Genomic DNA, 57,671 nt, shown 5'->3' on the forward strand with positions numbered 1-57,671 from the left:
CTCGACGCGTATCAGGAGATAACGACCCGTTTTCATCAGTCGGGCCTTGCGTTGGAGCTCTTCCTTGAGACGCTGCCCGAAAGAAGCAGGTACAAGCGCCCGCTTGTCGCGTGGCGCGCCGAAAGCGCGCGGAGACAAACTGATCAGCAAACGCTGCAAAACGTCGCTGCTTCCCTTGTAATGCTGCTCGAGCAGAAGGGCGTAAGCCGCGCCGAGGCGTGTAGGATCGCAGAACTGAACAAGGGGAACTTCTATGCGTTCCTCAAAGGGGACACATCAAAGCTCAGCCGGGACACCGCGATGAGGACATATAAAACGCTGCGTTCCCTCCCCACTCGCGCACCAGCTCCACGGGCAGACAAGGCATACGTGGAGAAAGTTTCCCTGTGTTAGCTATATTAAATTAAATTCACTTCGACGTTGCCGTAGCTTCTGCGTACAACTTGAATAGATGTGCGACTATCTTCTCTTCGTCACCTTCGAAGTCTACGCCGTAGGCTGCTTCGACTGCTGCGTCGAGGGTTTTGTGTGCTTTGAGCAGATCGGCTGGCATCTTGTCCGGGTCGTAGAGCTGCGCGAGCGACCAGCCTGGATGCGCCGCGCGGGCATCGAGGACGGCTTGGGCTGCCTGTTCGATGACTGGCTTCTGTTCGGGTGCCGTTGCTGGCCAAACGTACGTGTTGTACACCAGACCCGGCGTATAACGATAGTCGCTCTTCAACCTGCCGGCAACTGCCCGCATCCATGCATTATGGAACTGGCTTGTAAGCACGCCGAAGTCATAGAGCGAGGCATGTTCGGCAGTTGCAACCAGGTTGGAGGCTATCACCCTTGGCTCCATAAAGCCAATCGGTATATATCTACGCCTTTCTGAAGAAACAGCCGGAATAATCAGATAGGGTTCATCTTGCACGTTGTCGCAGAAGAATCTCATGGGCGTTTCCGCGGATTTTATGGTAGGAGCCGGTGGTTTCTTGGAGGCCATCTTTCCTTTGCTATTGGGCCCTTCCCCCAGCCGAACCTTGCGGACGGCGTCAACGCGTTCTCGAACACAGGGCATCCCTTCGATTTCCGAAGGCTTCACATCGCCGAGATACAGACACCAACGCTCTTTGCCCTTGATGAATTCCTCGGAGCCGACCCACGGGCGGAAGAATGCTTCGCTAGCGGGTTCACGCATAATGAATTCTTTCATCTCATCAGGCGTGAAAAGATACCAACCCCCATCTGTTGGCTTCGATCCGTTCTTCATGACTGGGTGACCCGATTCGATTGGCTTTGCAGAAGAGGCTACAAGAACGGTCGGAGCATTGCGTAAGTACGGAGAAACGTTTTCGCAAATAATCGACTGTCCAGTGGTCGGGTCAAACAAGCGCTTTTCTTTTAAGCGGGTTTCGCTAACAGAGAATCCGATGATCACGCAATGAACATGGGCTTTGCTCGTTGCCTCGCTGTCCCAGATGAACGTTGTCCAGGCGAAGTCAATATAGATCCCAAAACGCTCTATCAAAGTGTTCCAAATGGGGAATACCTGTTCTCCCTGGCAGATAGAATTTGTCGACACGAACGCAGCACTGATTGTCTCGTTACGAACCATCATCTCGGCTGCTTTGTAATACCACCCCGACACATAGTCCAGCGAATTAGACAGCTTTATCTTTCCGTACAAATCGACTATTTCTTGCTTTTGATCGCCTGAGCACATTGATGCCCCGTAGAATGGCGGATTCCCGATGATGTAACTACACTTCTCCGCTGGAAGTACGTCGTTCCAGTCCATGCGCAGGGCGTTGCCTTCCACGATGTAGGCGTTGGTGGTCAGTGGAAAGTAATCGATGTAGCGGCTCACGATATCCTGCGTCTCGGTGAGCATCTGGCTTTCGGCGATCCAGAGGGCGGTTTTCGCTACGCTCACGGCGAAGTCGTTGATCTCGATGCCGTAAAACTGCCTGATGGACACCTTCACGGGGTCAGCCTCGCCGTCGAAGCCCATGGCCACCTGATCGCCCTGGATGCTCTCCAGCACGCGGTTTTCCAAACGGCGCAACTGAATGTAGCTCTCGGTAAGGAAGTTGCCGCTTCCGCATGCGGGGTCGAAGATGTTCAGGGACGCCAGTTTCTGCTGGAACGCGCGCAATGCGAACATGCGCTTACGCTCGACCTTCTCACCCTCAATTTCAGCGAGTTCCGCCTTGAGGTCATCTAAGAACAGCGGGTCTATCACCTTGTGAATATTCTCGATGAATGTGTAGTGCATACCTCCCGCACGACGCGTCTCGGGGTTTAAGGTACTCTCGAACACCGCCCCGAAGATAGTGGGGCTAATGTCTTTCCAGTTGAATCCACACGATGCATTCAGCAGCAATTCGACTCGAAGGTCTTCGGTAAATTGCGGCACAATGATTGTCTCATCAGCAAAAAGCGAGCCGTTTACATACGGGAACTCTAGCAGCTTTTCGGATGCGTAAGGATCGCGCTTGTCTTCCGGCGTATCAAGCACCGTGAACAGATCCAGCAAAGCAACGCGGGATTGTTCGGCGTTGAAACCCTTCATGTACTTGTAGAATGCCTGGTGCCCGTTGAACAGCCCTGCGTCTTCTGCGTACAGCAAAAACACCAGCCGCACGATAAGCACGTTTAGACTGCGCTGCTCTTCGGCACTCTCATCCAGGTTCTTATACTGCTTCGCAAAGGCGTCGTATTGCCTGCTTATTGGTGGTCTTTCCCATGCGATGCTTCTATCCGTAAATTAAGGTGAATGAATCTGAAATCCATTATACGTGTACACCACCATAATCGCTGTCCCACGTAACGGTCTGCCAAGGTTGTTTGCGGCGAAAGCGCTATCTCTCACACAGGGCGGCGACGTGCTTGCCAGAGAAGGCGATTCCCCATCGAATAGTACCGGCGGCTCCTCGTTGGGCGCCGCTTTCATAGGACTTCTCTGTGATCTGATCGAGGGCCTCCCGAGCTAACTCCTCCAAGCAACTAGGTTCATTGCTGCTGAAGGAGGTTCGTTTGAGCTCGATGGTCACGAGGGGATGTTGCGCTGGATTCTCGGGCTCGAGGCGAATATCGAAGCGCCCGAGGCCCGCTTCGCGATTGGAAAAGGGGTCGCGATAGTTTCGCATGCCGAACAGCAAGCCAAGCAGAAGGGTGTGATACGCCTGCTCGTGCGTGAGGTCGTGGTAGCTGGCGTTTTCTGAGAGAATGCGCTCCAGATCAGCGATGAGGGTAGCTGCGTTCCCGGTAACGATGGCGTTGTGCAGCTCGACAAGACGATCGCGACTGCCAGCTAATCCGGTGAAGCGGCTGACAATTTCACTTCGGTACAGTTGAGCCACTTCCTTGTTCGGAATGCGCAGGGGGCGCACTTGATCGGGGCTATTGGGACGCGACGTGTCGTCGGTGGTAAGATAGCCCGCCAAGTAGAGCATCGACCACAGCGCATCGGGACGGACACCCACGTCGGGGAAGATGACTCCAGTGTCTAAAGGCTCGTCTATGACGCCGTCGGGCTCCATGAGTGCATATAGCTTCTGCAACGTGGCGCCCTCGGCGCTGGCAACCAGGTCGCCAAGCACACCGTTCCCCGAGGTGTTTCCCCAGTATAAATCAGGAACGCACTGGCTTGAGAAATAGTTGAGAACGCTCCAGGGGTTGTAGGCGTCGATAGAGCCGAACCGGTAGCCGTCGTACCACTCGCATGCAACATCGAGACCGTCCGAGACACCCAGGTAGTCGGCCAGAAGCTCCACCTCTTGTTGGGTGAAGCCATAGCGCTCGTCGGACGCGACAGAAAGCGATGTGTTTACCGTCAGGTTGTTGAGATCCGAAAATATCGACTCTTTCGAAATACGTTGAACGCCGGTGAGAACGCCGAACGCAAGAGACGGGTTGTCCTTCAAGGCACCGGTAAGCCACCGCTTCAGAAACCCTACTACCTCGGTATAATAGCCGTGCGTGTAGCCGGCCAGTACGGGGGCGTCGTACTCATCGACCAGCACCACGGTCGGCGCGACATGGTGTCGGTGCAAGAGGTCTACGAGCGTTGTCAGCGATGCGGCAAGCTCTACATCCGAGGCGGAACCTCCAACAAGACGCCGGAATGCATCTTTCTCATCCGAGGAGAGCATGGTGGAATTAAGAAGATACCGATGGCGACCGCATTCGGCAACGATGTTCTGGACAATGGCCCCGAAAGTTTCTTTCCAGGTGAGGCCCTTGGTGTTGTTGAAGGAGAGTCGAACTACCGGGTAGGCGTTGTGCTGTTCGCGATAACGACCATCTTCGGCTTCCCAAATGGCCAGACCTTCGAAAAGGTCGGCTGTGTCGGCGGCCGCCGGATCGTTGGGGGATGGAATTTCCAGAAAGCGCTGAATCATGCTGAGGTTCAGCGACTTCCCGAAGCGACGTGGGCGGCAGTAAAGCATCACGTCCGAGTCGCCATCCAGGATGTCGGCAATGAGCATCGACTTGTCGATGTACGTGAAGTTGCGTATCGCCTTCGGAAAGTCACTCACGCCGATGGGCAGTCGCTTGCGACCCGAACGATCGGACAGCCGCACTGAGCCTTTGCGGAATACTCCCTTGTCGCTGCAAGCCTCTGTACCGCGTTTCATTGTCACCATCCTCGGGTTATGGCTTTACGCTCGAAATTATATCGTACCTCCTATGCCGTTAAACAGCTTTAACGAATAAGGATAGACCGGTCGAGCGGTCGACTTCCCTGCATTTGGATGGTCATTCTGTCACATGTTGGATGAGCGGGCGCATTTCCTTTTGCCGCGGCCTTGGTTGCCGAATGTCTGCTTTTCGTGGCGACGGCGTCGCGCCTCTTCCTGACGTGCCGCCTGATCGGCTGTTTCTCGGCGAAGTGCCTGATACGATGCAAACCTGTTTTCGGACAACGTGCCCGCCTCAACCGCTGCGCGCACAGCACACCCCGGCTCGTTTTCGTGTTTGCAATCGCGAAAGCGGCACTGTTCGGCCAGCCGTTCAATGTCGGAGAACGCCGCGCCAATGCCTTCGTCGGCATTCCACAGCCCCAAGCCGCGCACGCCCGGCATATCCACAACGAACCCGCCGCCGGGAAGTGTCACCATGTCGCGGCTCACCGTGGTGTGCCGACCCTTACCGTCGCCTTCGCGCACGGTGGCAGTTGCTTGAACATCGCTTCCTACCAGCATGTTCACCAAGCTCGATTTACCCACGCCACTTTTTCCCAACAACACTGCGGTCACGTTTTCGGGAATCATTTCGCGCACAGCACAAACGCTGGCCGCATCATCAGACGACACCACCGCAACGGTCACGTCGGGGCCCACGAGATCGGCAACTTCACGCCGTACGCGCTCTACCTGCCCTTCACTCTCGGCAAGATCGGCCTTGGTTAGAACCACCGCTACACGCGCGCCGGTTTCGTGCGCCAGCACCAGTTCGCGCTCCATGCGCCGCACGTTCACATTGGCAAGCGGCTGCGCCACAATAACCACGTCGAAGTTCGCCGCTAACACTTGGGGAAGCGAGCGCTCGGTAGGGTCTTTCCGCACGAAGGCGCGGGTGCGCGGCAATATGCGCACGATGATGCCTTTATCGTGCCCGTCGGGTACGTCAACCTCGACGAAATCGCCAATAGTCGCGCGCTGACGAGCACCTTTCACTAACGCTGTCGCGTGTTCGCAGCGAACAAGTCGCGCTGGCGAAGATGGTGCTGTTGGCGCAGTTGATGCAGTTGGTGAAGCTGACACACAAGGTACATCTGATGCACCTGGCTCATCTAATACAGCCGCGTTCTCTTCCAGCACCCTCACCAGCGGATACCCGCGATCGAGCTTGATCACCTGCCCGCGCACGAGCGAAGCCGCCAAAGCCGCCGATGCTTTTGTGCGCTCGTTGTCAAACAGTTCTGCGCCCATCTATCGCTGCCGCTCTCGCAGAACGTAATACGTCACTGCCAAGATAAGACCGATTGCTGTCAGCGCGGCACCTGGAGCGAACGCCCACATGTCGCGTTTGTCGGGCTCGGTCGAACCCGGATACACCACCGACACGACCTCGGCATGCAGATCGGACAGGCCTTGATGATCGCGGCACGCCAGATGATACGTCCCTCGAACTTGCAACGTCGTTCCCACAGCCCCATACTCGCCGAACGTGTCGATGTTTTTCGCCTGCTCTTCTGTCATATACACGGACACATACCCCGTGCCGCCCTCCGACTCGAGCGTTATCCATCGCTTGTCGCCCAACGGATTAGCGCGAATGTTGTCGCCCACAGCTTCGCCTGTCACCTGCACGGTTTGCCCGTCGTAATAGGTATCGGCCGCAGCCAAATCGTCGATTGACGTGTCGTAGATAAACGAGCTGTCCGGCCGCTGCTGCACGTTCACCGCATTGCCTTCGTCAATATCTTGCTGCGAAGCGGGTTCGTCGGCAAACGCGGGAGTACTGCCAAACGCAAGCACGGCAATGCATGCAACGATAAGCAGCAACAACGCTGCGCAGCGCAAGCCATTCAGCAACAGCGGGCAACGGCGCGAACACGCGCGCGACGCATGCTGTATCGCACGAGGAAGCGCCGGCTGGCAGACGGAACGATTAGCGAGCTGAATCATCCCATCACCAGCCTGACGACGATGATACATACCCATAGAAACACGATGAAGCAAGACAGCGCGAGCACGATCACGCCCATGCCCCCCAGCACATCGTATATGAACTGCCGTATGTCGCGTTTCCTTTTAACCATGCAGGTATTCTAGTACATCTACCCGTCGCGTGCTGAGATGAGAGACCGATGCGGCGCCCGGTTCGGCCGGACACCGCATTGTATCGTAGGTTTTCGTAGGGCCTTACGTTGGTTCACGTAGGCCACGCATGGGTCTCGCGTAGGTTTGCATGAACCTCGCGCAGGCTTCGCGCAAGGAAACGCAGCGTCGCTTCTCTATTCCAGCATTATTCCAGCATGCCCTCAAGGGCACCCCAGTCCATAGACAGCGGCCCTTCCACTTTGCATTCGTAATCGCCGTCGGCGTTGATGCCAATGAGCACGTGGCTGCCGTCATGCAGTTGCCCGCGAACCACTTTCTCGGCAATGCGGTCAACCACTTCTTTCTGGATGAGTCGCTTCAACGGACGGGCACCGTAGGCCGGATCAAACCCGTCGATGGCCAAATGTTCCATGGCGGCAGGCGTCACATCAAGCGTAATGCGACGATCGGCCAGGCGGCGGCGCACCTCGTTGAGCTGCAAGTCGACAATGGGCTCGATGCTGACGATGCCCAGCGCATTGAACGTGACAATGTCGTCGATACGGTTCAAGAACTCAGGCCTAAACGTCGAACGCAGCGCGTCGTTCACCTTCATGCTCAGCTCGGCGAGCCGCTTCGCACCCGTTTCCACATCACCTGCAAGCATGTCTTCCATGGCCTTGCCCATGGTTTCCTTACCACCTTGGCCGGAGTACTCGCGAATTGTCTGTGAAGCAACGTTGCTGGTCATGATGATGATGGCGTTTTTGAAGCTGACCACTCGGCCTTGTCCGTCGGTCAAACGGCCGTCATCGAGCACCTGCAGCAGCACGTTGAACACGTCGGGATGTGCCTTCTCTATCTCGTCGAGCAACACCACCGAATACGGCTTGCGGCGCACGGCCTCGGTCAGCTGGCCGCCTTCATCGTAGCCAACGTATCCCGGAGGCGCGCCGATCAGGCGTTGCACGCTGAATTTCTCCATGTATTCCGACATGTCGATACGCACCATGGCCCGCTCGCTGTCGAACAGGTACTCGGCGAGCGCCTTGGCAAGCTCGGTTTTGCCCACACCCGTGGGGCCTAAGAACAGGAAGCTGCCAATAGGACGGTTGGGGTCGGAAAGCCCCGCGCGGTTGCGCCGGATGGCGCCGGCCACCGCAGCCACAGCTTCGTCTTGGCCGATAACGCGCTCGCGCAGCTTGTCTTCCAAGTCGACGAGCTTCGCCATTTCTCCCTGCATCATCTTCGACACGGGAATACCCGTCCATGCGGAAACAACCTCGGCGATTTCGTCATCGGTCACTTCTTCGCGCAGGATAGCACCGTCTTGCTGCTTCGCGTTCAGCGCATCCTCGGCTTCACACAGCTGCTGCTGCAGCGCGGGAATACGAGCATAACGCAGCTCGGAAGCGCGCGACAGGTCGCCCTCGCGCGTGGCGCGTTCCTCTTCCATCTGCGCGTCGTCAAGCTCGGCTTTCAAGGTCTGCACATTTTCGATGACATCTTTTTCGTTCTGCCATTCGGCCTTGCGCTTGTCTAAGTCTTCGCGGGCGGTGGCGATATCGCGGCGCAGCGCATCCAAACGCTCGGCGGACACCCCGTCAGTCTCCTTCATGAGCGCCTGCTCTTCGATTTGCATTTGCGTGAGCTTGCGCTCAGCAGCGTCCACCTCTTCCGGCATACTGTCAATCTCGATGCGCAAGCGGCTGGCAGCCTCATCCATCAGATCAATTGCCTTATCAGGAAGGAATCGGTCGGAAATATAGCGGTTTGAGAGCTCAGCAGCCGCCACAATAGCGCCGTCGGTGATGCGCACGCCGTGATGAATTTCATACTTTTCCTTCAACCCACGCAGAATGGCAATGGTGTCCTCCACCGATGGCTCTCCCACCAACACCGTTTGGAAGCGGCGCTCGAGTGCGGCGTCTTTCTCAATGTACTTGCGGTATTCGTCAAGCGTGGTGGCTCCGATGGCGTGCAGCTCGCCGCGTGCAAGCGCTGGCTTGAGCATGTTGCCCGCATCCATAGAACTGTCACCTGTAGAACCGGCACCAACGATGGTGTGCAGCTCATCGATGAACAGAATTACCTGACCAGCGCTTTCCTTCACTTCGCGCAGCACGGCCTTCAAGCGGTCTTCAAACTCGCCGCGGTATTTTGCGCCGGCAACCATGGAGCCTAAGTCGAGCGCCACGATGTCGCGATCCTTCAGGCTGGAAGGAACATCGCCGGCGACGATGCGCTGCGCTAAGCCCTCCACGATGGCGGTTTTACCCGTGCCCGGCTCACCAATGAGGCACGGATTGTTCTTCGTGCGACGACTGAGCACTTGAATGGTGCGGCGGATTTCCTCGGAACGACCGATGACCGGGTCGAGCTTGCCCTCGCGCGCTGCCTGCGTTAGGTTTTGCCCGTACGTGTTCAATGCATCGAGTTCGGGCTTTGACGCCTGGTCGGTAACACGCGTGCTACCACGAAGGTTGTTGTAGGCTTCCTCAACAGTCTTACGCGTGATGCCGTTGCGGTTGAGCAGCTTACCTGCGCGGTCTTTGCCCTCAGACAGCGCAATAAGCAAATGCTCACTGGTGGCGTAACTGTCGCCCATCTTCTCGGCTATTTTTACCGAGCTGTCGATGACTTTTATGAAGTCGTTGCCAGGCATAGCCATGGGCATGCCTGTGCCGCTTGCTTTTGGCATCGAGGCAATTTCGTCGTTTACCTCGGCTTCCAAAAGCGACGGCTCGGCACCGATGCGCTTAATGATGGCCGACAGATTGTTTTCGGCGGCATCAAGCAGCGCCTTCAGCAGATGAATCGGCTCAATGATGCTCGCGTTTGCATCACCTGCTACGCCCATGGCGGCCTGAAACGCCTCTTGGGCAGAAATCGATAGTTTGTCGAGTCTCATATATGCTCCCTTCTCGCCCCCGCAACAAGCGGAAGCGTCGGTTCAGCGTGCTTTAAGCGCTCTAATGAAGGCGGCGGATGGCAAGTGCTGTTGATCCGGGATTCACCAAGGCGTTTACCGATTCACGCGTTTCGAGCTCGTGCACACGGTCGGCAAGACGTCGCACGCGCTTATGCAGGTCGTCAAGCTCTTGATCGCGCTCATCGAGCCTGCCCTGCAAGTCGAGAATACGCGTCACACCTGCCAAGTTAATTCCCTCGCTGGTAAGCTCATTGATTAACGTGAGCCTATCGATATCAGCCTGCGAGTAGCGCCGCGTGTTGCCACTCGTACGCTGTGGTGTGACCAGGCCTTTCTGCTCGTACGCGCGCAGCGTCTGCGGATGCACACCCGCCAGCTCGGCAGCGACGCTGATCATATATACCGGGCGATCCCTATCGGTGCGCTCAGTCATTCCAATCCCTCATCTCGTCATCCGATGCATCAAGGTAGGCTTGTAGCGCCGCAGCTTGCCGGTCGTTGAGTGTCTGGGGGACACGAACTTTCACTGTCAGCTTCAAATCGCCCGATCCCGAGCCTTTCACCTTCGGAGCACCCTTGCCGCGAAGCGTCAGTTTCGTGTCGTGCTGGGTGCCGGCGGGAACCTTCACACGAACCTTGGGCCCACCAGGCGTGGGAACAACCACACTCGCACCCAACGCCGCCTCGGCAACGCTCACCGGAACATCGAGCAGCACGTCGGCCCCATCGCGCGTGAAGAACGGATGCGGAGCGATCTTCGTGGTTATGAGCAAGTCGCCTGCAGCTCCACCGTTTTCTCCTGGAGCACCCTTTCCCTTGAAGCGCAAACGACCCCCATCAACAGCACCCGCGGGAACTTTCACCAACAGCGTTTCCGTTTCGGTCTTGCCGGGAATGCGCACCGATACACTCTTCTGTGTACCAGAAAACGCTTCATCGAACGTCACGTTGAGCGTCACGTTCATGTCCTGGCCCTTCCGTGGACGCGGACCGCGCGGAGCACCACCAAAACCACCAAATCCGCCGAAACCGCTTGCGCCCCAATCGGACCCAAACGCACCTTCACCTCGGCGAATGCTCTCGAGAATCTCTGCCCAACTACCGAAACCTCCGAACATATCATCAGCTGATGCAGCTCCCCAGCCGTGGGGAATGCGATTTGCATCGGCAGTACCGTACTGGTCGTAGATCTTGCGCTTCTTCTCGTCGGAGAGCACCTCGTAGGCTTCGTTGATCTCCTTAAACTTCGCCTCATCACCACCCGCATCAGGATGATGCGTGCGAGCGAGCTTGCGGAAGGCTTTCTTTATCTCATCGCTTGAGGCGGTGCGAGGCACGCCAAGCGTCTTGTAATAGTCAGGGGTAGCCGACATACGCCCACCTCTCTTTCTTCCTGACGGCTTCCCATGATGGCCAGCTTGGCGTTCAGTTCCTCATGCGCTCGCACACGGCCGCAAGGCCGCTTAGCTCACGCATTCGGCACTTCAAGCCAATCTGACTCATCACGGAAACCCTGTCGTTTCCTTCGCTGATCGTTCTTATTCCTTGTAACAAGGGCGGGCCAAAGAAAAGCCCGCCCAATCGAATGGTTGATTCAATTACTGCCAGTAGAACACGGGATGGTGCTCACTAAGCGAGTTCCGCAGCGACTGGAACAGTCCAGCGGACTGTTCCACAAAGCGAGGACTGCCGAGCGACTGAGCGTTGCTCCGCACTCCACAGCCTCGCATTGCTGTTACTCTTCCGCAGCGGGCTTTTCCCGTTTTGGCCCGCCCGTTGTGACCGTCACCATGGCCGGCCGCAGCACCTTCGCGCCCATCTTGTAGCCCTTTTGATACACATCGGCCACCGTTTCGTCGGGTACATCGGTGTTGGGAACAGTAGCGACCGCCTGAGCTTCCAACGCATCGTATGGCTCGCCGGCTGGATCGATCACCTGCACACCATCTTTCACCAGCACGTCAACGAACTTAGCATGCACAGCTTTCACACCATCGAGCAAATCGGCTTCGCCGTTGTTGGCAGCGAAATCGATGGTACGCTCGAAGTCATCAATGACAGGAATCAGTCCCATAACCAACTTCTCGGCAGCACGGGCCTTCTCAACCTCACGCTGCTCGTTCATGCGACGACGGTACGTGTCCCATTCGGCATGAAGTCGCATGAATTTGTCCTGCCACTCCTTCGCTTCAGCCTGTGCGGCTGCGATCAGTTCGTCGGAGCTTTGCTGGGCATCGGCCTGCTCGAGCACCTCTTCAGCCTCTCGAACCACGTCCGATTCGCCCTGTTCCTCGTCGTGCACTTCGTCTTGCTCGTTATCACAATCGGCTGCGGCCTCGGCCGACCCCGAAGGGTCGGCCGGCTCGACAGATGCGGCGTCCTCGGAGGAGGAGGTCGAGTCGCCGCCGTGGTCGACGTTTTCTGTGGCAGGCGACGCTACGTCCGCCATTGGCTCTTCTACGTCATCAATGGGAATCTGCCGCGCTGTAGCCCTTGCCTCACTGTCTCGCGTGGAGTTGTTCGGCTGCTGGGTCATGGCGCTTACTTCCCTTCCTTGTCATCGACTACTTCGTAGTCGGCTTCGATGGTGTCGTCGTTTTGAGCAGCACCCGCATCAGGTGCCTGGCCAGCTGCCTGCTCGGTGGAGTACACCACTTCGGCAAGCTTGTAGCCAGCCTGCTGCAGCTTCTCAGTGGCTGCCTTAATAGCCTCAGTGTCGGTACCCTCAAGCGCGGTGCGTGCCTCGGATATCGCTTGCTCAGCCTGGCTCTTCGCGTCAGCCGGAACCTTGTCGCCCAGCTCGGAGAGGGTCTGCTCGGTGGCGTTCACCAATGCGTCGGCATTGTTGCGCACCTCAACCTCTTCCTTGCGGCGCTTGTCTTCCTCGGCATGAGCCTCGGCGTCCTTCACCATGCGATCAACTTCGTCGTCGTTGAGCGCCGTGGAGCCCGAAATGGTGATCTGCTGCTGCTTGCCGGTGCCCAAATCCTTCGCCGACACATTCACGATACCGTTGGCGTCGATGTCGAACGTCACTTCGATCTGCGGAACGCCACGCCGTGCTGCCGGAATGCCGGTCAGCTGGAAGCGACCGAGCGTCTTATTGTCGTTGGCCATCTGACGCTCGCCTTGCAGTACGTGAATTTCAACGCTGGTCTGGTTATCGGCAGCAGTGGAGTAGATTTCGGTCTTGCGGGTGGGGATGGTGGTGTTGCGCTCGATCATGCGAGTCATAACGCCGCCCATGGTTTCAACACCCAGCGACAGCGGGGTAACATCCAGAAGCAGAATGTCCTTGAGATCACCAGACAGCACGCCGCCCTGCACGGCCGCACCCATGGCCACAACTTCGTCGGGGTTCACCGACATGTTCGGCGCCTTGCCCGTGATCTTCTTCACCAGCTCCTGCACGGCAGGCATACGAGTGGAGCCGCCGACCAGGATAACTTCATCGATGTTGCCCGCAGACAGGCCCGCATCGGACAACGCGCGCTCAACCGGCTTGCGGCAACGATCGAGCAGGTCCTTCGTGATACTTTCGAACTCCACGCGAGTAAGCGTGTAGTCAAGGTGCTGCGGAACGCCATCGATGGCGGTAATGAACGGCAGGTTGATGGTGGTCTGCGTGGTGGCGGACAGCTCCATCTTCGCCTTCTCGGCGGCTTCCTTCAAACGCTGCAGCGCCATCGGGTCCTGACGCAGGTCGGTGCCCTTGTCGGCCTTGAACTTGTCAGCCATCCAGTCGATGACGCGCTGATCCCAGTCGTCACCACCCAAGTGGTTGTCGCCAGCAGTGGAGGCCACCTCAAACACGCCGTCGCCCAGCTCCAGCACCGACACGTCGAACGTGCCGCCGCCCAGGTCGAACACGAGAATCTTCTCGTCCTTGTTTGTCTTGTCCAAGCCGTAGGCAAGTGCCGCTGCCGTAGGCTCGTTGATGATGCGCAGTACCTCGAGACCGGCGATCTTACCAGCATCCTTGGTGGCCTGGCGCTGAGCGTCGTTGAAGTACGCCGGCACGGTGATGACGGCCTGGGTGATGGTGGTGCCCAGTTGCTTCTCGGCATCGTTCTTCATCTTCTGCAGAACCATAGCGGAAATCTCTTCCGGCGTGTAATCCTTGCCGTCGATGTCAACAACCGCACGGCCACCGCTGCCCGACTTCACCTTGTAGCTGACGGTCTTCTGCTCTTCGGAGGTCTCGCTGAACGAACGGCCGATGAAACGCTTCACTGACGACACCGTATTGGTGGGGTTGGTAACCGCCTGGTTTTTTGCCTGCTTGCCAACCACACGCTCGCCGTCGGCGCGGAAGCCCTCAACCGACGGAGTGGTGCGATCGCCCTCGGCGTTCACCAGAATTTCGGGTTCGCTGCCCTCCATGACCGCCATGGCGGAGTTCGTCGTGCCCAAGTCGATGCCAAGAATCTTGCCCATTATTGTGTCCTTCCCTAAGAAGTTTATTACCTTGTTCGGCCGTGCAACGGGTGCGTTCTGTCGTTGCAACGAAATGCACTATAAAATCTTAGTGATGCAGTGTCAAGTTTTTTATCATAGCTTGTTGAAATTTTGTAATGTTGCCGTTATATGGCCACAAAAAACGGCTGCGCTCCGCCCGTGGCAGAAACGCAGCCGCTTTCAAAACGATTCAAACGACACAACGGTGCCGCGAACGTGATTCGCCTTAATCCTCCTGGATTTCGGGGATGGCGCCCATGGGGCACTCTTCGACGCAATCGCCGCAACCGATGCAGGAATCTTCGTTCACGACCTCAACAGTGCCGCCGGAAACTTCCAGAACGTCATTCGGACATGCGTCAACGCAAATACCGCAACCTACGCACTCATCGGCATCGATAATGGGACGGGGCATGGTGGCCTCCTTCTCGTCTTAGCTTCGCCCGGCACACAGCCGGATTCCTCTCAAAACTACTGGACGCAAGATACCATTATTGAAGGCGAATGCAAGAGAAATCGAGTGTTTTCCAGGGTTCGGCACAAAAGGTTAGTAGTAGCGGTAATAAGCGGCGCAACTACCCTCGCTGCTGACCATGCACGGACCCACAGGATTCTCGGGCGTACACGCCGTGCGGAACAGCGGGCACTCGTTTGGAGCCATGCGAGCGCGCAGCACATCCCCACACCGGCAACCCTTGGGATCGCGCGTTGGCTCGATTGCGGGATCGAACTTACGCACAGCGTCGAAGCACGCGTAACGATTGCGAATGCGGTAGCCCGACCCAGGAATGGAGCCTAAGCCGCGCCACGTGGTCTCGCAGGTTTCAAACACTTCTTCGATGGCAGCGAGCGCCACTGGGTTACCCTGCGGTTGCACGCCACGCGCGTAAGCTATCTCAATATCGGCGCGCCCCTCGTGCAGCTGACGCATAATCATGGCAATGCCCTGCAGCACGTCGACCGGCTCAAACCCTGTAATGACGCCGGGGATGCCGTAACGCTCAGCGAGGAATCGGTATGGGTCGGCCCCGATGATGGTGCTCACATGCCCTGGCAAGATAAGCGCATCAACCTGCAGCTGCGGGTCGTTGACAATGGCCTCCAACGCGCCGGGCATGTTCTTGTGAGCACCAAACACGCTGAAGTTGCGAAGTCCCAGCGCGTCGGCACGCTTGATAGCCATTGCTACAAGCGGCGTAGTAGTTTCGAACCCCACACCCACAAACACGACCTCACGACTCGGGTCGTCTTGAGCGAGACGCAACGCGTCAAGCGGGCTGTACACGATACGCACGTTTGCGCCCGAAGCTTGCTCGGCAAGCAGGCTCGAGGTGCTTCCCGGCACACGCGTCATATCGCCGAACGTGGCGATAGTGACGTTCGGCGTGCGAGCGAGCGCAATAACGGTGTCGATATCGCGGTTCGACGTGACACATACCGGACAACCCGGGCCTGAGGCCAAGCGTGTGCCTTTTGGCATAAGGTTGCGAATGCCGTTTCGAGCAATGGCTACAGTGTGTGTGCCGCACACTTCCATAAGGGTTGCGCCACATGCAGGCGCCAACTTGTCGATTGACTCGATGAGACCTTTCGCCAACCCTGGGTCTTTGAACGCCTCGAGTTCATCCTGAAACGTGTCAGAGGACGCTTTGTGCAATGCCGCCATCACAGCCCCTCCGCATCGACTAAGCCAGGGAATTGCCGAATGAGCTCGAGAGTGTCTAAAGCAAACGTTTCATCCACCACCTCGATAGCGAATCCGGCGTGAACGAGCACGTAGTCGCCTGTGGTCGCCTGCGGTGTTAGATCGAGCGAAATATCACGGGTAACACCCATGATGTCAACAGTAGCCAGGTTGTCGGCCTTCAACTCAACCACATGGGCGGGAATTGCCAAGCACATGTGAGGTTCCTTCTTTCATTTGCGGTAAGCGGGCGCAACGCTTGAAAATGCGTGCGTGCTTAGTGTTCTTTCGCGTTCAATGCTACCACAGCCTGCCCAAACGAAACGCACCCGTCGTTAGGCGGTAGATCGCGGTTGATGGCAACCGAGAAACCGGCCTGTTCAAGTTGTTCCAAAGCATGCTCAACTACGTAGCGATTCATGAACACGCCACCTGTTAGCGCCACCGTCTCGATGCCGTACACCGCGCGGCAAAGCTGCGCCACATCCACGATGGCATCCACAAATGCGTCGTGGAACCGTTGAGCAATAACGCCAACGGGAACGCCCGCCACAACGTCATCGAGTAGCGCTCGAAACGCTGGCTCAGGGTCGAGCAGCAACACCGAGGTGTCCTGTGCCGTGCTGTTCGATGATGCAACATTTTTCACAATGGTTATGGTTCCGGCGTTTCTGGTTCCGTCGGTCTGCCGACCGACGGAACTTGCCGACGCTGCGGTCGTGCAAGGTGCGCCATCTTGCACGACCTCGCTGACTGGTGTGGACCTGTGAGATTCGTTGCATTCCCGTTCGTATTCGTGTAGGGCAGCTTCCAGAAGGATTGCGGGTTCTCCTTCGTAGGTTGGCTCGGTACAAATTCCCAGAAGCGCACTTGCGGCGTCGAATAGGCGACCCACCGACGAGGTGAGTGGCGTATTGATGCCGGCGTCGATCATCTGCGCGCACACATCCGCTTGCTCGCCCAGCTGCTCGATCGCGCGCGCAGCACCCGGATGATCAAGCAGGTCAAACGCCCATAACACGCCGTATGCCATACGCAAGGGGTGGCGCACGGCCGCAGCACCGCCCGGCATAGGCACGTAGGCGAAGTTCGCGAAACGCTCGAAGGCGACCATATTAGCCACAAGCACTTCGCCACCCCAAATGCGCCCGTCTGCACCATAACCCGTACCGTCAAAGGCGATGCCGCACACAGCGTCGCGAATGCCATGCTCGCCTACAACCGACGCGATGTGCGCATGGTGGTGCTGCACCCGCACGATGCGTGTGCCAGGTTCTTGATCGGCTGCCCACTTTGACGACAGGTACTCAGGATGCAAATCGCACACCACCAGCGTAGGTTCCATGCGGAATAGCTGCTCGAAGCGCGCCTTCGCCGCAAGCCACGCATCGTAGGTTTCGACGTGTTCTAAGTCGCCGATGTGCTGTGACACGAACGCTTCCGCCTCGCGCTCACCATGCGTCGCCAGACGAGCCAGCGCGAACGTGCATTTCTGCTCGGGGCCCGTAGCGAACACAACAGATCCCTCCACGTGCGTTAACGAGGCGCAGGATGCGACATCTGCACAATTGGAAGCATCAGGCATGCGTTTGTCAGCAAAGCCTGTCTCTTCCGATGAACCGCCACAACACGCGCTGTCAACAGGACACACAATTGGCACGGGCGCGTAACCGCGAGCACGGCGAATCATCTGAATAGCCGTACCCGCGCTGCCCGCACGAATGACGCGCACCACTGAATCGTCAAAGCGCGTGCGAATGGCACGATTGTTTCCCAACACTGCATCAGCGATGCCCAGCAGACGATCGTAGGCATCAGTGTCGTCGATGACAATGGGTTCGTCGTGAATGTTTCCCGACGTCATTACCAACATAGGAGGGTTTTTCGCAACTTGCACTGGCGAAGCAGCACCGCCGACATACCCAACAGCCTTAGCACCCGCTGCGCCGCCAGCGCACCCGGCAGCAACCTGCTCGCAGAAATCGTGCAGCAGCAAATGCTGCACCGGCGTACACGGCAGCATCACGCCCAGTTCGGGAAGATCGCCAATAAGCCCCGGCACAAACGCAGCGTCCGGCAAACGCTTCAACAAAACAATAGGTCGCGCCGCACTTTCCATCACTTTGGCTTCCTCGGCGCTCACCTGGCACACCTGACGAACCGCCTGCACGTCGCGCATCATCACCGCAAACGCCTTGCCCTCACGCCGCTTGCGCTGGCGTAGCTGGGCGACCGCCTGCACGTTGTTCGCGTCACACACCAGATGAAAGCCTCCAAGCCCCTTTACCGCCACAATGCCGCCTGACGCAAGAAGCCGCGCTGCTCGAGCAAAGATGGCGTCGCTCTTCTCGCGACCACGCCCCCAAACAACGCGAACGTTCCCATCGCACGCGCGTTCGGCGTCGGCGCAGCTCCTATCGCAAACGCGTTCGACGTCGCTTTCAGAAAAGGGGATACCACCCGACACTGCATCCAACGCAACGTCGCCACAGGTCGCATCGCACATGCCTTCGATGACGGCGCAGTTCGAACTCTGCCACGCAAACGAAACACACGGTCCACAATCGAAACACGCATCGGGCTGCGCATGAAAACGGCGGTTCAATGGGTCGGCGTATTCGTGCGCGCACGGCCCGCACATGGGAAACACGCCCATCGACGTCTTCTCGCGATCGTACGGCAAACCGTCGATAATAGTGAATCGGGGCCCGCAGTTTGTGCAGTTAATAAACGGATAGCGGTAACGACGATCGGCAGGGTTAAACAGCTCAGATACGCAATCGTTGCACGTAGCCAGGTCGGGTGACACGAGCGTTGTCTCCTGCGTTTTTGCCTCGTCAGAGAAACGAATCTCGAACGTTTCGAAATCCTGCAGCGGAACCTCTTTCAGATCCACTTCCTCAACGTGTGCCGCCGCGGGTGGGTTCTCGTGCAATTCACACACGAATTCATCGAGCAGCTTCCCTTCCCCTTCCGCATGGATAAACACGCCATCCACTGCATTCAGTACCCATCCGTTGATCAGGTATCGTTTTGCCAAACGATAAACGAAGGGGCGGAAACCCACCCCTTGTACGATTCCTTTAACCTGAATGTCGAGCGCTTCGACCATAAGCCGCCTTTCGCTTCCAATCTGGTTTCTCATGCGTGCGGCGCGTGTGCCACAGCCACGCAGCCAGCCTATCGTTCTTGCAGCACGTCTTCCACAATGCTTGCCAGCAGACGCAGTGTTACGCCAGCATTGTCGGGAAGATGCAGGTGCACTACACGCCTGCCGCGCGCGGACAGCGTTGCCATGTCGCCTAACGCCTGCGCCTTCGCAAGGGCTCCCAAGCTGTCAGCTTCTTGACTGAGCGGGATATCATCGGGCTCGTCGGCCGACAAGATGAGGAACACACCGCAGTTCGGACCTCCTTTTTGCAGCTGCCCCGTGGAATGCAAGTAACGAGGACCTACCTCCAAGCACGACACTACGCCCTTCGCGCGGGCAACGCCATGACGGATGACCTCAAGCGCTTCACGACGACCTTCGCCCGTGAAGGGTAAAAACGCATTGATGGCGAAGAAATCGCCTGGCTTGATGCTGTCAAACAACGCTTTCAGCGCACCGCGCACGTCGGCTTGCCCTGCGAAGCACGGTGCCATGCGAACCTCTATTTGACCAAGCGGCACGTCGCCGTAAAAGCTCTGTGTGAAATCGGGATCGGGCTGGCCGTCGCGCAGGATATCCAGCACCACTGCTTTTGCCGATGCCACGTCGGGCTGATCGAACGGGCACACCCGCATCAGGTAGCCGCACATGGCCACAGCGTACTCCCACATGATGAAGTGCTCGGCGAGCTGCTCAACTGCATCAATCTGGTAATCCATGCGCGGGATGTCCGGCGACAGACACTCCAAGCTGCGGCGGAAGTCCCGTGTTTCGTCTGGCAGATCAGCTTTCGTCTCATACGTGACAACACCGCGATCGCCCGAGTCGGACGCCAGCAGCAGCGGATCAACCTCGATACTGGGAAGGATTCCCTTGCCTTCCTTGCCAACACTTTCGGCCACCAACTGTTCAATCCACAGCCCCAGCACCCGGCCGCGTGGCGGTGTGACGAACGAAAACTTGTTGCGCCCTGCCTCGTACCCTTCGTATAAAAACGCCGCCAGAGCGATAGCGGGGTTGTCAGCCACATCGGCGCTGCATCGCGCCTCGGCGGCGCGAGCATATTCCATAAACCGCTGCAGGTCGATGCCGACCAAGGCGGCTGGCAGCAACCCAAACACCGACAACGCCGAGAATCGGCCACCTACTGTAGGCTCTCCGGAAAACACGGCGAGCCAACCTTCGTCATGCGCAAGTTGTTCGAGTTTCGAACCCGGATCGGTAATGGCAACCAAGCGTTTCACCAGGTCGGCGTCGCTGATACGGTTGGCAAGCTGAGCGCGCACGGCGCGCAAGGCCAGGCGCGGTTCGATAGTGCCGCCGCTTTTCGATGACACAATGAACAGCGACGTGGCCGGATCAAGCTCCGACAGGATTTCACGTATACGCACGGGGGAATCGGAATCGAGTGTTTTGAACGCCACGTCCGACGAATCGGGCTTGTTGTACTTCGTGATGGTCATCGGCGCTTGGGTGGAGCCACCTTGCCCAATGAGCACCACGGTTTTCAATCCGCGTGCCCGCTCGGCATCGGCAAACGCCTGAATGCGGTCGATCGGGCAGGGCGGGTTCGTTGCCAAATCGGCCCATCCCATGAAATTGCGTGCGCACGAACACGCTTCTTCGGAGAAATCGTACAGCGAGGCGTCCTTGGCATGCAGGCGCGACGCAACACGATCTTCCACCAGCTGTTTTGCCGACGTGTACAACTTGCTCGCATCGATGGTTTGCATGATGTCTTCTTTCCTTCAGGATGGCCGGCTTACCGCCGACGTATCACTGATCACTGTGCGTACGACAGCTGCTTGCCGTTGCTTACCCCTGCGAGAACCGAACACAGCGCCTCGCGCGTTTCGTGCGCGACGCTGCCACCGGCGCAGGCGGCTTTACAGTCCCAACGCTTTTTTCAGCGCAGTCACGCGGCGGCGCGACACCGGAATCTGCTCGTCAACGCCATTCAGTGTAAGCAGCAGCGTGCCACCCGACACCGGCTCGACCTCTTCGACCATGGAAAGGTTCACCAGATAGCCGCGGTGCACGCGGAAGAACCCGTGTCCGTCGAGACGCTTTTCCAGTTGGGCTAAGCTGACCGTGGAGAAGAACCGATCGGTATCGGTTTGCAGATAGGCGTAATCGTCGCGCGCCATGACAAAGCGAATCTTGTCGATGCTGATGAGAATCTTCTTGCCCGCTTTCTCAACGGGAATGCGCTCCGATTTCTGGCTCTTCAGATGCAGCGCCACATGCTCGCGTACGCGAGAGATCGCTTGGGCCAGTCGGTCGGTTTCCACCGGCTTCACCAGATAGTCGATCGCGTTTACCTTGAAAGCGTCCAGCGCAAATTCGCTGTACGCCGTAACAAACACGACCGCCGGGGGAAACTTCAGGCGCATGAGGGCGTCGGCCAGCTGCAAACCAGTGGCCTCGGGCATGTTCACATCGAGGAACATGACGTCGCACGGATACTCTTTTAGCTTCTCGATGGCGTCGCGGACATTCGCAGCCTCGGCAACCACCTCAACTTGTCCCACCTCGTCAAGCAGGAAGCGCAGCTCAGAGCGCGCAGGAGCCTCGTCATCAACAATGATCGCCTTTAGCACGGTCCCCCACCTTTCTCACACGTGAAACCATTGCTGTAACAGAAGAGTCTAACACAGACCACCGCTTTCCACGCACCCGCGCGCAAAGCGACAAAAGGAAAACGCCCACTCTGACTCTTTCTCAAATGCCACATGCACGCTACCATAAGTATGCATGACGGCAGAACTTCCGTGCCTCACACTTAGCTAGGGCGGACCGATTGTTTATTGAGGGCCTTAGATGGGTTGATGTTGCGAATGAGACTCGGATTCTCAAAAAGAGCCGTGCAGATCAAATCTTCGCGGTTGAGACGCTTATTCGCGCGTCCCAGCGCGTTCTCGTAGAAGGCCACCAGAAACGATTCATCGGGAAAAATGCCGGCTGCCACATTGCGGTACATAGCGCGCACAAGGGCGTCGCGAAAATAGCGGGCGTTGCTTGCGAAGGGCTCGTTTGACACGTTGAACCCCAGGTGATTAAGGTAGAGTTCCGAGAACACCGCTACTGTGCGAGTATTTCCCTCAAAGAAGGGATGAATCTGCCAGAGAAACGCTAGGAAGTGACAGAAGTCAGCAAGCTCGTCGCCCTCTAAGGAAGTATAGAGCTTTCCTTGCTCTGTGGTAAAGGCTCCTTTGAGTGCCATGTCGTAAGCCAGCGGATCGGCATACAGCACGCTGTCGCCATTCAGGATATCCTCCTGCTTCACCATGCGCTCGGACTTGAACTCACCAGGGTGGTACACCTTAACATCGAGGTCTTGAAACAGATAGCGATGCACTTTTACCAGCATCTCCGGCACAAGATAGAAAGGCGCCGCCGCCAAAAGCTCGGCAATGCGCTGAGCCACCAGGTCGGCCTCACGCGTGTCGGCATGGGCATCGTTGCGGGCGGTATCACCGTGATACACACGCACGAGCTGCCCCGTTTCCTCTAAAGTGCGCCCACCGTTCACGTAGTCGGCCGCCATCTTCTGCACATAAGGGGAAACCTCCAGGCCGTCAACGCGCTGCAATCCGATAGCTACGGCCCAGTAATGACGCCGCGCAGCCATAGACTCGTGCGAACGCGCCGGCTCATATGCGAAGTTGTCCAAGCCCTCAGCTGTCAAAAGCCCATCGCCTCTCTTAGGAACCCAACGGGTTCACCTTATCACGAAACGCCTTCGATCTCGGATGGTTTTCGAGAACGCGAACGCTCCTCCGTCCCCCGTTCACGTCCGTCCCCTGTTCACGCCCTCTCGTAGCTTATGCCGTAACGAGATGCAGGGGAATGAGATAGAGGCCAATGTAGCGATACGCGATGCGACGCGAAACCGACGCACGCTCCCAATTGCCAGCTTCGAGCTTTTCCAGCAGGCTTTCCACGATACTTACCTCAAATTCACCGAGCGGAATTTGCCCATAGCGCTCGCGTTCCATAAGCGAAAGCGCACGATCACATTCGAAAGCGTGCACCTCGGGGTGAGCCTTCGCGAGCGCGCCAACACACGAGTGCGGATCGAGCTCATTCACATGCACACCCGCATCACTGATAAGATCGCGCAACCGCCCATACAACAGCACCGAACCCTCGCCGCATGCAACTGCACGGCGCAGGCGGCGCGAGCGCCACCCCAAACGAACAAGCCGCTGTAGCTCAGCCGCACCCATAATGATGAACGCCATCAGCATAAACAACAGCGCCAAACCAAGCCATGCGAAGGGGCGCAGCTCTTCGGGCAACATGTCGGTCCAATCCGGCGTTTCTGCAACCGTTCCCACATTTGAATCGTCGCTTGCGCCGCCTGCAACCTCACGCGCTATTTCGACAACTTCGTCAGCCGCATACACGCGATCGTAGAAGCCCGGCGTCACCTCAACCGGCATCCAGCCGGCACCGTCAACGTATACCTCAACCCATGCATGCGCGTTGCTTTCATTGAGCGTGCATGAGCTTTCGCCCGCTTCTCGCATGTGCTCGAACGTTTCTTCATCAAGCAGGTAGCCTTCCACATAACGAGCTGGCACGCCCACCTGGCGAAATGCAAGCACCGCCGCACTCGCAAACGCAGCCGAGTTGCCTTCGCGGGCATCCTCCAAAAACCACGCTACGTAATCGTTTGAGACGGTGCCGGTGCCTGCAGCGGCTACGGCGCCCTCAGCATTTGCAGCGTTTGCGGTGTTCGCGGCGCCCTCATTCGCTATCCCGGTCGGCGAATTGCTGCCGACGCCCGCTTCAGCGCTTGCGGCATGCGCACCTTCGAACCGCACGCCCTGCGCGTTGTAATCGCAGCTTACATCGAGCAACGTACGAATGCGCGTAACCGTGGAATACAACGTGCTTTCATCGACATTCCACGTGTCATCCTCGAAGAAGAACCGCTCGATTACCGTCGCAGTGTCGCTGGGAACGTCGAGATATCGGTCGTACACGAAGGAACGGTACGCCAACTCGCTTCGCAGGAAGTTTCGCTCGCGGGCAGACAAGTCTTCGCCGTTTGCATCGCCTTGATCTACAGCAACGCCCGCATCGGGGCCCGTTTCCGAACCAAGTGAGGCCGCCTGCTCGTACACCCAATCGCCCGGAACCATCGTTTCGGCCATTGGCGCCCCTGTAACCACATCAAACGTGCTGCTTTCGTTGCCGCGCACTTCTCCGTTAGTGCGATACAGATCGAGCAACGATTCCGCACCGTCCGATGTCGCAGCGGCCGGAGCGTATGCGTAGCGACGATAGGCCCCCGGCGCATCAACTGTTACCGACAGCGTTTCGGTAGCATTGCCGTTTTCCTCGTCGTCAAGCGAGCGATACGCCGAATATTGGGAAAGTGTGTTGAACCCTTCGGCATCAAGCCACGTGAACAAGCCCGTCCATTCGCCTTCATACTGGTCGGGTTTCATGCGGTTAAATGCGTCCCCCGTGTATTCAACCCCTGCAAACCCGCGAAGGTACAGCGGCGCGGCGTTACTTGCGGCCTCTTCATCGGCAAACGTCACCCGAAGACGATCGGTTTCCCCTTCTTCAGGAACCGCACTCATCCGATGTGCACTCGCAAGATCGCCCTGAGGCAACGTGTCCGACCCAAAGCGGAACTCATCGACGGTAGCCAGCGCATTGCCTTTTGCATCGCGCAGCTGGGTGTTTCCCTCGTATCCCGCGCATGCAAGCAACGACACTCCCACAATAACAGCAAGCGTCACGGCAAATGCGGGAACAGCACGCAGCGAAGCGGCGTCACGTCGGGCATAGCAGCTTCCCAACAGCGCACCACCAAGAAGCAAGCACGCAAACGAAGCGGGAAGTATCGTCTGGAAGAACAGGCCGCACACGATGAAGGTAATCGGAATAAGCCGTGCTGCGATCATAGACCGACTCAAACATATGGCATGCACTACCAAGCCAACCACAAGCCCCGTGAACAGCGCAAACATAAGAGCAGCACCATCGGATGGGGCCGACACTGCAAAATGAAGCACGTAGCCGTCGAACTGGGCATTCCACGCATCAATGAACGTGTTCGTCACATTGGCAGCCGTTGCGCGCAGGGGGGCAACTCCTACAACAAGCATTGCTGCCAACGCAGCCATCACAAGCCCTAGCGCTATGCCGTAAGCTGCACGCGAAGAATATCGCGTCGCAGCCAACAGAGCAGTTGAGAGCGCTGCTGCCACAGCACCGCATGCGACGATGGCTACAGGCCACGGCGCCACCAGCACGGCAAGCGCCATACCTGCAGCAAGTAACATAGCAGCAACCGTCTCAAACCCGCGCACGCGGCGAGGGGAAGTAGCGGCGCTGCGAGACTCGTTAAAGCGAGATGCGATGCCCATGATCGGCCAACCCCCTCGCCTGGAATGTGAACAACGCATAGCGCTCGCTGACCGACCCCGAAGCCGCTCCCTCTTCGTCGGCAGAAATAACCACAACGGTCAAATCGACCGTCTGCGCAAGGGTAGCCCATGCGGCCTCGTCGTAGAAGCACGTCACCAAAACAACCTTCGTAAAACGATCGGCAAGCGACGCATCCGCTAACACCTGCGACACCTCATGCGCCGAAGGCGTTAAGGGTGTTGCCAGTAACGCATCGGCAAATGCGGCGCGAGATGCTTCGTCATCAACCATATGAAAGCTGGCCTGCTGCTCATACATAACCCCCGCGTCGTGAAACACGCCCACACGCAACAGAGCCGCAGACAGCGACAACACCATGGAGGCAACGCCATTACACACGTCATCAGACGCTTCCTTGCAGCCGCATGACAGCAGCGCCACTTCGTAATCGGCAGGCCGCGAAAACTGTCGCGCGATCAACGAATCAAACTTACTCGACAGCTTCCAGTGAACACTGGCCATAGAGTCGCCGGGAACATATTCGCGCACATCGAATACCTCACCTACATCGTGCCCGCTCTTCGAGTTGTCGAACGAATCGCCAAACATGTGAGCCTGAGGCGTTTGCGAAAGCAGAACCTCAGTTTGCAGCTGAGCGGGACGCAGCACACTCTCATAGTTCGCATCAAGCGAAAGGCGCGCGCAGAACAACCGGAGCGGATCAACCAAACGCACCGAATCTGTCGAAATGAGCACACGCCCATAGCGCTGTTCAAGCACGGGCAAATCACAGGTGCGGCACCGTGTGCTCAACGCCGCTTCGACGGTGTGGTCTTCCACCGTAGCAAACACGCTGTTCTCAACGCGCACGGAAAGCATCGCAACAGCAAGACAGAACGGCAGCCCACGAACAAGACGAAGGCGAACAGCGCAATGTTCGCCCAACTGATAGGACGGTTCAACATCAAGCGTCACGCGGGTAAGTGCCGCAGCAAGCCGCACCTGTGCGAACAAAACCACCGGCACAGCAACCGACACCAGCAGAAATGCAAGTGACAAGGCGCTGTTCGCCCAGAAATGCAGCACTGCGGCTATCAGGATGAAAGATGCGGATGCGATGCGGCTTTTCAGCATAATGAAATGTTCGCGCTCCTCGCGTTTCGTGCGGCGTGACGCGCCCGCTACCAGCGCACCGCGGAACCAAGCGTGGGTGCGGGCACGACAGCAATCACTTCGTCAAGCACATCAGAGGCACTCACGCCATCAATACGCGCTTGCGGGCGCATAGTCATACGGTGTGCGCACACATCTTTGAATACGGAAAGCACGTCTTCAGGCGTTACATAGTCGCGGTCAGATAGCACAGCCGAAGCACGCGACATGCGCACGAGTGTTAGCACGCCGCGCGGGCTTACACCTAGCTGCACCAGCGGCATGGTGCGCGTTGTTTCGCACAGACGCACCATGTAGTCCATAATCTCGCGCGACACACGAATCGTGGTCAGATAGTGCTGAATCATGAATAGGTCGTCGCGCGTTGCCACCTCGTGCACGTCATCGAGCGGAGTTGTTTGCAGCTGATCTTCGATCATGCGAATTTGCATATCGTGACTCGGATACCCAATGGAAAGCTGAATCATGAAGCGGTCGAGCTGCGAGTCGGGCAGCGGCTGCGTACCTGCCGAGCCCATGGGGTTTTGCGTAGCAATAACGATGAAGGGCTTCGGAATGTGATGCGTAACACCATCCACGGTAACGCACTGTTCCTCCATCACCTCAAGCAACGCCGCCTGCGTCTTTGCCGAAGTACGGTTGATCTCGTCTGCGAGCAGCATGTTGCAACCGACCGCGCCCATTTTGAACTCGAATGCGCCGGTTTGTTTGTTGTACATGCTGAAGCCCGTAATGTCAGACGGCATGGTGTCGGGCGTGAATTGCACACGACGGAAATCGAGCCCCAACGCGCGTGAGAACGCCAGCGCCAATGTGGTCTTACCCACACCCGGCGTGTCCTCGAGCAACACGTGTCCGCCTGCGTAAATGGCCATGAGCACCTTGCGGATCACGTCATCTTTGCCCACGATGGCCTTGCTCACCTCGCGGATGATCTGCTCGCTCTTTTTGATGATCATGCGGTTTCCCCCTTGGAGCTTGTTGCGCCATCCGAATCGTTCACAGTATTGATGCCGTTTGCGCCGACTACCGCAGCAGCGGCGCCACCACCAGCACCTTCAGCACCGGCACCGACAGCACCCTCAGTGGAGCCAGTCGCAGTGCCAGTACCACCAGCACCCCTGGTGGCGTCCGCCGCACCATTTCCTGTGCCAGCGGCAGTGCCGTCAGAAGCAGTAGCGCCACCAGTACCGGCAGTATCATTGGATCCGTCATCGGCACCTTCAGCACCAGCTTGTGCGACATCTTTGGCGTCCGCGGTATCCGCGGCGCTTTCCGAAGCGACAGCAGCTTCTGCAGCTTCTGCTGCTTCTGCTGCGTCAGTAACGCTTGCGGATGTCTCTTGTCCGGGCTGCTCGAGCACAAAACCGTCACGCATGTTTGCGAATGCACCCTCCCCCATTTCGGGGTTCGACTGAAGCTTCACTTTCGACAAGCCAATACAACCATCAAACGCATGCGAACCAATAAATTTCAGCGTAGGTGCAAGCGTCATGGTGTCTAGACGCGGATTGCCAGAGCCTTTTTGCGTATGAGTAATAGCACCCTTGAACGCATTCGCACCAATGTATTCCAGGTTCGTGTACTTCTCTAGTGACCACGCGCCGGCTCCTTTCTCATTCGGACCCGTTAGCTCCAGTGAGATACATCCCTCAAACGCACTTTCACCGATAGTCTTTAACCCAGCAAACGCCGCATCTGTACCACCCGTACGCCACAGCCTCGAACAGCCCTTGAAGCAGTCTTTTGGAATTTCTTCAAGTCCGCTGTAGATACTTGCCGTCAAAAGATTGTCGCAGTTTGCAAAACATGCCTCACCGAGCGTTGTTACATTAGGCGGAATGGTCGAGCCCGTAAGGTTGTCACAGTTGTAGAACGCTTGAGCGCCGATGGATTCCAACGCCGTGTACTTCGACGAAAGCGGAAACTTGCTCAACCCCACATCCATAAACGCACGATCACCAATAACTCGTAACTTGTTTCGGAATGTTGCCGTTACGCCGATCTGACTCAGGCTCGTGCAATCACGGAATGCTTCCTCTTCAATCGTATCAACAGCAACATAGAAGTGCACGGTATTCAGGGATGCACAGCCCGCGAACGCACGTGGTCCGATGCTCGTTACATGGTCTTTCGCAGACGACCCGCCCACGCGCACCGTTTTGAGGTTTTCACAGCCAGCAAACACGCTGTCGCCCCATGAATCTATGGTTCCATTAAGTTGGACATCCTTCAGACCAGAGCAACCCGCGAACGCACGGTCACCCAACGAAATGGACGCGCCGAACTCATATTGGATTCTCTCGATCTTGTCGCAACCTTCAAATGCCTCAGGTGCAATAGCTTCTACGCTATCGGCGATCATCACCGTGCCGGACACATTCGGCATGGCGTCGGTTATAATCCAACCATCTTCGCTTGCCTGATATGTGATGCCGCGCAGTTTCTCCACGTTGTCACTACGTACCTCCAACACCGAAAGTGCATAGCCATCTCCATACTCAGGATCGAGCACAGCGCTATATTTCTCCAGGTAACCTGCGTATGATTGCTCATTTGGAACCCAAATAGACAGATACTCGGGCGGATTGGAGCCAAGCACCGACGTACCGAGAATCGTGGGGTTTTCGGCAGCAAGCTCGATAATGGACAATTCAGGACAGTCCGCAAAACACCGTTCGGAAACTTCAGTCAGCGCGACTGGCATTGTAATGCGCAGAAGGCCTGAACAGCCCTCGAACGCACGATTACCTAAATACGACAGGTTCGGATAGCCAGAAAGATCAAGACGCTCAAGCGCAACGCATCGAGAAAACGCGCAAGCACCTATCACCTCAAGCGCCTTTTTCTGGCTTTCACTCACGTCGAGATGAGCCAAGCTCACGCACCCGTAAAAGCAATAGCGTCCGATAGTCTCTAACGACCCTGTCGCGTGCAACGTATCGAGCGCCACGCAATCGCGGAATGCCTCTTCGCCAAGCTCAGTCAGAGACGCAGGCAGCACAGCTTCTTTCAATGAGGGACATCCCATAAATGCCTGAACGCCCACATGCTCGAGCGCGGGCAATTCGAGCTTACGGTTCTTATCGTAACCAAACGACAAACAATAAGCGAACGCTCTGTCTCCTATCCATGTAAGCTCATCAAGATCAAGCGCATCCTCGTAGACAGTCTTACCATCAGACGAGAACCGTTTTACTGCACCTTTGAGAACCCCTAGGCTCTCGCAATGGTAGAAACACTCGTCACCCACAGACATCACGCTCGGCGCGTCAATATAAGCCAACGCCGTGCAGTGCGAGAACGTGCGTGCGTCGAGCGCGGTCAAACCATGCGCTGTAAAGCTCGAAAGAGACGAACAATTGACAAACGCTCCGCTTCCCAGCTTCAAAACGGAATCAGGTAACGAGACAGCTTTCAGCGCCGTGCAGTCAGCAAACACTTCCTCACCAATAGAAGCAAGGGCACTAAACTCAGAGAAGTCAGCTTGCTCAGCCGTGAGACAATTCGCAAAACAGCGGGCACCCACGGAAACAAGCGTCTCAGGCGTCTCAAACCTAACAACGTCGTCAAGCGACGAGCATCCCTTGAATGCTTCGTCGCCTAAATGCATCGTATTTGCGCGCACCGTCACGTTTGTAGTATCGGTGGGAACATTGACCAGTGTGAGTACATCACCCGGCTCCACAGCGTAAACCAATCCGGTTTGAGAATCGTAATCGTACGCTACCCCATTACCCGACTGACAAAGCACAGCATCCCCGACGCTGGGAAGCTCCCGCAGCGCACTGTCAATGACAACTGTCTCAAGATTCTCGCAGCCCGCGAAAGCATCAGCGGCCACAGTTTTTACTAACGAAGGCAGATGTACGATTTCAAGAGAGTCGCACCCCGAAAAAGCACCAGAGGTAACTTCCACCGTACGCTCATCAGGTTCAAAGAACGTCTGACCAACGTCCTGCACCTCGACAAGCCGCAGCTCCGAAGCATCGGCATCGAGCGTCTGGTACAGCGCGTTATTGATGCGCAAGAACTTACTTTCAAACGGCTTGAGCAACTTGCTCGCAGCATCGCGCCCAAGTACATCGCTCCAAGCGTCTAAATACTCGTCGTAGAGAGCATCCGGAACAAAAACTGTAACGTCAGGGATTTCTTCACCGCCAAACGCGTCTGCGTCGACAGAAACCACCTTGGATCCCGGCAACACAACACGACTCACTCCACCTAAACCAGCAAGACTACCCTGTCGCAGCTCTCTCATGCTTTCAGGAGCCACCACTTCACGCAAATCAGACGCCGTGGCAAATGCGCCAGCACCGATGGCGGTTATGCCATCAGGTATAAAAAAGCTCTTCTGAGACTCAAACGGCACACCTGCAAGCACAGTGGGCTCATCCGACAAAACGACAACGCCTCGATTCTTGTCATAAACATACGTACCCGGCTTGACGCCGCCCTGATCTGCTGTATCACGCACGCCAACCCACAAACCATCAGCACCGCCAAGGGATTCCACCCACCGCTTACACAACGCGTCATATTCCGAGGCCGCAACGAATATATCACCCACATAACCCGACTGAGCCACACCTGCAACAGGTGAATCTCCCTCAAAGCTCAGCGAGCCAATACGAGAACTCTCGAGGCAACCTTCTTCAAACGTGGTTACATTTGAAGGAACAATAACCTCGTCCATGTCGCATTTCACGAAGGCATCAGATGCCACCGTTGTCACGTCCACGTACCAGGATCCGTCTCCTCTATTCATGTCCTCATGTGCAGGCGGCACGTAGAGCAGATGTGTACCATCAGCGCTGTACAGCACACCGTACAGCGCACCGTACGTTTGGGTATTACCCGAAACTCTGATAGATTCGAGCTTAGGAAGGCACCGGGCAATGCTTTCGAAATCGATATCCAGCACGCTTTCGGGTATAACTAAGCTCGTTGCGCTCTCATTCACCTGTTCAAGCGCTATCTTGGTAACACCAGCGGGCACTCTGACTTCCGTATTTTTGCCGCTGTAGCCTACAAGAACCTGGTCCCCCAGAAAGCCGTTGTCTTCGGTACCCTCCACACGAACAACCTTATAGTCGGCAGGAACCGGCTCGACCACAGCAACAAGGCTATGCGTTGTTGACTGACCATCAACCGCATTGTAAACGTAGATAAGCGGAGGATCATCCCTTTTGTCGAGCTCACGAAAACCCGCAACTAGGGAGGTCAGACGCTCATCGGGCGCCGCATCGAGCTGATCGAGGAACTTCACGGCTTGGTAACTAGAGGTTCCCAACGTAGTAAAGGCATTTTCCACGTCCGCACTGCCCAAAACCGTAATCATGAATCGCTGAGCGTCAGAGAAGTCCGTAAAGAAGCCACCCACAACATCGTGCGGAACGGCCTCGCTCTGAATTATCTTAGCGGCATGAGTCATCGACTCATTCAAGAGACCCGGCTCATCAGGTGGGAACTTGGGGGCGTATTCTTTAATCATGTCACCCTGCTTAACCTCAGCGCAAAAGGCAACGTCGAGACGCTTACCCATGACCGTGAACGGCTGAGCTACGCTGATCCCTTCGAAGGAAAAGGTCACGTCGTGCTGCCCCGCATCCCATGTGGGTGACAGAAATGCCGTGTAACCACCGTCGCCGTAAGGAAGCTCGACTTTGTGCTGGGTTCCATCGGGCCGACGATAAACTGCTTCAACCTTGACGCCATCCGAGTTGTAACTTTCTCCCTTGGCAAACGACCAGGGCTGCGGCACCGTTACCTCAATATCTACCAACGTGCCATGCTCCGGATCCACGTAAGCGGGTCTGTCAGGGAGCTGACCCGCTTGATAGTCGGTTATCGGGGGCGCGCTTGGGCCGCCGGGATTGCCACCTTCGCCGCCTTCGCCGGCACCGCCTGGGCCACTGGGGGTGTTGTCTCCACCGTTTCCGGCATTGCCCTGACCGCCGTGGACGCCGCCACCGTCACCTTCCACAACAGTGGTGTCGCTTCCAACCCGCGTACTGGTGTCGGTTTGCACCGTACTACCCGCGAGCGAAGCAGACGTATCGTCTGTCGCGTCTTCGTCGGAAGCAAGCATATCGTTTGTTGAATCATTCGCGCCTTCTGCATCGTCTTCGTTGTCGTGAATGCGATTGTCGGACTCGTCAACTTCACCCACCTGATACGACACCGAGCCAAAAACGCGATCGTCTTTGTAGACGTTCTTCGCCCAAGCCATTTCGTCAAAAAAGCCCGGGCTGAACGTTCCCGACAACAGCACGTAACCCAGCATGCCCACAAGCGCCAACCCTGCCGTAGCTCCGGCAAATTGGGTGGCGTGTTTCGAAATGTAATCAAAAACCGTCTTAAACATGCGAGTACCCCCTTTGCATGCTCACGGCAAGCTCTGCATTAATAAGGTGTTCAAGTTGCTCGAATTCCACCGGCTTCGAGATGTGGCCATCCATTCCCACTTCACGCGAATGCCGCTTGTCTTCCGTGTAAGCATCGGCCGACAACGCAAAAATGGGCGTGGTCTGCGCATCGGGGCGCTCAAGTGCGCGGATATGCTGCGCGGCTTCCCAGCCATTGCGATTGGGCATTTGTACGTCCATCAGCACAACGTCGAAGTGGTTCAGCTCGCTGTGTTCGAACATTTCGCACACGATCACGCCGTCGCTCGCGTGCTCCACGTGCGCGCCCAGCTCTTCTAACATGTCGATAGCAATGCTGGCGTTGAGCATGTTGTCTTCAGCAAGCAAAATGGTGCTGCCTGCCAGCTTGAACTGGCCATCATCAACAACGGGCGCACCGCCCAGCGATGAGCCGCCCGCTTCCAGATATTCTTCCACCTCTTCATCGGAAGCAATGGGCAAACCCAAGTGTATTTCGAAGGTTGTACCCACGCCCACCTCGGACTCTACAGAAATTTGCCCGCCCATCAGGCGCGTCAGCTGATCAGAAATAGCCATGCCCAACCCCGTGCCACCAAAGCGCCGCGAAATGGAGCGGTCTTCTTGCGAGAAGGGATTGAAAAGGTCGGCCAGAAATTCCGGCGACATGCCTTTTCCTGTGTCGGATTCCACAATTACCACGTGAAGGACGCCGTCTATCTGCTGCATCAACCGCAACGACAGCGAAATGGTGCCCCCGGGGTTCGTGAATTTGTGCGAGTTCGAAATGAGATTGGTGACAACCTGCGTAAGTCGCAGCTCGTCTCCCAAAACATATGGCGTGGGGAGATTATCTACGCTTGTTTCGAAGGTGATGCCCTTTGAGGCTATCATTTCGCCGAACAGGTTCTGCTCGGACCGAATGATATTAGTTATGTCGAAGCAACGCTGCTCTACCTCGAGCTTGCCGTTGTCGATCTTGGAAATATCAAGCACGTCGTTGATTACCGACAACAAGTACTTCAGCAGTTCATCGGCCTGGGAAAGGTAGCCCTGCATTCGCTCGGTGTCGTCGATGTGCAGCTTAGCAAGAGACAACGTTCCCATGATGCCGTTCATAGGCGTGCGAATTTCGTGGCTCATGTTGGACAGGAACATGAGTTTAGCCCGCTCGCCCAGCTCAGCGCGCTCGCATTGCTCAATCAAATCGCGCTGAACGTTGTGTTGCGCGGTGATGTCGCGCACCGACAACAGCACCTTATTATCGCCGCATGGAGCGATGCGCAACGTTGCCCACCGCGTATCATCAGGGTTTTCGGAAACGACATGCTCCAGCGCTTTGTTGGCGAAGGCGAATTCCATTTCGAAGGGCTCGCGCTTATCCCATTCCGCAATTCCCTCACGAAGATCAAGCAGCGAGTCGTGCGCAATAACGCGACCAAGCGCCTGCACGTCGGATTCTAGCTCGCGAGAGGACACACCCAGAATGCGATCGACGCCAGCCACATGACACACGCGATGAGCTGCGGTATCGTACAGAATGAGCGCTTGGTCGGCCGCGCGATCAACAGCCATGTCGAACGCGCCACCATGGGCAATAACACGCTTGGTCATGCCCGAACGGCGAATAAGAGCAAGCACAGCGAAAAGCAGCACCGCAGACAGCACGAGCGCCACAACGCCACACACAAAGAGCGCGTTGTTCTGAAGCGCCTCGAGCATCGTGTCCCCCTCTTCACCGAATATGTTAACTACCAGTAATTCGTGCGATTAATCTGCAAATACGAGACAAATAAGCCCTCTCACTTTCGATTGATTGCACACGTATTTACATTATCTCAAATGACCCCGCCCTTTGAAAGCATTCCACAAGGTAAGCGCAAGCAGAAACGTCTGAGAAACGAGCACCCTGGAGGGGGCACAAGCATGATTCCTAAGAGATGATATCTATGATATCATCCAAGCTACCAGAAGCAGAAGAAAGGAACCCCTTATGAGCGACCTTCTTATTCGCAATATTGATCCTGCTCTCAAGTCGGCACTACAAACGCGTGCAGCTCGCCATGGCCTTTCTCAACAAAAAGAAGCCCGAGCGATTCTCGAATCAGTTCTGAGCACCGAACATGACAGTTGGGTGTCTCGTCTCCGCAATGCCGGACGCTCCGTTGAAGGCATTGAACTCGAAGTACCAACGCGTCATGCAGCTCGCGATGTGAACAGAGGGGACTGGCTGTGAAGTACATAGCGGACACAAACGTTGTCTCGGAGCTCATGAAAGCGGAGCCTTCCGATGCGGTTATAGACTGGTTCCAAGACCACGAGGGGCTGATTTACCTCACGTCCATAACGATAGAGGAGCTTTACTATGGAATGTTGCGCCTTCCCGATGGAAGGCGCAAAGAACGTTTGAAGTCGGCTATCACGGGCATCGTTATGGACTGCTCAAGCAAGACACTGCCGTTCGATGCGTACAGTGCCTATCTTTGCGCTCAACTGCACGAGCGAGCCGTTTTGCAGGGCAGAACACCAACGATCGAAGACCTTATGATCGCATCCATCACCCAACGCAACGAAGCTATTCTGGCAACTCGAAACGTGAAAGACTTCGCCTATCTTGGCATCGACTACGTAAACCCTTTCGAATATCGCACGTAGCGCCAACACCCGAACCTGTATTGTTGCAAAAGCTCAAGCTCGAGCATTGGCGCTATGCGAAGCTTCTCGAATTATTGTGCGTCTTGATTGCACGCGGTCTTACGCAGCCTTACGCAGCCTTACGCAGCCTTACGCGGTCTTACGCGGTCTTACACGACCTGAAGCGCGCAGTCTGGCGCACTCTGGCGCGGTCTTACGCAACCTTTTGTGCGCGCTTTTGGGCCTTGCGTTCCTCCATCGCGTTCACGCATACGGCAGCCGAGCCGTCGCCCGTGACGTTTACCGCCGTGCGCATCATGTCGAGAATACGATCGACACCAGCAACCAGCGCAATACCCTCAACCGGCAGGCCAACCGACTGCAACACCATGGCGAGCATGATCATACCCGAACCCGGAACGCCCGCCGTGCCAATGGACGCCAGAACAGCGGTAAGCACAATGGTTACCTGTTGGCCAATCGTTAGGTCGATACCGAACACCTGTGCAATAAAGATGGCACAAACTCCCTGGTAAATTGAGGTGCCGTCCATGTTGATGGTAGCGCCGAGCGGCAGCACGAAACTGAATATTTCCTTCTTCACACCCATGTTCTGCGAACACTCGATGTTAATGGGCAGCGCGCCCACCGACGATGCCGACGCGAACGCAAACGTGAATGCCGGCAGCTCTCCTTTGAAGAACGTAAGCGGATTCATGCCAGCAATCACCTTCACCAACCCGGAATACACAACCACCACGTGCAGGATCATGGCAACATACGCAACGACGATCAGCCTTAATAGCGGCAGCAAAATGTCGGGACCGTTGCTGGCGATAACAGGTGCTATCAGGCCGAACACGCCAAACGGCGCAAAGCAGATGATGCCGTGCATCACCTTGATGCACACCTCCGACATGGCATTCACCAGATCGGCAACGGGTTTCGCCTTCTGACCAGCTGCGATAATACCAAACCCGAAGAACAGCGCGATAACGATGATCTGCAGCATGGTGGCGTCAGCCATGGGCTGCACGAAGTTCGACGGGAAGATAGCAACCAGCGTGTCAATGAGCGTTGGCTGCTCGGCGGGCTCGTAGGCCAATTCCTCGGCGGGCAAGTTGTAGCCGCCACCAACGTTGAGTACGTTAGCTATAACCAAGCCAATAGTGATGGCGCACGCCGTGGTGAGCAGGTAGTACACGATGGTTTTGCCGCCGATGGCTCCAATTTGCTTGATGTCTCGCAGCGAGATAACACCCGCCATCATGGAGAAGATAACAAGCGGAACCACAATCATCTTGATCAAGTTCAAGAATATCGTGCCCACCGGCTTAATGTACGTTTCGGCGATTTCAGGCGCGCCTTGCAACAGCAAGCCAACAACCACGCCCAACCCCAACGCAATGAAAATCCACGTGGTCAGCGAAATGCGCTTGTACCACGGTTTCTTCGCATTTTCCTGGGCTATTTCTTGCGCGACTTCTTTGATGTCGCTTTCCGCCTCTTCAACTAACTCTTTCAATTCCGACATACCAACCCCTTACACGTCAGGCTCGGCGAGCCATCGGTACGCGAAACCCCGCAAGCTTCCCTCTTCGCGTTTTCTCATACCGAGTGCATTTTAGCTGATTATTGGCAGAATGGAATGTTTTTCTCGACGTGTCATCTTGTATCAGGTATACTAGCAAACCGCGTTTGGCGCTACAGCATCGTTTTCGTGCCCGAGTGGCGGAATGGCAGACGCGGCGGTCTCAAAAACCGTTGTCGAAAGACGTGCGAGTTCGACTCTCGCCTCGGGCACCAGTTTTCTTTCCATCATTTTCTTCACATACGCAAACGACGCTGCGTCACACGCAGGGTGCGTTTTGCTATGTAACACTGCCAAACGGAAAGGAAGCGAGCACGCATGAGTTACCGCATTCAGAACCTCTTCGACAACGACGATGTGGAAATTGTCGAGCAGCTGGGAGCCTTTTCGGTTCTTCAGTGGAAGCGCGACTTGTCAGTTAACCGCGAAAGTGCCTTAAGCGAGTATTTCGCCGCGAAGATGAACGTGCATCGTCGCCAAGTTGTTGTCAACATGGCTGAGCTGGCGAAACACCAGCTTGGTTGCACCGTGCAAGCGGGAGCTATGCAGTGGATGGCCGGCGATGTGCGATCCGAAACGGGTATCAAGGGCGCAGGCGATTTCTTCGGCAAGATGGTTGGCGGCGCGGTTTCTGGGGAAGGCGCCATCAAGCCCTTGTACACGGGCACGGGTACACTGATGCTCGAGCCTACGTACAAGTACCTGCTGCTGCTCGACATCAACGACTGGAATGGGTCGCTCGTGCTCGACGACGGTTTGTTCCTGGCTTCGTACAGCTCGCTTAAGCATCGGATCGTTCGCCGTTCGAACCTCAGCTCTGCCGTTGGCGGCGGCGAAGGGCTGTTCAACCTGTCGCTGTCTGGACAGTACGGCGTGGTTGCCATCGAAAGCCCCGTTCCCCGCGAGGAACTCATTGAGATTCACCTGGACAACGACCAGATTAAGATTGACGGTAACATGGCGCTCGCATGGTCGTCGAGCTTGGAATTTACCGTGGAACGTTCGGGAAAGTCGCTTGTAGGAAGCGCGGCGAGCGGCGAAGGCCTGGTGAACGTGTACCGCGGCACCGGCAAGATTATCATGGCGCCCACGCAGCTGTAGGTCAGCTTAGCTGCCGAATCGCGAGGGGGCGAACCGCAATGGCTCGCCCCCTTTGTTCTGCATGGTGAAAGCACCTAAAGCGCACTCTAAGGCGCGCCAACGCGCGTGCGTACTCTGCGCTCTTACAGCGAGAAGTCCTTTTCGCCGTTAAACACGGCCAGCGCGTCTTCAACTTCATAGTCGGCCAGCGTAATGGCACTGATGGCCTTGGTCAGGCGCACCGCCTCATCGAGCGAGCGCATGTGGATGTTGCGGCCCGTCGCGTTACCGCACGCACCGCCGATGTGAATCTGGTCATGCAGCTGCGACAGGAAGTCCTTCGCATCGGCCTTCGAGCCGCCCGCGCACACCAAGCCACAACGACCGGCAGCCTTGGAAGCAATAGCCAGGCCCTCGGCACTAGTCTGTCCGTCGATTTCGTGCGGCGGATTCACCTTCACGAAGTCGGCACCCAGACACAGCGCCACACCAGCGGCACCCGCAATCAGGTCGGGGGCCTTCTCGTCGGTGACGGCCTTGCCGCGCGGATAGATCCACAGAACCACCAGCAGGCCGTTGGCGTGGGCCTGAGCAATCAGGTCGCCCGCTTCGGCCAGCATGGTCGACTCGTACTCGGAGCCCAGATAGATGGTGTAACCCAAGCCGACGATGTTCACGCCCGCCTCGCGCATAGCCAGCACAGCACCCAGATCGGTAAGCTGCGGCGAATACGGGTCGTCCTGGCTGGTTTTCACCAAGTTGGTTTTGGAATTCATCTTCACCAGATAGTTAATTTCCGGATAATCGGCGGCATAGCGCGCGATCAGGCCGCGCTGACCGGCCAACACGCCACAAATGCCCTGGCTGCCGATCTCGAACAGGTGCTCGGGTTCGGCATCGGAGGGGTCAATGCCCTCACCGTAGAAGTCTTTGTTGAGGTGCTCGATCTTCTGATCGCACGCGAACAGCATCAGACGGCCCGTGCCGCGGGTTGCCTTCATGTAGTTTTCGACGTACTCTTCACGCGCTTCCGGCATAACGTCGGCCGGAACCCTCACCTGATCACGAGTGATAGTGGGCATGTGAATCCTCCTTATGGAATGCTTCTTCTCTGCTACGCAAGCACGCCGCGCAGTAATACGCATCGCATGAAAAAACAACCGGCTGCCAAAACCGGCCTCGCACTGCGCATTTCCGCACGCACCGCCTCGCGCACGCTTGGGATATATTTTACCGAAAACAAAGCGCCACCTGCAGCGAAAGCGCCTTAATTTCAGGAAATCCTGCCAGATGCGTCGTTACTACGCACTACTACTCACGGGTCAGCCAATGAGTAGTAGCAGTCAACGATCAACAAATGTCAGCGCACATATCGCTCTTGTAATGCGAAAGACCGCACGCTAGAATGCGGATGGGGAAACTATCCTCCGCGAAGAGAAGGTATCGTCCCCGCATGAAAGGATTCATATGAACGTTGGCTTTATTGGAGCCGGCAAGGTAGGAGGCGCACTCGGACGATACTTCGTCGCGCGCGGCATCCCTGTGACCGGCTATTATGACGTACACACTCCCGCAGCGCAACGTGCAGCGCAGCATACCGCGACCGCCGCATTCCCCGACGTCGCCACCCTGGCCGCGTCAAGCGACATCATCTTCCTCACCGTTCCCGACTCAGTCATCGCGCCTGCCTGGCATGCCCTGCGCGACGCCTGCGCCGAGGCAGGCGCACTCAAGGGCAAGGTCATCTGCCACTGCAGCGGCTGCATGCCCGCGTGCGCCATCGACGATGCGACATCATACGGCGCCCATGCCGCGAGTGCCCACCCGCTCATCGCGGTGAGCGACCCTCTCATGGACCTCGGCGTGCTCGAAGGTGCGCACATCACCCTCGAGGGCGACACGGAGGCCGTCGACGCGCTGCGCGAGCTACTATCGAATCTGCCCAACCCCCTGCACACCATCGACGAGGGCGACAAGGTTCGCTACCACGCCGCCGCCGTGCTGGCGAGCAACCTTGTGCTCGCCCCGCTTGCTGCCGCCGAGCGCCTTATGACCTCCTGTGGTTTCGACGAGCACGACGCACGCGAAGCACTTGAGCCTCTCGTCAGGGGAAACGTCGACGCATTCTGTGCGCGTAGCGCGGTGGGCGCCCTCACAGGACCCGTCGAGCGCAACGATGTGGCCACTGTCGAGGGGCACCTGCGCGCGCTCGATGCGCACGACCCCGCAACCGCCCGTCTCTACCGCGCGCTCACGTTCGCGCTCATCGGCATCGCGCAGGCCAAGCACCCCAACCGCGACTATGCGCTGCTTGCCGCCACGTTAGAGTGAGTGCCAACACCAGCCTCATCTATCCCGTACGATAAAGACAAGCGAGAGAAACGCCATGCAACTCACCATGCTCAAGGGAAAGATCCACCGCGCGACCATCAGCCAGGCCAAGCTCAACTACGTGGGTTCCATCACCGTCGACCCCAAGCTCTTGGGCGCCGCGGGCATCCTGGAGTACGAGATGGTGCAGGTGGTCGACGTGAGCAACGGCGCACGCTTCGAGACCTACACCATCGCCGGCGAACCTGGCAGCGGCATTATCTGCGTAAACGGCGCCGCCGCGCGCCTCGTGCAACCCGGAGACACGCGCATCATCATGTGCTACTGCCAGATGTCGCCCGACGAGGCGCGCGAGCACCGCCCGCACGTGGTGTTCGTTGACGAGGACAACAAGCCCGTCGAGATCACTCGCTACGAGCGCCATGGCGTGACCAAGTAACGAACGGCAGAGTTAGCCGAACACCCCCGTTCGCTCCGATACAGGTCAGATTTAAACCTCAATCCGGAATGTATTCCCTTTCCTGGGTTTGTTTTGGCTGATCGTCTAGCCAAAGCGATAGGAAACCCCCATGAAAGGTCGGGGCTGTTCCCACTTCTTTATTATGGTTGCCTCACAGGCAATGCGGCATGTGCCGCATTCGAGACAACCGGCATAGTCGAAAGAGCGAATTCCGTTTTCATCTTCCCGATAGAGACCTGCCGGGCAGACACGAATTAGCTTACCAAACTCTTCATCTGGAAGGCTCGAGAGATCTTCCGAGACCAATTCGATATGAGCGTTTTCCTCATCAACCTCAAACTTGTTAACAGCAATCAGCTCATCAACACGGCACGTGATGGGCTTGAGATTCTTCATCACAGCACGCTCACCGCCTTCCTTACCTCTCCAAACAGCTTGAATAGGCCCCGTTTCTTAACAATAGGAGCAATGCGTTTCATCAAGGGCTGAGCTGGTATTCCATTTACGACAAACATAGAGTCGAAAATCTCCCCAACCATTTTGGGATAATCGGTAAACAAGCTATACCAATGCTCCATGGTCTGGGGCCACTTCTTGAAGGTGTTCATATCTTTCAGTACGTAAGAGTTTTCAAGAGCTTTTCGATATCCCTGCAGCCCCGCTGCCGAGACATCCCTCGCGTCAATGGCCCTACACGCTGCTTCAGCCGCAAAACGACCTGAAGAGATAGCCAGATCCATACCGCGAACCTGATAACCGAGATTCAAGCAGAGCATTGCAGCATCACCCGTGACCAAAGCTCCATCAAAAACAATCTGAGGCACTGCATTGGCGCCACCTTCTGAAACCATATGTCCCGAATGCTCAACCAACTTTGCGCCTTCTATGATAGGTGCAACAGCAGGATGCTTCTTGAAGTCCTCCATGCATTGGTAAATGGTCGTATCAGACTCAGATAGCTCCTTGATAGTGGCAACCAGACCAATAGAGATGGTATTCTCGTTGGTGTACATGAACCCACCACCAACATTGCCATGGGTACAGTCACCAACCCAAAGCTGGGCGGCACCCTCTCCAGGATGACACAGAAAACGCGACTCTATCTCTTCTGCAGGAAGGCTGAAAACCTGCTTGATTCCCACCGCCATCTCGTTGACCAAAGGACGCTTTTGTCCAAGGTAGCGCTCAGTCAAAAGACTATTCTGGCCTTCGGAAACGATAACCACGTGGGAAGTTATCTCATCCTCACCAGCACGAATTCCAATAATGCTGCCCGATTCATCCTTGAGCAACTCGTCCACCGGAATACCGAAAATAAGCTCGGCGCCTTCGGCCTCGGCCTTGTCACACAGCCACTGATCAAGTTTGGTGGCAAGCACGGCAAAGGAATCGCTCCCCGCTTCGCCCAATCTGTCAGATGAATAATCCACTGTAAATGCTGACGCGCGATCAAGCAGCGTCACGCGCTCATGTATAATCTTGCGTTCGAAAGGGTTGTCTTCATCGAGATTGAATTCATCGCCCTCGTATTCCTGAAAGAGATCGCGAAGAGAGTGGGCATAGATACGGCCGCCTGTCATATTTTTTGCGCCGGCACTTTCTCCCCGCTCAACAACGAGGACACTTTTTCCCAACTTGGCAGCCGTATAGGCCGCGACGGAACCCGAGCAACCTGCGCCGACGACAATGACGTCAAAGTCGCGTTCCCCTAAAGCCATAAGCCTTCTCCTCTCAATGTCTTACAGAACTGCCGACAAAGCAGGCAGTACCGTCTCGATGTCACCAACAAGGCCGTAATCGCATTGCTCGAAAATAGGCGCATTTTCATCTTTGTTGATAGCAAAAATGACATCGGAGCGATTACATCCGACCATATGCTGCATCTGCCCGGAAATACCAACGGCAATAAATACCTTAGGCGCAATCATGAGCCCAGAAACGCCAATGTATAGCTCGGAAGGCAGCCAGTTGATGCCTTCCGTCAGCGGACGCGTACACCCAAGCCCGGCGCCTAGCTTGTCGCACAAGTCGCGCGCCATATCCAGCTTCTCTTCAGCCGCAAATCCACGGCCTGCAGCAACAACAACATCAGCTTTAGTTAAATCAACACCGGCCTTCTCAATCTGCCTTGAGGCGAAAATCTTGAGTGGCTTTGCGGGCTCAACCCAAGGCAATTCCTCGACAATGCCGACACCCGAAGCCTGAGCGTCTGCAAAGACACCCGATCCGACCATATAAAAGCCGGTACCGATCGGCTTTTGCTTCTTCACACCTACACCGCCGAAGTACATGTTCGAAGCAATCTGATCTTCAAATTCAATTACCCCCGGCACAACTGCAGAGTTCTTGGCAGCGGCAAGTTTCCCCGCAACGATCTTCATCCGGCGCGTCGGTTCAACCAAAACCACCTCGACATGCAAGATGGGCAGAATGCTGTCTGCCGCATCGTCGATCGCCGAACCCTCGGGAACGCGAACAACGTATACGTTATCGGCGCAAGCTTCGGGAATACCACCAAAACAAACAACAGCCACGTCTTCAGCCATAGTGCGTGCACCAGCGCAAAGCTCGATAGCCGCATCAATATGCTCAGCGAGAACAAGTGCTTTCATGCTTTTATCCTTCCTTTCTCGCACCTACAATGCAGCCTTGATGGCAGCTGCAAATTCGACGATGGCCTGCTCGGAAGCTTCCTTCACAATTCTCTTGCGATCAGCCTGTTTGGGCGCCTTGACATCGACGGTCTCGATGGCATTCTTAGTAAGGAGTCCGGCAGCACATGTATTCATGGGTTTCTTTCCGGCCGAAAGGATATCCTTCATTCCAGGAATACGGGGAATGGCAATATCCGGGGTGACAGAAACAACAGCAGGAAGCGACACCTCAACCGTTTCGATCTCATCTTCAAGTACGCGCTCAGCTATCACAACACCCTCACCAGAGTCGAATTTGGCAACGGCGTTGACAACCGGCCACCCGAGCCTCGAGGCAAGCTGAACGTCAACCTGTTGAGCGTAGATGTCCGCCGACCCATCTCCACAAAGAACGAGATCGATATCGCCGATCTTCTCGACTACATTCGCAAGAACAGCAGCAGTAGCAAAGGCATCGGTATCAGCTAGGGCGTCATCCGTTGTCATATACAATTCGGATACGCCGCGCGCAAGAATGCTCTTTTTTACCTTCGACTCATCAATGAAGGTTGGCCCTGCGGTAATGGCAACAACCTCAGCGTCAGTTCGGGCTGCTGCCTCAAGGGCATTGAGGTCATATGTAGAGATGCTTGGCTTCGCCTTGGAGTAGTCAAGGCTTCCGTCGGCCGTTGCCAAGATGTCCTTATCATCGGGAACTATCTTGACCGCTACAGCAATTTTCATTTCTCAATCCTTCTCTTTTTCTCTCGTCAACTCCGCGACTCTCGGCGTGCCTATCATGGCCCGAGATCTTGAAACAACAGCCTGCCTGCTACTACTTCTTCTTCTCAACAAAGGCAATAACGCGGTTATTAAAATCTTGGCTGTGCATACAAGCACTCTGTGCAGCGACTTCCTGCTCAGCGTATTCGTCCCAGCCCTCGTAATTGGACTGCCACAAAAGCTCTTTCATCTTCTGGTAGGAAAGTGCCGGCCCCTTAGCAAAACGCTTTGCTTGCTTCATTGAAACGGCGGCGAGATCTTCAGCAGGTACAACCTCGGCAACAAACCCCAAGTCTTTCGCTTCGGCAGCGGAAACGGGACGACCCGTAAAAACGATTTCGCGCGTCTTGCTCTCTCCTATAATCCGCGAGAGAACGAAGACGCCGCCCGTATCGGGAATCAGCCCAACATTGACGAAAGCAGACACGAAACTTGCATTCTCATCAGCAATAAGATAGTCACACCCAAGTGCGAGAGGGAAGCCCGCACCAGCTGCGACGCCATTCACCGCACCGACGATAGGCTTTGGGTTGGTTCTCATGGCCTTCATGATTCCTGCAGCACCAGAGAGTTCTGCGTCGAAATCGACTTCACCGGTCTTAACGCCCTTATACATGGTTTTCAAATCGCCCCCGCTGCAGAAAATACGCGTTGCACTGTTGAGCAAGATTGCACGAGAAGACTCATCTGACGCCGCGCGCTCAAAAGCCTCGGTCAATTGCTCAATAAGTGCGCCGTCCATAGCGTTAAGATTCTCGGCGCAATTCATGGAAACGATCGATACGCCGTCTTCAACTTTATAGATAACCTTCTGATCAGTCATAATTATCTCCTTTTGATTATCGCCGCACTTCGCGGCAGCACTACCTACGTTTAAGGCTTTCCTTGACATCGCACAGTCCTGCGCTGAAGCCTCAATATAGAAAACCGATTTTTCTCGCGTCATATTCCAGCTGCTCGCGAAAGCAAGGGTGAGCAATGCTGATTAGTTTTCGAACGCGTGTTGGCACATCGCAGTATCTGAGATTCACACACCCATACTCGGTTGCCACATAATGCACATCGTTTCTTAATGTCGTGACTGCGCTACCAGGCGCCAATGTCACGGCAATCTTCGAAACGGGCCCATTTCTCGTATCGGCCACGCTCGTCATACATATAAAGCTCTTCCCGCCCTTAGAGAACTTTGCTCCAAGGACGAAGTTCATCTGTCCTCCGCTTGCCGTATATTGGCGCGGCCCAAGACTCTCAGCACAAACCTGGCCCGTCAGATCAATCGATATAGCAGAATTCACTGAGATCATGTTATCGTTCTTCGCAATTTGCAGCGGGTCGCATATATCCGAGTAGCTCAGGAAATATACTTCTGGGTTATGATCTACATAGTCATAAAGCTCTTGCGACCCCTCCGAGTAGCCGGCATAACTCACCCCGGGACAATAGTTTTTTCGGGAGTTGTCAATAATGCCCTTCTGTTGTAGCCGCGCCAACTCGACAGAATACATCTCGGAGTAACACCCCAGATGTTTCTTGCCAACCAAGGATCTACACACCGCTGTCCCCATTCCCCCGATGCCAACTTGAATCGTATCGCCATCGTTGATATGTTCGGCAACAAAAGCCGCCGCTCTTTCCTCCTCGGAAGTAGGCTGGATGTCGGGTACAGCGTACAGGGGCTCATGGTTCTCAATAAATGCATCAAAGCAGTTCACATGCACCTTGCCTCTATCACCAGAAGCACAGGGCATATATCTATTGACCTCACCTACCAGCCGCCTACAGTACGGAAGACCTGCCCGAGCGATACCCAAAGGACCGACGTTGACAAAACCATCCTCGTCGGGAAGGCTCACCTGTAGGATTCCGACTTCCGGAGCATAATGAGCAATCGCAGCCTCAATATCGCCGAAGTGTACTGGCACATGTGAAACGCATTTGCCCAAACCAGGCCGTTCATGCCACATACTGAACATGCAGTGATATCGAAATACATCTTCCGGTACATCAATGTCACCATATCCGAGATCCTTTGACACCGAGATTCCAATAAACTCGATGCCCCTCAAGGTGCCATCCTTAACACGAGAGAGCACTTCCCTGATTATGGCATCTGCAACATGAAGGCCAGAGGTAAAGCACATTGTCCCGTTAGGGATACAATGCTCTACAAGCTCCTCGGCTGTCATGAGTTTAGAAGTGTATTCCTTCTGCCACGTCACGTCTTGTTTCACTCCGAATCATCTTATTCCCCGGGCTAGGCCGAGCGTAACCCGGGGAAGCACAACACTAGTATTCAGGAATAATTTCCCTGAGCATTCGCTCAATCTCTTGCCTTGAAGGGCAATCTTGCGGTAGGTCGAGCAGGGCTCGGCCCTCACGGTCATACTGGTTGATGCACGGATCCTCCGGAAGTTGCGCTAGCACCCGTAGGCCAGTGTTCGCCAAGGCCTTGTACTCAGGCTCATCGCCGCGTACGCGGTTGAGAATGATCCCCGCCTGTGCAACATTGACCCCTTCCCCATGCTCAGAAGTAGCAACGTTCATGATCTCTTTTGCCGTGCGGAGAGAACGAATGGACATATCGCACATAACAAGCAGTAGATCGACCTTACTTACCACACGCCTGTTAAGCTGCTCGGGGCCAGCCTCCCCATCAATTATGGTGACGCGATAGTCTCCCGACAGCAACGTAATACCCAGCTTAAGTAAATCATTTACCGCACAATAACAACCGGCGCCCTCGGGCCGCCCCAAAACCATCAGGTCAAATCCATCCCCTTTTGCAAGAAGGGTACGCATCATGTCCTTCGAGGAAACGTGCCGATACTCATCCTGAATATCACGGGAGCCGGCAACATCACTGCGCAAACGACTAACCGTACGCTCAACATCCATTTCGAGCGTATAAGGCAGACTGGAAGCAGAGTCGGCATCGATTGCGAGAACCGACCCAGGGAACCGCTTAGCAAGCAAGCCGATAAGTATCGTCGCTACCACGGTTTTGCCCGTGCCTCCCTTTCCCACCACCGCAATGGTTATGGAGTTCTCCATGTTATTCTCCTCTTGCCATACTGATTAGCCCATTACTCCGAGAGTGCCAAGAGCGACCAGCTCTACTGCAGTGCGTCCATGTAATCTTTGATCTGAGCCTGCACCTCAGAAGCATCCTTATAGCGGCCATCAAGAGAATCGAGGTCGACCGTAAGCGTCGGAATCCCCAATTCAGCCTTAATAGAGTCTTCAAGCATCTTCTTTGCTGCCCACGTGTGCTTGCAACCTACGTGGCCTATGAACATAGACACATCGCAGTCGTACTCCTTAATGATGCGCTTGCCGAGATCAATATAGGGCTGAGCCGGACCTGAATTGGCGTGCATCATAGGAACGTTGAGCTGACGGCGGGCGAGAGTGTCGATAACGCAATCATAATCCAGCGGATCTTCGCAGATGATATTCTGGTTGAAGCCGAGGGCGTCCATGGTCTGCACAGCACCATATTCCCGCTCAAGCCAGTCCACAAGACTCATTGTAGACCAGGGCATATTCTGTAGCCACGTATAGCGATACTTTTCGCCACCAGGAACAACCGTGCGGTTGTTCTCAATGTTGTCGATGATGTAGTCATACTCGGAACGCAAGAACTCGATGATAGGCTGACTGCCAAGAACGCTCATATAGAGAGAATTAAGAACCAACAGACGACTCATAGCGTAAGACGGCTTCAACTTGCGAAGATCAGCAACGGCCTCAAGGAGGCGTGTAGCTTCGTTGGAACGATACATGACCGCTGCAAGCTTGTGACGGTTAAGCTTCTCATGGAAGACTTCTTCTTCCATAAACTCAATCATATTGGTCAACTGCTTGGCGATATACTGAGTACCCCTCTCGTCCTTGCGATAAGGAACGTCGACGGAGAGAGTCGGAACACCCATACTGCGAAACTTGTCTGCAACTACGGGATAAGCTGCTCGAGCTGAGTCACAGGGAATAGTGCCATAGATGTAGGCAGCAGGCTTGATCTTTAAGTCACCAGAGAAAACAAGACCGAGAACGGTACGGTCGATACCACAAATATGACTCGGCACTATCTCGGCACCTTTGTCGAGATAGTAGTTAATTACGTGAGGATCCGAAGCGAGACGAATGCCGACAGAATCAGCAATAAGAGGCACAGCATTAAAGGCATAGATCAGCTCAGGCGGAACAGCAGATCCCATGAAGATCAAACGATTGTTCTCTTTGAGGGACTCATGGTACGGAGTGTTCCAAGCAAATTTCTGGATTTTGAACATCCACTCGCGCTCGGGGTACTTTCTCATGCAGTGGGCGTAAGCGGAATCGGTGTAGTCTGACAGATATTTGAGGATATCGAACTCAGGATCCCCGGGTTTGCAACTATACTCCATCTTTGCCATAGTTACTCTTCTCCTTCTTCGAGCATTTCGACGAGCGCGCCAATGCGAACGCCAACCTGACCTGCGTTAATGTTGACCTGTTCACGCTCTAACTCAACATACGGGATGCCATTCTGTGTAAAGTACTCGTCAAAGTACTGACGCATAGCTCCCCACGGATCACAATTCATCATGCGAGCATACACAATGCCTTGAGCAGTGGACTTCTTGTACATGTCGGAGATGGTCTCCATCATGATGCGCTGATTGTCGATCATACGGGGACATGCAGGACGCTGGAGATACATGCGAGCAAGGTTGTCGCGAATATCGCCTTCAAGCTCAACTTCCTCCCACATCGTGCGACTTCCGAAGCAAGTAACATCGGTAACAACAAGGCAGCCAGCATCCTCAATTGCTTTGACGAAGGCGGGATCATCAGTGGGGCTACCAACAAGCATAACATGAACGTCGTGACCCTCGATCGGCTCGCGGGTTGCTGCCTCTTCCAGGAAGGCAGCCATCCGCTTGTTAAACTCTTCCTTCGGAAGAGTCACCGAGGCTAAGGTCCACTCCAGAGCCTCAGTTCCCGAGATTGTCGGCTTTTCGACAGCGCGCATCTCATACATACGCTTGATAAGGCGACGGCTTTCATTAAAGACTTCGACGGACTTCCGCAGCATATCATCAGTAATGGTTTTACTAGCAAGCTTTTCAACAGAGGCAATCATGTCCTCCATCTCAACCTTATAGAAATCAACCGCATCTTCATCGATCTTGCGTGGACAATTGAGCAAATGGTAGTCACGGCCCTCCTCGTCATAAAACTCTGAGATATCGTAAATGCGCTGAGCCTGCATACATCCATTGGAGCTATACACGCCACTCAGCTTTTTATAGCCGGGATGAGTCATGAGCTGCTCAAGAGTCGTGCGTGCCCACGGACAGCTATACGAAGAATAGTACACCTCTCCAAGAGCATCACTCAGAGCACTCGTTGCGCGAACGCGGATGGGCAGGATACCTGCCGCGTGAATGATTTCCTCGGGCAGATAGCAACAGACGGTGCCGAGCGCCATCTTGCCGGAGGCAACCCATTCCTCAGCTTCTTTTGGGAACAAGCTGCTGTCAATTTTCTCCATTTCTCTCCATTCCTCCTTCTTGTTGTCATTTCCTTTATGTCGTTCTCGGCTTCTTTACCAAGAATGAACAAGAGCACCCGCCGGACAAGCTGCCAAGCAAGCTTCCTTTTTCTCGTGCTTACAAGCAGCGCAAAGGTCACTCAGAGAGAGTTTTTTGCTCTCGACGACAACGACTACTTCGTCGTCCCAATCATCTTCTTCAATAGAATAAACACCGTGCTCACACACCTCGACACAAGGCTTCTTTTCGCATACCACGCAGAGATCGGTATCGATACTGATGAAGTACTGACCAGCACCATCTTCATAACCGTAGTTCGCTATCATCTCGTTTGCCTCACTCCGAATCTCCTTTAGGGATCCACACATGTATGATCTGTAAGAGTTACTTCTTTCCCTTACGTTCATACGTGCGCTTTGCAACCAAAGCCGCCCCAAGCGCACCAGCAATTTGAGTGTCCCAATTTGTTTTAAGCGCCTCAACACCGAGCAAACGCTCGATACGACGAACGACTCCCTTGTTCTTGGCGATACCACCCGTAATCGCAAAATCGGGAATAACACCGTTACGGTTAATGAGCCGGACAACGCGCTCGGCCATCGCCTGACAATATGCAGCCAGCACCATCTCACGAGTCCAGCCCAAACGCATCTTAGCAATGGCTTCACTTTTCGCGTAAACCACACATGTGTTATTGAGTCCTTGCGGTTCCTCAGAAACCGAAAGGGACATATCTCCAATATCCTCAACATGAACGCCCAGAAGATCCGCGATAACCTCCATACCGCGACCAGTTCCAGCGGCGCATTTTTCGTTCATAGCGAACGAAAGAACCTTCCCTGTCTCGTTGCACAGAATCGCCTTGCAATCCTGCCCACCCATATCGAGCAACGTGCGCGCCGTAGGGCCGTACATGTAGTTGGCTCCTTTGGCATGACAGGTGATTTCGGTGACGGCCTTATCCGCAAAGGGGACGTTCACGCGACCATAACCAGTTCCCACGCAGAATCTGATATCATCGAGCGTCAGGTCAGTCTGACCGAGCGCATAATCCATTGCATTTCGCGCTGAGTCCGGACTATTGTTCCCCGTACGAACGTTGGCGTAACAGTAGATTTCACCATCAACGGTCACGACCGCCTGCGTACTTGTTGAGCCCACATCAACACCTGCTGTAATCAGTCCATCACGCGGGTTGTCCATGTCGGCACTCAGCCAACGTGACTCCTCCCAACGCCAGTACTCCTTTTTATCAACAGTAAGCATGCCCTAACCTCCTTTCTTTACAATTGAAGCCTTACTGTCGTGCAGCTAAAACGGCGGCACCAATAGCACCGATATACTGAGGATTATCAACAGACCGTACTTCAACGCCTAGTTCTCTGGTAAGACACTCAAGCATGGTCTTATTTCCTCCCAAGCCCCCCACCAACACGGTTTTCTCACACACCCCTTCGCGCTTGGCAACCGTAGCAACACGATTTCCCACACCCGAAATCACACCGTAAGCGATATTAGGTACTTTTTCTTTAGCGTGGATAAGCGATACCACTTCGGATTCCGCAAACACCACGCACTGGGAGGCAATAGTGAGATCACAATCATGCTCCTGCGCGACATCGTCGATTTCGTCAGTTGTAAGCTCAAGAGTCCGCGCCATGGTTTCAACGAAGGTGCCCGACCCAGCGGCGCAGCGGTCGTTTCCTTCGTAGTGGCGAACCTTGCCTTCCTCCCTGAGCGTGATAGCCCTATATCCCTCGGCTCCAAGGTCAATGACCATCTCAATATCGGGATCGAAAACGTAGGCACCCATAGCAGCCGATTGAACAACCGAAAACTGTTCATCTGCAAACTCAATAGCATCTCGTCCTGCACCAGTTGCAACAACCATATCGGCCAAAGAAACATCGGTCTGTTCATAAAGGTGATCTAAGGCCGTCTGCGCAGCGAGATTGAGGTCGAATGCTGTCGGAACGCAGGTCTTGCCTTTGAGCTTGCCGTCTACAAGCAAAACTGCCTTGGTGTACGCATTGCCACAATCTATGCCAACTACTCTCATGCTTTCCTCCTTTATCCTCCCTGCAAAGAACACAAGATCAGCCTCTCGCGATGTCCTCCGTCTCCTCAGGTTCAGCCTCATACATCTGCAAAAGCTGTTTGGTGTTAACTTTGCCCATCAAGGTTTTAGGGATCGACGGCACAACCTGGACGTGGTGCGGACGTTTAATAGTAGAGAGATTCTTTTTACAGAATGCATCGAATTGCTCTCTGTCGAATTCCACTCCTGACCCAAGAACGATGTAAGCTTTGCCTACCTCGCCCCAATCGACATCGGGGACTCCTTGGACGTGCACCTCGCGGATACCGGGGTACTCCTGAAGAACTCGTTCTATCTCTGGCGGGAATACATTTTCTCCGCCAGAGATATACATATTCTTAATTCGTCCACAGATATGGTAGTCTCCGAATTCGTCGACATAAGCCATATCGCCGGTATGGAACCACCCATTTCTCAGTGCTTTCTTCGTTGCTTCTTCGTTGTTCCAATAGCCGCTAAACAACACACCACCACACGTGATAAGCTCCCCTTGTTCTCCTCGCGGCACGTCGTTTTCCTCTTCGTCGACAATACGAAAATAGTTGAACGCAAACGGTTTTCCGATGGCTTGGTATTGTTCCTTGACCCGATCAAGAGATGCTTCAAAACTCAAACTCGAATTGTTCGCGCCCGACTCCGTCGACCCAAAACCGTTGAAGAAGCGGATCCCACGATCCATAAAACTCATCATGACTGACTTCTCCACCGGAGATCCCCCGGAAATCACATACTGCAAACTCGACAAATCGCAAGTTTCAAAACGTGAGTCGCGCGTAATGAGCTTGAACATCCTCTCAACACCCATAAAGGCCGTTAAATGCTCCTGCTCCATCAAGCGATAGAACGTGTCCACCGAAAAAGCCTTATCAAGCATGAGACGACCGCCAACAAACATGATGACGAGCGAATAGCAGTTCCAACCCCCCGTATGGAAGAAAGGCATGGCCGTATAAATCCTGTCATGCTTACAAAGACCGAATTCTTTCATCTCAATAACCATATTCATGAATATATTGCGGTATGAAAGAATAGCGGCCTTCGGAAGACCGGTCGTACCACCCGTGTGAACAAGAATCGCCGGATCCTCGGGGTTGAGGCGGACGGTCGGTGCGGGAGGATAGGATCCTGCCCGCACGCTGACGAGCGAATAATCAGCTGTTTCGTCATCATCGATACTTATCGTATTGAAGGACACGTTGGACAGCTGACGGATCTTCGAGAGCTTGGCCGCACTCTCCTTTGCGTAAAACACTGCGGAAGGTGTCTCGTTTGTGAACATCACCGCAAGTTCCTCTGCCTTGAGCCGATAAGAATAAGCAACAAGTATGAGACCCGTCTTCAAGGATGCCATAAACATGGCGAGCATGGAAACATCGCTCGGGCAGAAGAATGCGACCCTATCCCCTTTTTTAAGCCCCAATTCATGTGTGCAAAAGCCAACCAACTGCTGCTCGTAAACCTGAAGATCCGCCCATGTGTAACGAACCCCAGTTTCGCAATCGCAAACTGCTTCCTTTTCTGGATTTCTACGATAATGCGACGAAAACATATCCTGGAAAAAGTGTTCCATGCCCCATCCTTTCAACCAGCCAAACAACCAGTTATCACCCGCAGTCCGTCCGTCTACAAATGACCGTTACTTCAAGACATCGCGAGAAATAACGATTTTCAGTACCTCGTCGGTACCCTCAACAATGGGAATAACGCGGGCGTCACGGAAGAGACGCGCGACACCGAAATCTTCGGTCAAGCCATAACCACCGCAAATCTGGATAGCGCGATCAGTGACAAACATCGCAGTTTGACCCGCAATCCACTTAGCCTTCGCGGCACCAGCGGTGATATTCTTCCCCTCGTCGCAGTCGCGTGCGACGTCAAACACCAGCGATCGGGCCGCCGAAAGCCGGGCTTCCATTTCCGCAAAGTACCAGGAAATGCCCTGATGCTTGCAAATCGGCTTACCGAACGTCACTCGTTGCTTAGCAAACATGGTAGCCTTCTCTAGGGCACCCTGGGCAATGCCAATAGCGCAGGCAGCATTGGCAAGACGACAAGAATCCAAAACAGCAAGAACATAGCGAAGACCATGATTCTCTTTGCCAATCATATTGATGGCAGGAACACGCATGTCCTCAAAGAACAGCTCTCCGGTATTGGAGCCATGCAGGCCGATCTTATGGAACATAGAGCCAACCTTAAAGCCCGGAGTATCCTTATGAACGAGAAACACGGAGGCGCCACCTGGCTCGGTTTCATTCGTGAGTGCAGAAACCAAGAAGTAGTCGAATACGTTGATGTAGCTGATGAAGGTTTTCTGACCATTGATCACCCACTCGTCACCGTCTTTTACCGCAGTCGTAGTAATGCCAGAAGAATCGGAGCCAGCATTGGGCTCAGTGAACCCCAATCCTCCCTGACCGCTGAGAAGACCGGGCATAAACAACTCAATCTGCTCCGGAGTGCCGACACGGGCAAGCAGTGTCGCAATGGGGTTGGAGCAACCCATGAAAGCCATGGCAAGGCTCGCTTGGGAAATTGTGGCATCAAGCGCACATTGCAGCGTCATGCTTCCACCAAAGCCTCCAGCTTCCTCAGGTACTGAAGCATTGGTGAAGCCAAGCTCGCGCATCTGCTCGAGCACATCCATCGGGCATATTTCCCTCTCGAGGTCGGTCATAACACGCGGCTCGAGCACATCACTGCGAAACTCTTCTGCAGCATCGATAATCAGCTGCTCATCTTCGGTAAGATATTTGCTGTAGAGACTCATTTTTGTTCCTTTCTGAGATATTGCGTGGATGGTCTTGATTAAAGAATTTCGTCCACAAGCTCTATGGCACTGTTTGCCGCAAGCTCAATGCCTACGCCATGACCGCCTACCTCGCCACCTACGAGATAGAGACCTGAAATAGGAGTTTTCTGATTGAGGCGAGAATCGCCAATCTGACCGACACACTGGGCAGCACCGATTGTGGCCCCAGTCTCACCCACCATCTTCTCAAGAGGAGCAATACCGAACCACTCCTTCCAGATTATGTGGTCACGAAAGCCAGGTGCAAAATCGTCGAGCGCATTCATAACAACCTCGGGAATCTCCTCAAGGATGCTTTCGGGTGTATCTGTGGGAAGCGGTGTGGCAACTTGCCACAACTGCTGACCTTCAGGAGCAATACCAACCGAGAAGTTAGACGGGCACACAAAGAACAAGTACGGATGCTCCGGCATGATGCCGTCTTCAATCTGAGAAAAATACTCAGCGCAGGGTAGCTCGGGAGCTTGGGAGAACATCTGCAGATCGGTGAGTTCTGCATCAAGAGCGATTTTAAGCGAAGGACCGGCGTTCGCCCACTTTAGTTTCTTCACCTTCATGCTGTAATGAGCAGGAAGATTTTCCTTGCCAACCAGGTTGAATACCGTATGCTTGACATCTGCGTTCGAGATGACAACAGGAGCGCGATATTCCTCTTCGCCTGCAACAACACCGACAGCTTCGCCGTTTTCGATAATGACCTTACTCACTGGCGTGGAGAGCTTGAGTTCTCCGCCCAGCTCTTGAAGAACCTCGACATACTTATTCGTGATGGTCATGCAACCGCCTTCGGGATATCCAGATGCACGGGCTGTTGCTTCCCACTGCAAACAGCGACCAAACTCGCCCATAGCAAGTTCCCAGCCTGGAACCGCACAATACACCTGACCGATAGTGTTGACGACCGAATGAACCGTCGGATCCATGGTGTACTTATCCAGATAGTCATCGAGCGTAATACCATCAAGTTCAGCAAAACGTTCCTCAGTCATAGAATAGACATCTTGAATAAAAGCCATCAAGCCGTTGAAATCCTCTTCGGAAACATATTTGGCAACATCGCGAGGAAACTTGAAATCTTCACCATGCAGACGGGTGATTGGACGCACCTTGTTGAACTTAATTGCATCAGGGAAGCCACAGCGCTCAAGAATTCCGCCAATAGGGCCAACAGACCCACGAGAAATCGTATGTACGCCGTAATCGACGACGAAATCTCCCTTAGTATACGAACTCAGGCGGCCACCAGGAAAGGCATTCTTTTCGAGAACAACCACCTTCTTTTCTTGAGACGCAAGGAGAACGGCAGCCGCAAGACCTCCTATCCCCGAACCGATAACAACAACGTCGTATTTCTCCATTTTCTTTCTCCTAACCGCAGACCATTTGCAGCAAACAGAACCTGAACTATTCCGTCTAAAAGGGTCTTCATATTCAATAGCTGCAAGACTCATGCCAACTCTGCTTTTCTATCAAAAGAATTAGTATGTGCTGACTCGCACATCATCGCGCCGACTCGCTCCCCAGCCGTAAATTACCTCCGAGAAAAATGTTACGCAAATATACACTGTGAGTAATTTGTATACATGATGTATAAAGGTGATTCCCAAAGCTAACGCATCGCCGGCCATCTGGTGAACGGATTACCCATGCGACACACCAAAGAATTCCCCCGACACGCGAAGATCGAGGGAATTCAGCAAACGGCTTGTTTCCAGCTTGCAGACTTCTTTGAAGGATGCCAAACAAGAACATGCTAGAGAAGTAAACCTGCCTCTTGGGCTTCCTTGCGAAGCTGATCGCGGAAATCCGGATGAGCGATGGAAATCATAGCCTCGACGCGCTCGGGGATACTCCGGTCCTTGAGCTTGACAATGCCCCACTCGGTGACCACGTAGTCGGCAAGGCTACGCGGAGTTGTGACTGCTGTACCCTGAGGCAGGCTCGCAACAATATTGGAGTGCACCACACCATCCTGATCAGTAAACGTTGAGTGTAGGCAAGCGAAGAATTTTCCGTTCTTAGACATATAGGCAGCAATGGCAAAGTCAAGCTGTCCGCCCGTGCCACTCACGGCATCATACCCGACACCCTCAGAAGCGGTCTGACCGGTAAGGTCAGACATAATTCCAAAATTGATAGCCATGAGGTTATCAAGCTGGCTAGCGATCCGCGGGTCATTCACCCAACCCTGGTAACGCTGCTCAACATCGGGACAGGTCTGGCACCATTCATACATGCGCTTTCCACCAACATACAGCGGGGAAACAATTTTGCCTGGTGCTATCTCCTTCTTGGAGCCATTCACAACACCGGATTCAACCAAGTCGATAACGGCCTCGCAAATCATCTCCGTGTGAATCCCGAGATCTTTCTTGTCGGCAAAAGCCTCGAGAATCGCGTTAGCCAAAGCACCGAAACCAATCTGGATGGTGGCACCATCCGGCACCTCGCTCGCAACATACTCGGCGATTTTGATCTCATTTTCATCAGGCTGAGCCAAAGGCACCTCGGGTAACGGATGATCTCCCTCGACAATGTAGTCAACTTGAGAAACATGGATACGAGTCTCGTCGATTCCTCGAACGAACGGAGTCTCCCGATTGACCTGAACAACCTTAACGTCACAAATCTCCATACAAGCACGTGTGGCATAAGCGCCGAAAGGCCCAACGCTCATGTAGCCATCCTCATCCGGAGCGCTGACCTCAGTGAAAACCATATTAGGTTTGTAGACATCAGTCATGAGCTTATCGATGTGCTGGAAGTTGAAGGAGTTCAAGTGAATA

46 protein-coding genes and 1 tRNA gene (1 of these 47 running past the window's edge) are annotated in these 57,671 nt (G+C 55.1%); 7 read left to right on the forward strand and 40 right to left on the reverse strand.

The window, feature by feature from the left end; genetic code table 11:
- On the forward strand, window positions 1-393 hold a 393-nt coding region (locus G7Y43_RS06835), incomplete at its 5' end, for a hypothetical protein (protein ID WP_165045394.1).
- 16 nt (window positions 394-409) lie between these two features.
- Here G7Y43_RS06835 and G7Y43_RS10675 read toward each other — a convergent pair.
- The 22 genes from G7Y43_RS10675 to G7Y43_RS06945 form a co-directional block, all read right to left on the reverse strand.
- Window positions 410-2,635 (reverse strand): class I SAM-dependent DNA methyltransferase, encoded by a 2,226-nt coding sequence (locus G7Y43_RS10675; RefSeq protein ID WP_165045396.1) that lies wholly within the window; start codon window positions 2,633-2,635, stop codon window positions 410-412.
- Window positions 2,636-2,843: 208 nt separating this feature from the next.
- The gene (locus G7Y43_RS06845) at window positions 2,844-4,622 is read right to left on the reverse strand and encodes an AAA family ATPase (RefSeq protein ID WP_165045398.1); all 1,779 of its coding nucleotides are present in this window, start codon (window positions 4,620-4,622) and stop codon (window positions 2,844-2,846) included.
- A gap of 129 nt (window positions 4,623-4,751) precedes the next feature.
- The gene (rsgA, locus tag G7Y43_RS06850; protein WP_165045400.1) at window positions 4,752-5,918 is read right to left on the reverse strand and encodes a ribosome small subunit-dependent GTPase A; all 1,167 of its coding nucleotides are present in this window, start codon (window positions 5,916-5,918) and stop codon (window positions 4,752-4,754) included.
- On the reverse strand, window positions 5,919-6,617 hold the full coding sequence (locus tag G7Y43_RS06855; RefSeq protein WP_165045402.1) for a hydrolase: 699 nt from the start codon (window positions 6,615-6,617) through the stop codon (window positions 5,919-5,921).
- A complete protein-coding gene (locus G7Y43_RS06860) occupies window positions 6,614-6,751 on the reverse strand; it encodes a hypothetical protein (RefSeq protein ID WP_165045404.1) in 138 nt (45 codons plus the stop codon). The genes G7Y43_RS06855 and G7Y43_RS06860 overlap by 4 nt, the downstream gene beginning before the upstream one ends.
- A 206-nt stretch (window positions 6,752-6,957) precedes the next feature.
- Window positions 6,958-9,663: an ATP-dependent chaperone ClpB gene (gene clpB, locus G7Y43_RS06865; protein ID WP_165045406.1), complete on the reverse strand. Its 2,706-nt coding sequence runs from the start codon at window positions 9,661-9,663 to the stop codon at window positions 6,958-6,960.
- A 61-nt stretch (window positions 9,664-9,724) separates the two neighbouring features.
- Window positions 9,725-10,117 carry a heat shock protein transcriptional repressor HspR gene (locus tag G7Y43_RS06870; RefSeq protein ID WP_165045408.1) on the reverse strand — a complete coding sequence of 131 codons (393 nt, stop codon included), beginning with the start codon at window positions 10,115-10,117 and terminating at the stop codon, window positions 9,725-9,727.
- Window positions 10,110-11,057: a DnaJ C-terminal domain-containing protein gene (locus tag G7Y43_RS06875; protein WP_165045410.1), complete on the reverse strand. Its 948-nt coding sequence runs from the start codon at window positions 11,055-11,057 to the stop codon at window positions 10,110-10,112. Before G7Y43_RS06875 ends, G7Y43_RS06870 begins: the two co-directional genes overlap by 8 nt.
- A 362-nt stretch (window positions 11,058-11,419) precedes the next feature.
- The gene (locus G7Y43_RS06880) at window positions 11,420-12,220 is read right to left on the reverse strand and encodes a nucleotide exchange factor GrpE (RefSeq protein ID WP_165045412.1); all 801 of its coding nucleotides are present in this window, start codon (window positions 12,218-12,220) and stop codon (window positions 11,420-11,422) included.
- A 5-nt stretch (window positions 12,221-12,225) separates the two neighbouring features.
- Complete coding sequence (dnaK, locus tag G7Y43_RS06885; RefSeq protein WP_165045414.1) at window positions 12,226-14,121, reverse strand: molecular chaperone DnaK; 1,896 nt, start codon at window positions 14,119-14,121, stop codon at window positions 12,226-12,228.
- Window positions 14,122-14,368: 247 nt separating this feature from the next.
- Window positions 14,369-14,557, reverse strand: a complete 189-nt coding sequence (locus G7Y43_RS06890; protein WP_165045416.1) for a 4Fe-4S binding protein — start codon at window positions 14,555-14,557, stop codon at window positions 14,369-14,371.
- 132 nt (window positions 14,558-14,689) lie between these two features.
- A complete protein-coding gene (gene hypD / locus G7Y43_RS06895) occupies window positions 14,690-15,808 on the reverse strand; it encodes a hydrogenase formation protein HypD (RefSeq protein WP_165045418.1) in 1,119 nt (372 codons plus the stop codon).
- A complete protein-coding gene (locus G7Y43_RS06900; RefSeq protein ID WP_165045420.1) occupies window positions 15,808-16,044 on the reverse strand; it encodes a HypC/HybG/HupF family hydrogenase formation chaperone in 237 nt (78 codons plus the stop codon). The genes hypD and G7Y43_RS06900 overlap by 1 nt, the downstream gene beginning before the upstream one ends.
- Before the next feature lie 59 nt (window positions 16,045-16,103).
- Window positions 16,104-18,938, reverse strand: a complete 2,835-nt coding sequence (locus G7Y43_RS06905) for a carbamoyltransferase HypF (protein ID WP_165045422.1) — start codon at window positions 18,936-18,938, stop codon at window positions 16,104-16,106.
- A 68-nt stretch (window positions 18,939-19,006) separates the two neighbouring features.
- Window positions 19,007-20,710: a glucose-6-phosphate isomerase gene (locus G7Y43_RS06910; protein ID WP_165045424.1), complete on the reverse strand. Its 1,704-nt coding sequence runs from the start codon at window positions 20,708-20,710 to the stop codon at window positions 19,007-19,009.
- A gap of 153 nt (window positions 20,711-20,863) precedes the next feature.
- Entirely contained in the window at window positions 20,864-21,577 is a 714-nt protein-coding gene (locus tag G7Y43_RS06915) for a LytTR family DNA-binding domain-containing protein (protein WP_165045425.1), read from the reverse strand.
- Window positions 21,578-21,759: 182 nt separating this feature from the next.
- On the reverse strand, window positions 21,760-22,665 hold the full coding sequence (locus G7Y43_RS06920; protein ID WP_165045427.1) for a Fic family protein: 906 nt from the start codon (window positions 22,663-22,665) through the stop codon (window positions 21,760-21,762).
- A 136-nt stretch (window positions 22,666-22,801) separates the two neighbouring features.
- Window positions 22,802-25,366 carry a transglutaminase family protein gene (locus G7Y43_RS06925; protein ID WP_165045429.1) on the reverse strand — a complete coding sequence of 855 codons (2,565 nt, stop codon included), beginning with the start codon at window positions 25,364-25,366 and terminating at the stop codon, window positions 22,802-22,804.
- The gene (locus G7Y43_RS06930; protein ID WP_165045431.1) at window positions 25,344-26,501 is read right to left on the reverse strand and encodes a DUF58 domain-containing protein; all 1,158 of its coding nucleotides are present in this window, start codon (window positions 26,499-26,501) and stop codon (window positions 25,344-25,346) included. Before G7Y43_RS06930 ends, G7Y43_RS06925 begins: the two co-directional genes overlap by 23 nt.
- Before the next feature lie 47 nt (window positions 26,502-26,548).
- The gene (locus G7Y43_RS06935; protein ID WP_165045433.1) at window positions 26,549-27,499 is read right to left on the reverse strand and encodes a MoxR family ATPase; all 951 of its coding nucleotides are present in this window, start codon (window positions 27,497-27,499) and stop codon (window positions 26,549-26,551) included.
- Window positions 27,496-32,907 carry a leucine-rich repeat domain-containing protein gene (locus G7Y43_RS06940; protein WP_165045435.1) on the reverse strand — a complete coding sequence of 1,804 codons (5,412 nt, stop codon included), beginning with the start codon at window positions 32,905-32,907 and terminating at the stop codon, window positions 27,496-27,498. Before G7Y43_RS06940 ends, G7Y43_RS06935 begins: the two co-directional genes overlap by 4 nt.
- On the reverse strand, window positions 32,900-34,648 hold the full coding sequence (locus tag G7Y43_RS06945; protein WP_165045437.1) for an ATP-binding protein: 1,749 nt from the start codon (window positions 34,646-34,648) through the stop codon (window positions 32,900-32,902). Before G7Y43_RS06945 ends, G7Y43_RS06940 begins: the two co-directional genes overlap by 8 nt.
- Window positions 34,649-34,919: 271 nt before the next feature.
- Between G7Y43_RS06945 and G7Y43_RS06950 the strand changes: the two genes are divergently transcribed.
- Together G7Y43_RS06950 and G7Y43_RS06955 are read left to right on the forward strand one after the other, a co-directional pair.
- Entirely contained in the window at window positions 34,920-35,162 is a 243-nt protein-coding gene (locus G7Y43_RS06950) for a plasmid stabilization protein (protein ID WP_165045439.1), read from the forward strand.
- A complete protein-coding gene (locus tag G7Y43_RS06955) occupies window positions 35,159-35,581 on the forward strand; it encodes a type II toxin-antitoxin system VapC family toxin (protein ID WP_165045441.1) in 423 nt (140 codons plus the stop codon). The genes G7Y43_RS06950 and G7Y43_RS06955 overlap by 4 nt, the downstream gene beginning before the upstream one ends.
- Window positions 35,582-35,774: 193 nt before the next feature.
- On the opposite strand, the gene G7Y43_RS06960 is transcribed toward G7Y43_RS06955, so the two are convergent.
- Entirely contained in the window at window positions 35,775-37,094 is a 1,320-nt protein-coding gene (locus G7Y43_RS06960; protein ID WP_165045443.1) for a dicarboxylate/amino acid:cation symporter, read from the reverse strand.
- 188 nt (window positions 37,095-37,282) lie between these two features.
- Between G7Y43_RS06960 and G7Y43_RS06965 the strand changes: the two genes are divergently transcribed.
- Together G7Y43_RS06965 and G7Y43_RS06970 are read left to right on the forward strand one after the other, a co-directional pair.
- Window positions 37,283-37,366: transfer RNA gene (locus G7Y43_RS06965), tRNA-Leu, on the forward strand.
- 103 nt (window positions 37,367-37,469) lie between these two features.
- Window positions 37,470-38,252, forward strand: coding sequence for an AIM24 family protein (locus tag G7Y43_RS06970; RefSeq protein WP_165045445.1), 783 nt, complete (start codon window positions 37,470-37,472; stop codon window positions 38,250-38,252).
- A 122-nt stretch (window positions 38,253-38,374) separates the two neighbouring features.
- On the opposite strand, the gene G7Y43_RS06975 is transcribed toward G7Y43_RS06970, so the two are convergent.
- Window positions 38,375-39,313 (reverse strand): aldolase, encoded by a 939-nt coding sequence (locus G7Y43_RS06975; protein ID WP_165045447.1) that lies wholly within the window; start codon window positions 39,311-39,313, stop codon window positions 38,375-38,377.
- Window positions 39,314-39,653: 340 nt separating this feature from the next.
- Here G7Y43_RS06975 and G7Y43_RS06980 point away from each other — a divergent pair, with 340 nt between their 5' ends.
- Both G7Y43_RS06980 and panD read left to right on the forward strand, forming a co-directional pair.
- Window positions 39,654-40,562, forward strand: a complete 909-nt coding sequence (locus tag G7Y43_RS06980; protein WP_370514660.1) for a Rossmann-like and DUF2520 domain-containing protein — start codon at window positions 39,654-39,656, stop codon at window positions 40,560-40,562.
- Between the two features lie 55 nt (window positions 40,563-40,617).
- A complete protein-coding gene (gene panD / locus G7Y43_RS06985; RefSeq protein ID WP_165045451.1) occupies window positions 40,618-41,001 on the forward strand; it encodes an aspartate 1-decarboxylase in 384 nt (127 codons plus the stop codon).
- 105 nt (window positions 41,002-41,106) lie between these two features.
- Here panD and G7Y43_RS06990 read toward each other — a convergent pair whose 3' ends face one another.
- From G7Y43_RS06990 to G7Y43_RS07065, 16 genes are all read right to left on the reverse strand, one after another.
- Entirely contained in the window at window positions 41,107-41,418 is a 312-nt protein-coding gene (locus tag G7Y43_RS06990) for a ferredoxin family protein (RefSeq protein ID WP_165045462.1), read from the reverse strand.
- Entirely contained in the window at window positions 41,418-42,740 is a 1,323-nt protein-coding gene (locus G7Y43_RS06995) for an FAD-dependent oxidoreductase (protein WP_165045464.1), read from the reverse strand. Before G7Y43_RS06995 ends, G7Y43_RS06990 begins: the two co-directional genes overlap by 1 nt.
- A gap of 21 nt (window positions 42,741-42,761) precedes the next feature.
- Window positions 42,762-43,634 (reverse strand): electron transfer flavoprotein subunit alpha/FixB family protein, encoded by an 873-nt coding sequence (locus tag G7Y43_RS07000; RefSeq protein ID WP_165045466.1) that lies wholly within the window; start codon window positions 43,632-43,634, stop codon window positions 42,762-42,764.
- Between the two features lie 24 nt (window positions 43,635-43,658).
- Entirely contained in the window at window positions 43,659-44,399 is a 741-nt protein-coding gene (locus G7Y43_RS07005) for an electron transfer flavoprotein (RefSeq protein ID WP_165045468.1), read from the reverse strand.
- Window positions 44,400-44,490: 91 nt separating this feature from the next.
- A complete protein-coding gene (locus tag G7Y43_RS07010; RefSeq protein ID WP_165045471.1) occupies window positions 44,491-45,261 on the reverse strand; it encodes an enoyl-CoA hydratase/isomerase family protein in 771 nt (256 codons plus the stop codon).
- Window positions 45,262-45,352: 91 nt separating this feature from the next.
- Complete coding sequence (locus tag G7Y43_RS07015) at window positions 45,353-46,669, reverse strand: acetyl-CoA hydrolase/transferase family protein (protein ID WP_165045473.1); 1,317 nt, start codon at window positions 46,667-46,669, stop codon at window positions 45,353-45,355.
- A gap of 55 nt (window positions 46,670-46,724) precedes the next feature.
- Window positions 46,725-47,489: a hypothetical protein gene (locus G7Y43_RS07020; RefSeq protein WP_165045475.1), complete on the reverse strand. Its 765-nt coding sequence runs from the start codon at window positions 47,487-47,489 to the stop codon at window positions 46,725-46,727.
- A gap of 62 nt (window positions 47,490-47,551) precedes the next feature.
- Entirely contained in the window at window positions 47,552-48,853 is a 1,302-nt protein-coding gene (locus G7Y43_RS07025; protein WP_165045477.1) for a 2-hydroxyacyl-CoA dehydratase family protein, read from the reverse strand.
- A gap of 2 nt (window positions 48,854-48,855) precedes the next feature.
- Complete coding sequence (locus G7Y43_RS07030; RefSeq protein WP_165045479.1) at window positions 48,856-49,974, reverse strand: 2-hydroxyacyl-CoA dehydratase subunit D; 1,119 nt, start codon at window positions 49,972-49,974, stop codon at window positions 48,856-48,858.
- 54 nt (window positions 49,975-50,028) lie between these two features.
- A complete protein-coding gene (locus tag G7Y43_RS07035; protein WP_165045481.1) occupies window positions 50,029-50,301 on the reverse strand; it encodes a ferredoxin in 273 nt (90 codons plus the stop codon).
- A gap of 58 nt (window positions 50,302-50,359) precedes the next feature.
- Window positions 50,360-51,241, reverse strand: coding sequence for a benzoyl-CoA reductase, bzd-type, subunit Q (gene bzdQ / locus G7Y43_RS07040; RefSeq protein ID WP_165045483.1), 882 nt, complete (start codon window positions 51,239-51,241; stop codon window positions 50,360-50,362).
- Between the two features lie 31 nt (window positions 51,242-51,272).
- On the reverse strand, window positions 51,273-52,034 hold the full coding sequence (locus G7Y43_RS07045) for an acyl-CoA dehydratase activase (protein WP_165045485.1): 762 nt from the start codon (window positions 52,032-52,034) through the stop codon (window positions 51,273-51,275).
- 37 nt (window positions 52,035-52,071) lie between these two features.
- Window positions 52,072-53,643: a class I adenylate-forming enzyme family protein gene (locus tag G7Y43_RS07050; protein ID WP_165045487.1), complete on the reverse strand. Its 1,572-nt coding sequence runs from the start codon at window positions 53,641-53,643 to the stop codon at window positions 52,072-52,074.
- Window positions 53,644-53,709: 66 nt separating this feature from the next.
- Window positions 53,710-54,843, reverse strand: coding sequence for an acyl-CoA dehydrogenase family protein (locus tag G7Y43_RS07055; protein ID WP_165045489.1), 1,134 nt, complete (start codon window positions 54,841-54,843; stop codon window positions 53,710-53,712).
- Between the two features lie 38 nt (window positions 54,844-54,881).
- Window positions 54,882-56,243, reverse strand: a complete 1,362-nt coding sequence (locus G7Y43_RS07060) for an NAD(P)/FAD-dependent oxidoreductase (protein WP_165045491.1) — start codon at window positions 56,241-56,243, stop codon at window positions 54,882-54,884.
- 395 nt (window positions 56,244-56,638) lie between these two features.
- On the reverse strand, window positions 56,639-57,671 hold the 3' portion of the coding sequence (locus G7Y43_RS07065; protein ID WP_165045493.1) for an acetyl-CoA hydrolase/transferase family protein. It continues 281 nt past the right edge of the window; the window shows 1,033 of its 1,314 coding nt (coding positions 282-1,314); the start codon falls outside the window, past its right edge; its stop codon occupies window positions 56,639-56,641.

Source organism: Adlercreutzia sp. ZJ138, from assembly GCF_011038935.1.
Classification (GTDB): Bacteria; Actinomycetota; Coriobacteriia; order Coriobacteriales; family Eggerthellaceae; genus ZJ141.

Excerpts from the sequence above, each read along its gene's own strand:
- G7Y43_RS06845 (WP_165045398.1), bottom strand. The coding sequence starts at position 4,622 with ATGAAACGCGGTACAGAGGCTTGCAGCGACAAGGGAGTATTCCGCAAA.
- rsgA (WP_165045400.1), bottom strand. The coding sequence starts at position 5,918 with ATGGGCGCAGAACTGTTTGACAACGAGCGCACAAAAGCATCGGCGGCT.
- G7Y43_RS06855 (WP_165045402.1), bottom strand. The coding sequence starts at position 6,617 with ATGATTCAGCTCGCTAATCGTTCCGTCTGCCAGCCGGCGCTTCCTCGT.
- G7Y43_RS06860 (WP_165045404.1), bottom strand. The coding sequence starts at position 6,751 with ATGGTTAAAAGGAAACGCGACATACGGCAGTTCATATACGATGTGCTG.
- clpB (WP_165045406.1), bottom strand. The coding sequence starts at position 9,663 with ATGAGACTCGACAAACTATCGATTTCTGCCCAAGAGGCGTTTCAGGCC.
- G7Y43_RS06870 (WP_165045408.1), bottom strand. The coding sequence starts at position 10,117 with ATGACTGAGCGCACCGATAGGGATCGCCCGGTATATATGATCAGCGTC.
- G7Y43_RS06875 (WP_165045410.1), bottom strand. The coding sequence starts at position 11,057 with ATGTCGGCTACCCCTGACTATTACAAGACGCTTGGCGTGCCTCGCACC.
- G7Y43_RS06880 (WP_165045412.1), bottom strand. The coding sequence starts at position 12,220 with ATGACCCAGCAGCCGAACAACTCCACGCGAGACAGTGAGGCAAGGGCT.
- dnaK (WP_165045414.1), bottom strand. The coding sequence starts at position 14,121 with ATGGGCAAGATTCTTGGCATCGACTTGGGCACGACGAACTCCGCCATG.
- G7Y43_RS06890 (WP_165045416.1), bottom strand. The coding sequence starts at position 14,557 with ATGCCCCGTCCCATTATCGATGCCGATGAGTGCGTAGGTTGCGGTATT.
- hypD (WP_165045418.1), bottom strand. The coding sequence starts at position 15,808 with ATGGCGGCATTGCACAAAGCGTCCTCTGACACGTTTCAGGATGAACTC.
- G7Y43_RS06900 (WP_165045420.1), bottom strand. The coding sequence starts at position 16,044 with ATGTGCTTGGCAATTCCCGCCCATGTGGTTGAGTTGAAGGCCGACAAC.
- G7Y43_RS06905 (WP_165045422.1), bottom strand. The coding sequence starts at position 18,938 with ATGGTCGAAGCGCTCGACATTCAGGTTAAAGGAATCGTACAAGGGGTG.
- G7Y43_RS06910 (WP_165045424.1), bottom strand. The coding sequence starts at position 20,710 with ATGCAAACCATCGATGCGAGCAAGTTGTACACGTCGGCAAAACAGCTG.
- G7Y43_RS06925 (WP_165045429.1), bottom strand. The coding sequence starts at position 25,366 with ATGGGCATCGCATCTCGCTTTAACGAGTCTCGCAGCGCCGCTACTTCC.
- G7Y43_RS06930 (WP_165045431.1), bottom strand. The coding sequence starts at position 26,501 with ATGCTGAAAAGCCGCATCGCATCCGCATCTTTCATCCTGATAGCCGCA.
- G7Y43_RS06935 (WP_165045433.1), bottom strand. The coding sequence starts at position 27,499 with ATGATCATCAAAAAGAGCGAGCAGATCATCCGCGAGGTGAGCAAGGCC.
- G7Y43_RS06940 (WP_165045435.1), bottom strand. The coding sequence starts at position 32,907 with ATGTTTAAGACGGTTTTTGATTACATTTCGAAACACGCCACCCAATTT.
- G7Y43_RS06945 (WP_165045437.1), bottom strand. The coding sequence starts at position 34,648 with ATGCTCGAGGCGCTTCAGAACAACGCGCTCTTTGTGTGTGGCGTTGTG.
- G7Y43_RS06950 (WP_165045439.1), top strand. The coding sequence starts at position 34,920 with ATGAGCGACCTTCTTATTCGCAATATTGATCCTGCTCTCAAGTCGGCA.
- G7Y43_RS06960 (WP_165045443.1), bottom strand. The coding sequence starts at position 37,094 with ATGTCGGAATTGAAAGAGTTAGTTGAAGAGGCGGAAAGCGACATCAAA.
- G7Y43_RS06970 (WP_165045445.1), top strand. The coding sequence starts at position 37,470 with ATGAGTTACCGCATTCAGAACCTCTTCGACAACGACGATGTGGAAATT.
- G7Y43_RS06975 (WP_165045447.1), bottom strand. The coding sequence starts at position 39,313 with ATGCCCACTATCACTCGTGATCAGGTGAGGGTTCCGGCCGACGTTATG.
- panD (WP_165045451.1), top strand. The coding sequence starts at position 40,618 with ATGCAACTCACCATGCTCAAGGGAAAGATCCACCGCGCGACCATCAGC.
- G7Y43_RS06990 (WP_165045462.1), bottom strand. The coding sequence starts at position 41,418 with ATGAAGAATCTCAAGCCCATCACGTGCCGTGTTGATGAGCTGATTGCT.
- G7Y43_RS06995 (WP_165045464.1), bottom strand. The coding sequence starts at position 42,740 with ATGGCTTTAGGGGAACGCGACTTTGACGTCATTGTCGTCGGCGCAGGT.
- G7Y43_RS07000 (WP_165045466.1), bottom strand. The coding sequence starts at position 43,634 with ATGAAAGCACTTGTTCTCGCTGAGCATATTGATGCGGCTATCGAGCTT.
- G7Y43_RS07005 (WP_165045468.1), bottom strand. The coding sequence starts at position 44,399 with ATGAAAATTGCTGTAGCGGTCAAGATAGTTCCCGATGATAAGGACATC.
- G7Y43_RS07010 (WP_165045471.1), bottom strand. The coding sequence starts at position 45,261 with ATGACTGATCAGAAGGTTATCTATAAAGTTGAAGACGGCGTATCGATC.
- G7Y43_RS07020 (WP_165045475.1), bottom strand. The coding sequence starts at position 47,489 with ATGGAGAACTCCATAACCATTGCGGTGGTGGGAAAGGGAGGCACGGGC.
- G7Y43_RS07025 (WP_165045477.1), bottom strand. The coding sequence starts at position 48,853 with ATGGCAAAGATGGAGTATAGTTGCAAACCCGGGGATCCTGAGTTCGAT.
- G7Y43_RS07030 (WP_165045479.1), bottom strand. The coding sequence starts at position 49,974 with ATGGAGAAAATTGACAGCAGCTTGTTCCCAAAAGAAGCTGAGGAATGG.
- G7Y43_RS07035 (WP_165045481.1), bottom strand. The coding sequence starts at position 50,301 with ATGATAGCGAACTACGGTTATGAAGATGGTGCTGGTCAGTACTTCATC.
- bzdQ (WP_165045483.1), bottom strand. The coding sequence starts at position 51,241 with ATGCTTACTGTTGATAAAAAGGAGTACTGGCGTTGGGAGGAGTCACGT.
- G7Y43_RS07045 (WP_165045485.1), bottom strand. The coding sequence starts at position 52,034 with ATGAGAGTAGTTGGCATAGATTGTGGCAATGCGTACACCAAGGCAGTT.
- G7Y43_RS07050 (WP_165045487.1), bottom strand. The coding sequence starts at position 53,643 with ATGGAACACTTTTTCCAGGATATGTTTTCGTCGCATTATCGTAGAAAT.
- G7Y43_RS07055 (WP_165045489.1), bottom strand. The coding sequence starts at position 54,843 with ATGAGTCTCTACAGCAAATATCTTACCGAAGATGAGCAGCTGATTATC.
- G7Y43_RS07060 (WP_165045491.1), bottom strand. The coding sequence starts at position 56,243 with ATGGAGAAATACGACGTTGTTGTTATCGGTTCGGGGATAGGAGGTCTT.